This is a genomic window from Silvanigrella aquatica (assembly GCF_001907975.1).
Taxonomy (GTDB): Bacteria; Bdellovibrionota_B; Oligoflexia; order Silvanigrellales; family Silvanigrellaceae; genus Silvanigrella; species Silvanigrella aquatica.
On record NZ_CP017834.1, the window covers coordinates 1,164,303 to 1,221,973 of the forward strand.

Sequence of the window (57,671 nt, forward strand, 5' to 3'; positions counted from 1 at the left end):
AAAAATAAAATATTGACTAGAAATTACATTCCTCATTTTGTTTGTAAAAAAAATACGAAAATAAAAAATGATGTTTACTAGAAAATTATTTTTTATATTTTTAAGTAATTTTTTTAATTATTTTGTTAAAATTTATACTCCAATGTTATTCTGAGGCTAGTATGTTTAAGTTAATTATGTTTTTGATATATTTTTTATATATTTTACCAACTTATGCACAAAATAATTGTTATGCTTCTTGTGGTGAAGCACTTCCCTATGTTGTTAATGATTATACACAAGATAGCGACTATGGTTTCTCAATTAGTTCTATATCATCAAACGATTCTATTGATATTTTAGCCAGTGGCGGTTATTCAATGCTGTATATGAATGGAGATTACTACTCAGGTTATAATGCTTTTCTTAAATTGTTTTTTCCATTAGGGCATGGTTTTTATTTAGGTATTGGAACTCGTTATGAAGATTTGACTTCCAATGCTCCCTCTTCAAGTTCAAATACGGCAGCAAATGCTCAGCAAAATTCTTTTGTATATCAATCCAGTCAAGCTGGTGTCGATCTCGCCTATAAAATTTCATTTTCATTTTTTGATTTTCAAATAAATCCTTATGCTTATTATGCATTTGATACGATTTGGACAAGGAGTACTATATTAAATAATATAACAATTTCAAGTGTAGCTCCCGTTTTATCTAATTACGTTTTTGGGGTGGGAGGTTCTTTATTGTTTAAATTAAGTAGATTTTACATAGGCCCTTCTGCGTATTATTCGTGGGGTTATATATCAAATGATAGCTATTCAGATAATCAAGGAAATACATATAAATCAAATACGGGATTGTATATATATTATAATTTTAACTTAACGTTAGGTGTTTATTTATGAAAAAGTCAAATTTTATTTGGTTGCTTTTTTTAACTCCTATTTACTATTTCCATAGTTGTACACCATCACGTAATTTACCAGATCCTCCTATGAAATTAGAACAAACTTTGAGCTCTGATGTGCCACTTAAAAATTTAGCAATCTCATCTCTCACTACAGGAAAAGTTAATCAATATACAACACATGGAGCAAAAAATGGACTTATCTCTTTGGGAGACGCTAATGGTTGTGTGGTGATGGTTAGAGGAGAGTTAAAATGTTGGGGAGAGAATTCTAATTCTCAACTTGGCTTAAATTCTATGCTTGGATCAAAAGTCCCCACTCCCACTATGGCTACAGCGGTTAATCCTAAAAATGGCGAGGACATGATAATATCTGTTGTTATGGGAAGAACATCGACATGTGCTAAATATGCAAAGGGGGGCTATAAGTGCTGGGGAAATCAAGCTAGTGGCGTTCTAGGAAACGGACAAACAGTTGGAAATGCTGTAGCACCTAAACAAGTTACAAATGCTACGGGACTCGTTTTAAAATCCGTGCAGCTTAATGATGGATATTCCTGTGTTCTGGATGAGGGGGGAAAAGTCACCTGCTGGGGGAAAAATGACAAGGGGCAACTTGGCAATGGAAATAATGTGAATTCGTATGCTGGAACTGAAGTTTCTTTGGGAGGTGTTGCAGCAACGCAATTAGTTTCTCATAATTATAATAGTTGTGCTCTTTTGTTAGGGAGCGAAGTAAAATGTTGGGGTGAAGATTTCTCTAGTATTCCTCCTTATACTCCTGTCTCAGTTACGACAAGATCTCCTGTCGTTCTTTTGGGGGGCGGGACATCCGCCGATCTTGTTCTGATTTGTGCTGTTTTACAAGACACAACTGTTCAGTGCTTTGGAAAGTCACCAAATACTTTTGGCGAATTTGGTAATGGAAATTTTAACCTACCTTCTTCTTCTACTATAGGAGAAACTGTTATAACAGCTGACGGAAATCCTCTTACAGATGTTACAATGATTGGTTCTGGAGGGGCTAGGTCAACTAGCAAACCATTACCAAATGGTATTAATCAACTCTCTTTTGCCTGTGCTGTCGTATCCAATTCCTCGGTTTATTGTTGGGGCGGTAATGATAGTGGAAATTTAGGTAATAATTCTTTTGAAGATTCTAATTTTGCTGTTAAAGTTACACAAATGTGGCAAAATTCAGATATTTTAGATTTAGCAGTTTCTGATGCTCGTGCCTGTGTTCTATTAAAAAACGACGATGTGTGGTGCTGGGGTGGTAAGTCTAGTAATGGTGAATTAGGTAATGGAGATCTTAGTGGGCAATCTAGTATTCCCGTTAAAATATTAAATAGAAATGATCACTAATTATTAAATACGGTGTTTCTTAGAATAAGTAAATTTTTAAATATCAACAACTTTTTACCTATTTCATTTAAAAAATGACTCGAAAATTTATTCCTCTTTATTACAAAATGATTAAATATAAAAATAAAAATGGCTCTAAATAAAAAATAATTTTTTAATATAAATGATTGCAATCAACTCCTCTAAATTTTTTGAGGTAGCAATGTTCAAGAGAATTTTAATTTTATTATATTTTTTTTATGTAATACCAATTTATGCGCAAGATTATGGTTCAGGCGATTCTAGCAACTCTTTTGACATTTTAGCCAGTGGTGGCTATTCGATGATGACAATTAATGGAGATCCCTACACTGGTTATAATGCTTTTTTTAAATTGTTTTTTCCACTAGGGAGTGGTTTGTATTTTGGAATTGGTTCCCGTTATGAATCCATGACTTCTACAGCAAGTTCTTCAAGCGCAATAAAGAATGCGAGCAATCATCAGAATTCATTTACCTACCAATCTATTCAAGCAGGACTTGATTTAGCTTATAAAATTTCATTTTCCGATGTCGATTTTCAAATTAATCCTTATGCTTATTATGCCTTTAGCAATACTTGGATGCGTAATACGACTATGAACAATTCAACAATTTCAAGTACGGGGCCTGTTACTTTTAATTTGGTTTATGGTGTTGGTGGGTCTTTATTATTTAAATTCGAACCATTTTATATAGGTCCTTCGGCTTATTATTCTTGGGGATATATTTCAAGCGATGCCTATTCAGATAATTTTGGTAATGCTTATTTTGCTAATGCTGGTTTTTATACATTTACCAACTATAATTTAACATTAGGGTTTTATTTATGAAAAAGTTAAATATATTTTGGTTTTTTATTTTTATTTCTTCCTATTATTTAGGAAGTTGCTCGCCCTTAAATAATTTAGCAGATCCTTCTAGCGCAAACTCAGCCAAATCCCTAAGTGATTATGCCTCTATTCAAGAATTAGCTGATCAGTCTTTTAAGTCGGGGATAGTGCCTCAGTACACGACAAATGGGAATAAAAGTGGCTTGATCACACTTGGTGATGCTGGTGGCTGTGTTGTTATGACAGTAGGAAAATTAAAATGCTGGGGACAAAATGACTATGCACAGGTTGGACTAGGGACGACAATACCAATTACCCCAACTCCAGGAGGAGTCTCCTCACCCACTTGGGCCACAGCGGTTAATCCTATTTCGGGACAAGATATTATTGTCTCTGTTGTTGCAGGTAGATCTTCAACATGTGCTTTTTTCTTTAGTGGTTATAAGTGTTGGGGAAACCAAAATTCAGGTGTTTTAGGAAATAGCGTAAATTCAACAACTCCCGCAACATCACCTCAATTTACTACTAATACGGGAGGGAAAATTGTCAAATCCGTTCAGTTAAATGATGGTTATTCCTGTATTCTTGATAATACTGGTAAAGTAACATGCTGGGGGGCTAATACAAATGGTCAACTTGGAGATGGAACAACAACGGCAACATTAACCGGTGTAGCTGCTTCTTTAGGTTCAAATGCGACACTTTTAGTAGGACATAATTCTGATAGTTGCGCACTTTTAAGTAATGGAAATGTGAAATGTTGGGGTAAGGATTTTGGTACTATACCTAGTTTACCTGTATCAATTACAACAAGTAATGCTGTGTCCTTATTAGGTGGAGGTACCGTAAATTTCCCCTTTCTCGGTTGCGCTGTTCTAATTGACTCTACAGTACAATGTTTTGGCAATAGTCCGAATACTTTTGGCGAATTTGGCAATGGAACTAAGACGGCTCCAAGTTCTACGACAACAGGAATTACAGTTTTAAATTCCAATCTACAGCCTCTTACGGGAGCTGTAATGGTGGGTTCCGGTGGAGCAAACTCTACTGCCTACCCGCAAGCTACAATTTATGCATTTTCTTGTGCTGTGACCGATGATTATACCTCAGTCTATTGTTGGGGTGGAAATTATTATGGGAATGTGGGAAATGGTACAAATACCGATTCCAATGTGGCGGTTAAGGTGACGCAAACTTGGCCCAATTCCGCTATTATTGACTTAGCTGTATCTGATGGTAGAGCTTGTGTTTTGCTAAAAAATAATGATGTGTGGTGTTGGGGCGGAAATTTTTATGGATTTGGTGAACTTGGTAATGGAAGTTTAACAGGTACTACTAATGTTCCGATTAAAATATTAAATAGAAATGATCCTTAATTATAATCGCGCTGTGTTTATTTGTTTATCTTCTATATAAAATTCTTTATCAAATAAATTTTTAATTTCTTTGGGAGCGTCTTCAAAGTGAAAGACGCTTTTATCTTTAGAGGAACTGATACTCTTACGGCTAAAATCAATAAAATAGGAAGATTTATCGGGTAAGGTAACTTGTGCCTCGGGGATATTATCATTTGTAACAACAAACCCAGTAGAAATACGCAAACGGTTTTCGGAAATAGGATTTAATAAAGATAGACCATCAATCGGTGAGGCGGGGTTTTCAATATCCATTAAATGCAAAATAGTTGCAAAAATATCGGATTGCGCTATGGGAGCGTTCTGTTTATTTAAAATTTCATTTTTGTATTCGTCGGGTGGAACTACAAAAAAAGCATTGTGAATAATGTCGTTATTATAGCCTTGGTTAAAGACAATTTTTGATTCATCATCATTTTCTTCGTCTTCATTGGCTTCAAAAACTTTGGTAATTTTTTCTCTCCATTTTGAAAGAAAACTTTTATTTTCTTCGTGATCATCTTTTTCTTCTGTATTTATTTCTCTTGCTAAAGGAACGGATTGTCCATGATCGGAAGTATAAAAAATCCAAATAGAGGGATCTTTTTTCCGCGCCGACTCAATTAATTTTGATAAATAAATATCGGAGTAAACAAGAGTGTTATCGTAAGCGTTGGTGCCGTTGGGACTGTTTTCAGGAAAGAATTTTTTATATTGTGGTTCAGAATGAGTTTTATAGGGGTAGTGACTTCCATCCATTTGCGTTACTAATAAGAAGGGAGGGCGCATGTTTTCAAGATGGGGTATTATGCTTGATTCTAGGACTTTTAAGTCATCGGCGCCTTTGGCAACACTGACGTTGCTGCTAAAGTCAGTACCTGCGCGATAGTAATCAACTGTATTTTTACCGCTCAATTGATCGAAGTTTTTCCAACGCAGATCTTGGGAGCTAATAAATGCTGTTTCATAGTCCCTTGATTTTGCATATTCAAATATATTTGGTGAGGAATAAATAGTGCCTTTAGGGTCAATATTTTGCTTACCAACGAGCATATAAGGAACTGAAATAAGTGTATGAGGGCCAATGCTTACGACATTATGAAATGGAATTAACGCTCCCCTGTCATTTAAGGCGTCTAAATGGGGCGTGGTTTTTCTGTGGTAACCATACAAGCTCATATGATTTTTGGCAGCAGATTCTCCAATGATCCATAAAATATTTGGGAGTTTTTTGTGGGAAGGGGATAGCAATATTTCTGGTTTGCTTTGCTTTAAGGTTTTAAAATATAAGGAACGCGCCGTTTCGGGAAGTGCGGCATAAACCGAAGTAATGGAATTTTGATAATCTAGTATAAGGTACCAATTCATCCCGCAAAGAGCCAAAATAGATAAATAAATAGGGGATAGAATAAAAACAAATAAGTTCTTATATTTTATTTTTTGATTATTTTGAAGCAATATAAATGCTATAATAAAAGCAAATATGGCGAATGAAAATATTTTAATGTAATTTATATTTTCTAAAGCGAGTTTGCTAGTAAGCGAGGGTTCGCTAAAAAAGAAGCGGATGCCGTAGGCATTTAAGGGTTTATTATAAAATGCATAGTGCCCCGTCTGAATGCCTAAAGGAATAATGAGGAGAGCGCATGCTAAAAGTTTAGAAAATATTTTTCCTTTAGATATGAAGTGGAGTAGACTTATAAATAGTACTAAAGCAATGAGGCTTAATAAATAGTTTACAAAATAGCGACCACCGATAATGTCATGAAAAAATTTAAAAGGAGATTTTACGATAAATATGTCGTAAATTATTAAAATTCCACTGAGAAGAAATATTTTTTTTAATCCAGAAATACATTGCAATTTGCTTAATAAACTTCGTAACATTTTTTAACCTTAATCAGAACAAATACAAGAGTACCTTTCGTATATTAAAAAAACCGCACTTTCAATATGAAGAGTGCGGTTTTCTTTTTAGTTCTGATATGTCAGACAATTAGCGCGCGTCGCCGCCTTGTCCATAGCTTAAAATAGCCATTGTGCGAGCACGTTTTACAGCAAGTGTAAGAGCACGTTGTTGTTGTGCGCTTGCGCCGCTGATACGACGAGGTACAATTTTACCGTGTTCAGTTACGAAACGACGGAGTAATTGAGTGTCTTTGTAATCAAATGTGATTTGTGGATCAAGCGTACGCTTTGGTCTGGAATAGCGACGTTTTTTCTTACCTGTGGATACTGCCATGGGAAAACTCCTAATGAAGTTCGATAAATACAATGTAGGCAGCAGCGTTGGGCTCGTTCAAAATGATGATTGCCAACGCAGCGACTCAACAAAAACATGAGAGGGAAGATAAGCACAGCCCGAAGCTGGCGTCAAGCTAAAAGAGTGTTTGATCGCTGCCGAGAACGGTTTCTTTTGTTTTTTTAGCAGACATTTGCGATTTATAGGAAGACTTTTGGTATCCAAGAGCCTTTAATAAGAGTTCTGAGCCTAATTCATTTTTGTTAAACTTTTTTAAGGAATACAGAAAATCTAGGGCTTCTCTTGGTGATAAAGAATCGGGATCTGTTACAGAAATGATATCCAAAAGCTTTATTTCATTTGATTTTTCATTGTTATTCTCTTTGTTAATAAAGGCTTTTTGCTCCACTTTACCTACATCATCTCTATTTTGCGAATCCATAATGGGGGCGGGGGGTTGCAATGTGAAGTTCATCTTTTTACTATCTGCTTTATTCTCAAGAGTGTCTAGAAGTTCTTCTGCACGCTGTATTATTTTTTCGGGAATACCGGCAAGTTCAGCAACGTGAATACCATAGCTTTGTCCCGCACTTCCTGAGTTGTATTTGCGCGTGAATTCAATAGCACGTTTTTCAATATTGTCATTTATAATAATATTTTCAGAAACTTGCATATGCATCGGTTGAATGTTGGACTTTTGGGAAATGACCTCTTGAAGCTCATGATAATGAGTTGAAAATAAGGTACGGGCTTTTACTTCATCATGTAAGTTTTCTAAAATGGCCCAGGCCAAGGAAAGGCCATCAAAAGTTGAAGTGCCCCGTCCAATTTCATCGAGCAAGAGCAAGCTTTGGGGAGATGCAAAGCGGAGCATATGAGCTGTTTCTAGCATTTCTACCATAAATGTGGACTGATTTTTTAAGGCATTGTCGGCTGAGCCTATACGGGTAAAAATGCGATCGACCATGCCTATTTTTGCTGTTTTAGCAGGAACAAAAGAGCCCATTTGACAAAGCACTTGAGTGAGTGCCACTTGTCGCATAATGGTGCTTTTACCTGCCATATTAGGACCTGTAATGAGGTGAATCAGAGGATTTTTATTCTCATCACTTTTTTCAATTCCAAGAGTAATATTATTAGCAATGAAGGGTTCTGAATTTGTGCTTAAATGAGCTAAAATAGGGTGTGTTGAATCGGTTAGTTGGGTTAAATTTTCATTTACCAAAGTCGGTTTACACCAGTTGTATTGTAAGGCAAGATTGGCAAAAGTAACTGTGAGATCGATTTCTGCTATTAAACACGATGCCTGGCATAAATAATTAGAAAAATCGAGTATTTTTATGCGTAAACCTTCTAATAACTCTTTTTCTAAAATTATCCGATTATCGCTTGCTGCTAATGCTTTTTCTTCTAATTCTTTTAGCTCTGGGGTAACAAATCTTTCACAATTGGTAAGAGTTTGTTTCCTTATGAAATGTTTTGGCGCTTGCGCTATTTTACCTTTAGAAATTTCAAAATAATATCCAAAAGCTCCTGTATAACCAATTTTTAATGTATGAATTTGTGATAATTCTCGTTCTTTTTTTTCTAAGTCGGAAAGCATTTGATTAAAATTTGTTGAGAGAGAAATGGCTTCATCGAGTTCATTGGAATAACCCTCTTTAAAAATAATACCGCCTTTTCCAATAATAGGTGAGGGATCTTCTGCTAAGGATTTTTCTAGTAATTCGAAAAGGGGTTTCAAAGCTAAAATAGTTTCATTGTCTTTTAAAAGTTCATTTAATAATGGGGCTTGTTTCCAATTTAAAATAACATTTTGAAATAATGGTAAGGTACCAAGAGTTTGTCGTAACCACGCCATAGCGCGTGCATCTAAGTTACGTTGTGCTGCGCGAGATAATAATCTGTCAATGTCTCCAGTGTTTCTTAATAACTCTACGAGTTCTGGAATTAAACCTGTGCAATTTACAACCTCGGAAATTTTATGGAGTGATATATTCACTTCTTCAGCGTTTTTATAAGGATATTTTAATCTATGCAATAATTTACGACTGCCTGTAGCGGTTATGCATTTATTTAAAAAATGAAATAAACTCCCCTTTTTTTCTCCTGATGCTGTATAGAAAAAATCGAGGTGTCTCCTTGTTGCTTCGTCAATAATTAAATGTGTTGATAATTCATATTTTGTAATAAATTGAATATTTTTTAATACATTTTTTTGTGTTGATTTTAAATATTGTAGAATGGCGCAAATTGCTGGCAAACTTTGTGGAATATGGGTTAAGCCAAAGGAATGAAAATCTTTTTCTTTAAAAAATTCACAAAATAATTCTTTACAAGCAAGTTCTGATTTTAAAATCCAATTTTCTATTGAATTTATGGCAATAATATTTTTTTGTTGAATTGATTTAAGTAGCGAGCTTAATTTTTGATGAATGTTATGCGGAGCAAGCAATTCTTTTGGTGAAATTGTTGATAATTCTTGCAATAATAAAGACTCATTTAATTCATATGTAATACGAAACTCGCCTGTTGAGACATCGATATAAGATAAAGTATATTGTTTTTTGCATTCAATCACGCTGGCAAGGTAACAACCAAAACTTCTCTCGTTTGGTGATTCCTCTTCTTCCAAATCTCCTGGGACAGCGGGTGTGGCAATGCGTGTTATTTCTCTTTTGACAATTCCTTTTGCTTGTCTCGGGTCTTCTATTTGATCGCAAACAGCAACCTTAAAGCCAGCAACAACGCATTTTTTTAGCGCATTTTTATATCCTACAACAGGAACCCCGGCCATGGGAACGGGAAACTCACTAGATTTGTCTCTTGATGTTAATGTTAATCCACAAATATCGGATGCTATAATGGCATCAAGCCCAAATAATTCGTAGAAATCTCCCATTCTGAAAAAGAGCAGGGCATCGGGGACTTCTTCTTTTGCGGTGCGAAACTGTTTCATCATGGGAGAATCAAGTTGTTTAATAGCAATTCCTGAGCAATGTTCCTTACTCAGGCGTTCTAATGCAGGTTTTAAGTGAGGAGGGAGCTCTTTCCCTTGGGAAAGCCATTGGGAGATGAGAAGAGAAAGTTGTTCATTTGTATTTTGTTCATGTGTCATTTTTACAAGCCCTTTTTGGTACAAGATTTACCAGCGGGGGCAACTATAAAGTATAAAAAAAGCAGAGTAAAATTTACTCTGCTTTTTCTCTTCTGGAGACACTGCGTTGGTTGGCAGCTAATACGCGTTTGCGTAGACGGATGTTTTTAGGAGTGATTTCAATCCAATCGTCATCTTCAACCCAGTCAAGAGCAGTTTCAAGGCTCAATTTGGTGATAGGAGATAGTTTTGTGGAATCGTCAGATCCGGAAGCACGCATGTTTGTTAGTTTTTTCTCACGAACAGCGTTCACATCCAAGTTGGAATCGCGATTGTGTTCACCAATAACCATGCCTTCATAAACTTCTTCACCAGCAGTCACAAATAAACGACCGCGTTCTTCGAGTCCCGAAAGAGCGTATTCTGTTGTTTTGCCAGAACGATCGGCAATAAGAGAGCCATTTACGCGAGAAAGGAAATTACCACGGTTTTGTTCCCAGCCTTCAAAGTAACTGGACATAAGGCCTTCGCCTTTGGTGTCTGTGAGGAACGTGCTGCGGTAACCTAAAAGTCCACGGGTTGGGATGCTAAATTCAATACGTGTGCGTCCGTTGTTGAATGCTTGCATGTTCTCAAGGCGACCCTTGCGGATAGAAAGTTTTTCTGTGACGGCACCTACGCTATTGTCGGGAACATCGAGAACAACTCTTTCAACAGGTTCTAATTCTTTGCCTTTTTCTGTTTTTGTAATCACCTTAGGACGTGCGACCATACACTCACCACCAGCACGGCGGAGGTTTTCCATCACAATAGCAACTTGCAATTCACCACGGGCTTTTAAGATAAAAACTTCGGGAGAATCTGTATTTTCTATTTTAAGAGCCACGTTATTCATAGCTTCTTTGTGTAAAAATTCACCAAGTTTGTTACTTGTTAAATATGTTCCTTCACGACCTGCTGTAGGGGAGGTGTTTACGCTGACTTCCACGCCCACTGTGGGGGGATCGACTTCAATGCGCGGAAGGGCTTCTGGATTAGAAGCTTCGGCAATGGTGTCACCAATAGCTAAGTCTGTAAGACCCGTAGCAACAATGGCAATGTCGCCCGCAGAGACGCTTTCTACGTCAACTTGTTCAAGCCCACGATAAGCTCTCACTTTAATAATTTTTGCAGGCTGAGTTTTACCTTCTTTGTTTATTAAAACAATGCTTTGGTTTGCTTGTAAAGTACCGCGTTCGACGCGGCCAATAGCCAAACGACCTAAGAAGTTATTGTAGCTAAGGTTATTCACAAGCATTTGTGCGCCGCCTTCGGTAGCAACCTTTGGAGGTGGTACGTGCTCTAGGACGGTGTCAAAGAGATCTTGAAGATTTTCTTTTTGAACGCCCTGTTCTTTGCTTGCCCAGCCGTTGCGACCGGAAGCGTAAAGAATTGGGAAATCAAGGTGATGATCTTCAGAGGAAAGTTCTAAGAAGAGATCTTGAACCATTTCGGAAACTTCATCAATACGTGCGTCGGGACGATCAACTTTATTAATAACAAGAATCATACGGAGATTGCGTTGTAACGCTTTTTGCAACACGAATCTTGTTTGAGGAAGGGGACCTTCTGCTGCATCAACAAGCAGAATGGCACCATCAACCATCATCAAGGTGCGCTCTACTTCACCGCCGAAGTCGGCGTGGCCCGGGGTGTCGACAATGTTTATGCGTACGTCTTTGTAAACCATGGATGCATTTTTAGCAGCAATGGTAATTCCACGTTCGCGTTCGAGGTCCATACTGTCCATGACACGTTCTGCAATGGCTTGGTGAGCCGCAAAAGTACCAGATTGTCCAAGAAGTTTGTCAACCAAAGTTGTTTTACCATGGTCAACGTGAGCTATGATCGCAATGTTACGCATATTTCCGTTATTCGTTGTCATACAAAGCCTTTCGTAAGATTGGATCAAACAGGATCCAAGATATTTTCCGTTTCGTTGGTATTCATATTTCTTTAAAAATGCAAATCAATTCATTGTAGGGTACCATAAAGTGTGAGAGTTTCCTGTGCCATGCGTTCCCAAGAGTATTTTTTAGAGAGCTGTAACCCATTTTGTACATTTTTTTTAAGATTTGGGTTGTATTCATCAAGTGATTCATGGATTCCTCTTTGGATATCTTTGATATCTAAAGGGTCAACATAAATGGCCACATCTTCCATAATTTCAGGAAGAGAAGTCGTATTGCTGATAACCACAGGAACTCCGCAGGCAGCGGCTTCGATGGGAGGTAAGCCAAATCCTTCATACAATGAAACATAAACAAAACTACTACACAATGAATAAATAAGTGGGAAATCCTCTTCTTTGACAAAGTCAACAAAATGAACATCTTTATGTTTTCCATATTTTTTGGAAATTTCAAGAAGAGAGGTGTGATTTTGTGTAAGAATAACTAAGGGCAGTTTAAAGTTTCCTGTACAATAAGCTTCCGTAAGTCTTTCTAGGTTTTTATGTGGTTTGTTATTCCCAATGGTAAAAATGTATTTGGGAGGTAATTTATGTTTGAAGACAACGGAATGTACTTTTTCTTGATTAAAAGCTTCAGCAGGTTGAAAATTATTATAAACTCCATTGTAAAAAACATGAATTTTCTCGTTTGGTAAACCCAAGTATTTTATGATTTCATTTTTAGAGAAATTTGAGACTGTTATGATAGATTTTGCTTTCAATAATTTTCTTTTTAAAAAAATGTTATAATAAATTTTTTGAATTAAGGAATAATTATTTGAAAGAGCCATATGATTCATATCATGAATAGTTGCAATAAGGGGTATAGAACTTAAAAGTGGTACTATGAAATGTGGCGAATGAAATAATTTTGGTTTATATTTTAATATTGTAAAAATAATTTCAAATTGCCCTAAAAAACTAAATGTCCCAAATTTTAAAGTAACAATTAAGAAATTGCTAGGTAACTTATACTCATTAAAAGGTGAATTTGCATTGGTGACAAGAATAAAATTGAAATTTTCATGATCTTTACAATTAATTATGTTAAAAATCAGTTCCCTAATATGCCTCGCTATGCCATGTTCAGCGTCTTTAACGACAATTCTAGCGTCAAGCATAATTGTTTTTTTGTCTGAACTCATTTTTTACTCCATAATTAAATAATTTATAGTTTGCGATTTATTAAAAAATAGCATTTAAGATATTCAGAAGAATCGGGATTTGCAAGATGTGTGTGACACGGTGATTGTTCCCCTTTGTGCAAAAATACCCAATTTCCTTCATTTAATCCAACGCAAACCGATTCTAAAAAATCGTGATCAGGAATATGTCTGCTGCAACTGCATAAAATAAGAATACCATTATCAGAAAGTAATTTACTCGCTAATTTAGTCATGCGTGAATAAGCTCTTTTTGCTTCAGGCACATGTTTTTTAGTTTTAGCAAAGGCAGGAGGATCGGCAATAATTAAATCATATTTTTTTTCAAGTTTTAAAAGCCTCTGCATGTGTTCAAACATATCTCCATGGAGCATTTCAACTGTTACATTATTATTAGAGTTTGCCAAAATGTTATTTTTTGCAAGATTGAGTGCCCATGAATCTTGATCAATTAATGTCAAATCATTTACTCCAGACGATGCTGCTGTCGCGCTCCAAGCACCGGCATAACTACAAATATCAAGGCAAGACTGTATATCATAATCTTTTATTATTCTTGATAGGTATTCTAAATTTTTTCTTTGATCAAGAAATAAACCTGTTTTTTGCGCCTTGTTAAGAAAAAAGTTCATTTTTAGTTTAGCAAAGTTACAGTTAACTTCATAATTATTATTTTCTTTGGAAGATTCTGTGATCCAACGTGTTCTTTCGGGTAAATCTTCCATTTTTCTGATTTGCCCCGTGCTTCTTTCGAACAGCGGTCGATTGTCAATTAATTTAAGGGCATCAATTATAAATGGCAGTAAGAACTCACCCGCTTGAGAAGAACTTTGAATGACCAGAACGCTTTGGTAGTCATCAATGGCAATAGCAGGAAGGCCGTCATTGTCTCCATGAGATAATCGAAAAGCTTCCTCTTTTGGAAATTGAAATTTTATTTTTTCACGTTTTAAAGTGTTTAAATGCTCGGAAATTGCTTTAATAAATGTTTCTTTTTTAATAGTATTATTTTCTATGTGATTAAAAATTTTATCTGGTAAAAAACGAACTGATATCAGACTTTTCTTGCAATAAATGCCAATTTTTTTTGTTCCTTTAATATGTACAAGAGAAACTTTTTGATCGTTTAATTCATTATCATTAATATGTTTAATTTGATTGCTAAATAGCCAGGGGCTTTTAAAAAAGTTGTTTTTTAAGCCCATTGTTTCAATTTCCAAAATTTGAATCACTTTGCATTCCTCGTATTCTAAAAAAATAATTGTATCTCAGATAGCTTCCATTTTTTATTTTGGAAGGGTTGATATAATCGTGTTTATCTTTTTTTGTAAAACAATTGAACCTGAATTTTAATTGATGTAAAAAAGTCATCTGCTTTCAGGAATATAACGAGAAAGCGTGCTTCCATTTTTAGAGGTGCTCCATGAGAAAAGTGATACGCAATGTATCCGAATTGTCTATTTCTAAAGAGTCTTTATCGTCAATGCCAAAACCACAAAAAGTGATGATGGTCAATCCTGCCTTTTTTAATGTTGATAATCCCATTAATGCTCATATGTTGCGTGAGGATGGTTCGCTACATATTTTGGATAAAAACAAAGCAATTGAGCAATGGCAAAATTTAAAAAAAACATATGAGAGCATTGGATTTAATGTTTTTGTTGTCGATCCGGTAAACGGTCTTCCTGACATGGTATTCTGCGCAAATCAAAGTTTTCCTTATTTAGATTCCTGTGGTAATTTCCACGCTGTGCTTTCGAATATGCGCAACGATATCCGGAATGAAGAAGTTCCTTATATAAACTCTTTTTTAACAGCGCATGGTTATTCTTCTCATCGTATTGCTTCAAGGACAATGGGGTATTTTTTTGAATCCATGGGAGATGCATTATGGTTACCAGGCTATCGATTTATTTTAGGTGGCCATGGATTTCGTACAGATAAAAGAATTTATAATCTTTTATCTGAAGTAACAAATTCCCCAGTCGCCATTTTTGAGTTAAAGCATGCAAAGTTTTATCATCTTGATACTTGTTTAAGTATCCTAAATGCCAATTCTGCATTAGCATGTAAGGAAGCGTTTACGGAAGAGGGATTATTATTATTGAAAGCTATTTTTCCACAACTTCTTGAAGTGCCCCTTGCTGAAGCGGATTCTCCTGGATTTGCATGTAATGCCCACTGTCCTGATGGTAAGCATGTTATTATTCAGAAAGGTTGCGAGAATACATTGAAATTGCTTAAAGATAATAATTTTATTCCTTTAGAAGTAGACACATCGGAGTTTATTAAGTCGGGAGGTTCCGTCTTTTGCATGAAGCTTATGTTTTTCTAAATCATTATAATAATATGTAGATTGTGCTACAGAGGAAGTGGGAAGAGTTCTCTTCTTTCTTCCTTTTTTTATTGTCATTTAGATTGACGCTTTCTTGCAGTCCCGTTTTTTCTGTCATAGCTTACCGTCTGTGTGTATATTGGGGCGCAAGCCCAAACTTATCTTATTTCGTAGAATGTTTAAAAATTTGTTTTTTCGATACTATTATTTTGGAGAGTTTATAAATGGCTCAAAAATTATCAAATCAGCTTCTTGTAGCTTTTTATAAAGAAATGCTGCTCGGGCGTCGCATCGAAGAGCGTGTTGGCCAACTGTATGTTCAGCAAAAATTTAGTGGATTTTGTCACTTATATATTGGACAAGAAGCCGTTGGTACAGGATGCTTAAACGCCATAAGAAAAGGTCAAGACTACGTTATTACGGGTTATCGTGATCACTTTCTTCCTATTATTTTAGGAATGGATCCCGGCATGATGCTTTCTGAATTACTTGGTAAAGTAACGGGATGTGCGCGCGGCAAGGGTGGCTCCATGCACATGTTCTCTGAAAAATTACGTTTCATGGGAGGTCATGGCATTGTTGGTGGACAGGTTCCATTAGCTGTTGGTGCTGCTTGGAAAATTAAATATAATAAAGAAGATAATGTTGCGCTGTGCTTTTTAGGCGATGCTGCCATAAATCAGGGTCAGTTTCATGAAGCATTAAATATGGCGGCAATTTGGGATCTTCCTTGTATTATTATTATTGAAAATAATATGTATGGAATGGGTACCGCCATTTCAAGAACATGCTCATTAAATAATCTTGCTGACAGAGCAAAAGGTTATAATATGCGTCAGGCCATCGTCGATGGTCGCAATGTTGTGAATACATATAATCAAATGAAAGAAATTGTAGAAGAGACTCGTAAAACTTCTAAACCCATTCTTGTTGAAATTCAAACGTACCGATTCCGCGGACACTCTGTATCCGATCCTGGAAATTATCGTACAAAAGAAGAAGTTGAAAAAGAACGCAGTCGTGATTGCCTTATTCTTCTTAAAGATATTATGCTTCAACAAAAAGCTGCAAAAGAAGATGATTTCGAAACATACGAAGAAGAAATTGCAGATATTGTTGAGAAAGCTGTTACCTTTGCAGATGAGGCACCGGAACCAGGGCTCGAAGAAATTTATGAGCATGTTCTTGTTTAATAACTAGTGTTTGAGGTTTTATATTATGGCGATTTTAACTTTACGCGAAGCTTTAAACCAAGCGTTGACTGAAGAAATGGAACGCGACCCAAGTGTATTTATTATGGGCGAAGAAGTTGCGCAATATGACGGCGCGTATAAAGTAACAAAAGGAATGCTTGCAAAATTTGGACCGATGAGAGTTGTTGACTCTCCTATTTCCGAAGCGGGATTTGCGGGATTAGGCGTTGGTGCTGCTATGTGCGGGTTGCGTCCTGTTATTGAAATGATGACATGGAATTTTGCGATTCAAGCATTCGATCAAATTATCAATCATGCCGCTAAAATGTTATATATGAGCGGTGGACAATACAAAGTGCCTATGGTTATCCGTGGACCACATGGTGCGGCTCACATGTTAGGTGCTCAGCACAGTCAATGCGTTGATCACATGTTAGTAAACTGTCCTGGACTCAAAATTGTCAGTACTGTGATTCCTGCCGAAGCGAAAGGACTCATGAAGTCTGCTATTCGTGATGACAATACGGTTCTCTTTTTAGAGAGTGAAATGTTGTATGGTCGTTCGGGCGAAGTTCCTGAGGGCGAATATACCATTCCTCTTGGAGTTGGAGATATCAAGCGCGAAGGAACGGATGTTACCTTAGTTGCTTGGAATAAAATGGTACTTCTTGCATTAGATGTTGCTGCTGAACTTGAAAAAGAAGGCATCAGTGTAGAAATTGTCGACCCTCGTACTTTAATGCCACTTGATGAAGACATGATTTTTAATTCTGTGCGTAAAACAAACCGCCTTGTTGTTCTTGAAGAAGGTTGGGGCGTGGCCTCTTTTGGTTGTCATATTGTCGATAGAGTTGTGAAAGAATGTTTTGACTATTTGGATGCGCCACCGGAACGTGTGACAAATTTATTTGTGCCTATGCCCTATAATGAGCGACTTGAGCATGAGGTTATGCCAACGGCGGAGCGCACCATTTCTGCAATTAAAGCTGTATTATATAAATAAAGTAACTCTGGAGAAATCATTATGGCAACAGTAATGGAAATGCCGAAACTTTCGGATACGATGTCTGAAGGCTCAGTTGCGCATTGGTTAAAAAAAGAAGGTGAAAAAGTTTCTGCTGGTTTGCCTGTTATTGAAATTGATACCGACAAAGCAACCATGGAATATGAATGCCCTGCCAGTGGTATTCTTTTAAAAATTCTTGTTGGCGATGGACAAAAATGTCCTCTGCAGGCGCCCATTGCCGTCATTGGTAAAGAGGGTGAAAACTGGGAAGAAGCCCTTGAAAAATACAAAGCGAAAAAAGGAGGAGCGGCTTCAGCTCCGCATGCAGAAGCAAAAAAAGAAGCTCCTGCAAAATCATCTTCAGCTAACGTAACAGCGTCTTCCGCAAAAACAACAACTGTCCCCGATGCTGCTGTGAAAGCAAGTCCTCTTGCTAAGAAAATTGCTGCGGATAAGGGAATTAATTTGAGCAGCATTCAAGGAAGTGGTCCTAATGGGCGCATTGTGCAAAGAGATCTCGATCAAGCCTCAGGTGGGGCATCAAGTGCGTCACCTGCCATAGCTTTTGGATCGGGCGCTGAAGTTGAAAAAATTCCGCATACAAATATGCGTAAAACTATTGCGCGCCGCTTAGCGGAAAGCGTAAATACAGCACCACATTTCTTCCTTACTGTCAGTATTAATATGACAAATTTATTGAATTGGCGTAAAGAAGTTGTTGCTAAATTGCCAGAAAATGAAAAATTCAGTGTCAATGACCTTGTTATTTTTCTAACGTCACGTGCTTTAAAGCGTCATCCTGCTTTAAATTCGTCCTGGCAAGATGAGTATGTCGCGCAATATCGTGATGTGCATATGAGCGTTGCAGTGGCATTGCCTAATGGCTTAATGACTCCTGTTGTGCGTCATGCGGACAAACTTACAGTTGTTCAAATTTCTCAAGAAACAAAACGTCTTGTGAAAATAGCGAAAGAAGGAAAACTGCAACCAAATGACTATGCGGGGGGCACGTTTTCTGTTAGTAATTTAGGAATGGCTGGAATTGAAAGCTTTACTGCGATTATCAACCCACCTCAAGCGGCTATTTTAGCAGTGGGCGCGACAGTTCCCACACCTGCTATTTTACCAAATGGCACTGTAGGTGTTGAACAAAGAATGAAAGTTACATTAAGTTGTGACCATAGGGTTGTTGATGGAGCTGTGGGAGCCGAGTTCTTAAAAACACTAAAGCAATTCTTTGAAGATCCTGTCTCTGCTTTGTTTTTAGGATAAATAGACAAGCATTTTTATTTTTTGCTTTTCGAATTCACTTCTGGCTTAAATAAAGGCAAAAGTGGATTTTTTTTTTCATGTTGGGAAACATTATATGGTTAAAGATGTTCAAAAAAATCAGAACTCAGAATTCGTTCGCTTAAATGTATTACTTCAAGAGTTTGGCGTTTCATCGCGAAGAAAAGCAGACGAACTTATTGAAGCGGGTCAAGTGAAAGTTGATGGAAAAGTTGTGAAGAAACTCGGAACAAAAGTAGATCGCGCTGCATCTATTTCTGTTGATGGCAAGGCATTAAAAAGTAAACCTGCAAAAATGATATATCTTTTAAATAAACCTTTTATGACAATAACAAGTCGAAAAGATGAAAAAGAAAGACCCACTATTTTTGATTTGCCTGAAATTAAAAAACTTCCTTTGAATGTGCAATCTGTGGGGCGCTTAGATTATCGAAGCGAAGGTTTGCTTGTTTTAACAAATGATGGTGACCTGTCTTTAGCTTTATCTCATCCAAAATATTCCGTTGAAAAGACATATGCTGTTTTAACATCGTCTTCATTTACGATTGAAGATGCTGAAAAACTTAAAAAAGGCATTGAGCTTGAAGATGGTCCGGCCAAAGTTATTTCATTAAAAATAGGTAACAAAGAAAAATTAGGAAATAGTGTGGGCCAATGGATTGAGTTGGTTGTCACAGAAGGACGTAATCGTTTGGTTCGTCGTATGATGGAAGCTTTGGGTTTAAGCGTTGTCAGACTTGTGCGCGTTGCTATTGGAGATCTTCGTTTACCAGGAAAACTGGAACCCGGTAAAATCCGACCTGCTTCAGAGGCAGAAATAAAATATTTAAATGATATTAAAAAAGACATGGAGCAGCAAGAATCTAAAAAGAAAAAAAGTTCTTATGTTTTATCAAATGAAGTTATTGCAAAACGTAAATTAATTAAAAAGATGAGTTTAAATGACTCCGACTATGCACGCGAAGCAGAACGTCGCGAAAAAAGAGCAACATTAGTTGCAAAAACGCGTAAGCAAAGTAATGAAGAAATTCAAAATAAAAAAAGATCTTCAGAATGGCAAAAAGAGGAATCAGCATCTTCTAAGAAAACAGATAAAAATGATTCCCAAAAAAGATCATTCGAGATTGAAAAAAATGATTCTAAAAAAAGATCTTTTGAAATTGAAAAAAAAGGTCAGAATAAAGAAACTAAAGCTATAAAATTCTCCAAAAATAAAAATAGTAAATCGAAAGACTCAACGAGAAAAAAATCTGATACAAAAAAGAGGTCTTAAAAAATGGAATTAGAATGGTATTGGTTATATTTTGTAGCAGGAATTGTTTTTGCTTTATTAGAAATATTTTCTTTGACATTTTATTTTTTGCCTCTAGGCATTGCAGCTATAATAACGGGGCTATTTGCCTTATTTAATTCAAATATTTATATACATGCAGCCATTTTTGTAGTATCAGGAATATTGCTTTTAGTTTTTATTTCGAAATGGCGTAAGTCACGTTTTTTAAGATCATCAGGTTCGCAATTTATTGCAGGTGTTGTAGGACAAGTTGGTATTATTGTTGAAGATTACAAATCATCTACCGAACCAGGAAAAGTGAAAATATTTTCTGATATTTGGGAGATACATTGGGATTCTCAGCGTGACAAAATGCTCAGTGAATTAAAAATGGGAGATCATGTAAAAGTTGTTTCTGTAGAAGGAAATAAAGTCATTATTGAGAAAATCAAAGTCTCTAAATAAAATGACAATATTATTTTGCTGAGGTGTTTGTGTATGGAAAATTTTAATTTGCTACCATTTATCCTTTTTCTTGGAATCGTGTTATTAATTGTATTTATATTTAAAAAATATATTATTGTTATTCGCCAACAAGAATGTGTTATTGTGGAACGCCTTGGTCGTTTTCATAATGTTTTGCACTCGGGCTTAAATGTCCTCATCCCTTTTGTCGATGAATCCAGGCAAATACTTTGGAGTCGTAATGGAATCATTACCAATGTCGATCGCGTTGATCTCCGTGAAGTTGTTATTGATATTCCCGAGCAAAAAGTAATTACAAAAGATAACGTCGGCATTATAGTCGATGCTATTATCTATGTTCAAATTACAGATGTAAAACGCGCTGCTTATGAAATTCAGGCGCTACCTTTGGCTGTTGCTCAGCTCACACAAACGACTTTAAGAAGTTTAGTGGGTGAAATGGATCTTGACCACACTTTGAGCAGTCGTGATGTTATCAATTCAAGGCTTAAAATTGTATTAGATGAAGCAACGGACAAGTGGGGATTAAAAGTAAATCGCGTGGAACTAAAAAATGTTTCACCGCCACCCGATGTGCAAATGGCTATGGAAAAACAAATGCAGGCAGAGCGTGAGCGTCGTGCCAACGTCTTAACTGCAGAAGGTTCCAAGCAAAGCCAAATTCTCAATGCAGAAGGTGAAAAACGCTCTCGTATTGAACATTCTGAAGGTGAAAAGCAAGAAAAAATCAATCAGGCGCTTGGTGATAAAGAGGCCACCATTGCGCGTGCTATTGGTCAGGCTCAGGCCATTGAAGATGTTGCTGCCGCGCAAGCAAAATCTATTCAAATGATTAAAGCCGCTTTTGAATCTCCAGATGTGGCCGCAAATTATCTTATTGCCATGGAATATTTAAAACGCTTTGGCGAAATGACTCAAAAAAATACCGACAAAGTCTTTATTCCTTATGAAGCTACGGGTGTTTTATCCTCTTTGGGCGCGTTGAGCGATATTATGGGCAAAGCAGCCACAAATAGTGAAAAAATTCATTCTCCAAAAAGATAAATATTAAAATAAATTCTTTTTAAAATCCTGCTGAAAAATAGAAAAAGACTTAGGTTTACCTAGGTCTTTTTTTTATAGGAAAAATTTATTAAGGAAATTTTTGCATATAGATACATTACAATTTTTAATAATATAGAAAGAGGAGTTATTTATATGTCTCAAAAAAGATCAAATTCAAATATTTGGATGACAGATCGTTTGTCTATTGGAGAAAGATATCACTCCTTAATCTCTCAAGTTTTATATCAGGGTAAAAGTCAATATCAAAATATTAGTGTTGTTAAGTTATTTAATGAAAGCAAAGCTCTTTATCTTGATAACCAACTACAATCGACGACTGCAGATGAATTTATTTATCACGAATCTCTAATTCATATTCCATTTATTTCTCATAAAAATCCCGAAAATGTATTAATTATTGGAGCCGGTGAAGGCGCAACAGCAAGGGAAGCTTTGAAATGGAATTCAGTAAAAAAAATAACACTTATCGAAATTGATGAAGATGTTATTTTATCTTGTAATAAATATTTACCAGAAATGAGTTTAGGGGCGTATCAGGATTCGAAAGTAGAAATTATCATTACTGATGCGCGTGACTTTCTAAAAAATAATAAAAACAAATATGATGTTATAATTTGCGATTTATGTGATCAAATATTTGATGAAAATAATATATTAAATAATAGTTTTTTATTAAGTTGTAAAAATATTTTAAGTCAAAATGGAATTATGTGCATTCAATCTGGTGAAATACCGGTTATACAAAATCCCTTATTTGAGAAATATCTGTTTCTTGTGAAGTCATTGTTTTTATCGATGAAGTTGTATTCTGTTTGGATACCCTCTTATTGTCGAAATTGGGCTTTTATATTATTATCTGATAATAAAATTACATTAAATTCAATTGAAGATATAAAAAATACAATAAATTGTAATTTATCTCAAAATTTAAAATTTATAAATGAAAAAGCATATTTAGGGCTTTTTCATCCACCAAAATATATACAGGAGTTTGAAAAATAAATATTTTAATAATTTTTGTAATCATGGCAAAAAAAGTTAGGATACAGTCTATATGATAAACAAGAAAATAATGTTTTTCTGTTTATTGGCCTATTTGTTTCAATTTATAATTGAAACATTAGCAATTAGTTCGAATTCGTTTTTTATTTATTATATTGGTGCCGATAAGCTTCCAAAAGCTTTAATTATATCTTCTTTGTTAACTCCTGTTGTTGTATTTATACTTTCTTTATTGGAGGTAGGTAAAAATTCTAGGCAGTTTAAATTAATTTTGTTGATTATTATTTCAATTATGAGTTTATTATTTTTGTATTATTTAAGTGGAATGGTGAAATATGGAAAATTAAGTGTTTGGAGTTATCAGATTTTTAGCAACTTATTTTCTTTAGTAAGTATAATTGTTTATTGGAATTTGATCAACAATTATTTTTATGTTTTTGAGTCGAAACTTTATTTTTCTTATTTCATCATAGCTGAAGAGATTGGAGCTATTACAAGTGATGTTTTGATTAATCAATATATGTTTGATTTTAGTATGACAAAATACTTTTACTTTGTATTATTTACTCTTATTCTTTCTTTGATTTTATCTTGCTTTATATTTCAAATTAAGAGAATTAATGAAAGTGATTCTAATAAAGAAGTTATTGAAAAAAAATATGATGATAATTCAATGATTATAAACTCAAAAAATAAAAACTTATTTATACTTGTTTCAATATATATATTAATAATATGTTTATTTCATTTTATTTCAAGTATTGTAAGTTATCAATTTAATTATGCATCTGGCGTTAAATTTACTCGTTCGGAAGATTTAAATAAGTTTTTCTCGGAGTTTCAATTTTATTCAAGTTTATTTATTATTTTATCGAGTTTTTTACTTAACAAATTTCTATTTTCAAAATCAAAAATAATTATTCAACACTTAATTTATGCTCTCGCCCTTTTATTCTTATTTTATATTATGAATATAAAATATGTTTTTTATACAATTGTTTTTGCTGAAATGGTTAAAACAATTCTAGAACATTCCTTATTTCAAACATCATATGAACATTTTACTTCTGCTTTTAATGAAAAAATTAGTGATAAAATAAGAAATTTTTCAGAGGGATTTTTTATTCCAATAATAATTGTTTTATCTGGAATATTTATGACTTTTTTTCCAAGTAAATTTTCTATTTATTACTTAAATATATCATTAATTGTAGTTGTTTTATTAATTATATTGTGCATATTTTTTATAAAAAATTATTACTATAAGTATCATATGAAAAGCCTCGAAAATAACTTTACTGTAGATAATATGCGCTCTATTCAGGCGTTAGGCGAAAAAAATAATTATCCATCAATCAAATTTTTAACAACAAATTATACTATAACAAATGACAGATATATAAAGAAAAATATTATTTTATCTATTGGAAAAATTAGCAGTTCACAAAGTATTGATTATATTTTTAATATATTAAATGAAGAAGATGAATTTTTACAATCTGCAGCCGTTGATGCTCTTTTTATGTATAACTCTTACAAAGTTCATTATTTACTAGTTGAATTTATACAAGGTAAGAAAAATAAGAGCTTTTATGTCCGTCATAAAGTGATTTCATATATTAATAAAATTTATAAAAATGCAATCATCCCCTTTTTTATGCATTTGCTTTACAGTGATGATCATCGGATTGTTGCTAACGCTATAGAAAATTTTTGGGATATTAAAGATAAAAATATCATTCCCTTTATGACAAGTTTTCTGCATCATCCGAGCAATCGTGTCCGTGCCAATGCCATTATTCTTATTTATAACTTTGATATGAATTATTATAATGAAATTTGTCTCAGGAGCTTAAATTTACTTAAAAAATCTAAAGATATGAATGACAATCTTTCTTTTGTTTTTGTGGTAGGGTTTTTAAAAATGAATAAATATTCGGATGATGTTATAGATATATATGAAAAACTAAAAAATATTGAAATTTTTAAAGATAAGCTTGTTGAAAATTTTGCGTTTTCATTTTCGGGATTAAATAATCCCATTGGTGATGATCTTTTTCAGTTTTTATTTATGGATTTAAAAAACTATCCAAATACACTGCTGTATAAATTTAAATTACTTTCACTTTTTAATAGAATAAAAATAATTAAAAACTTTTTTGCCGGAGAATATGGTTATGATACTTATAATAATTTTTATGAAAACTTTAAGCATTCAATTTATGATTTGAGTTTTGAACTTGAAATTATTGAAGAGCTCATGCCTGAAAAAAAGTAAAATTTATTTTATAATTCATCGGATATGGAGAGTGCAAATTGTTGTGTTTCCCAATACACTCTTGGATTCGCATTATTCTGTGCATAATAAGGTTCTAGGGCATAATAGGCGCCTGGTTGTGACTGTTGAAGCATATAGATAAGACTGTATGTATTAGCCTTATTAATATAAACAAGTCCTGCTGTGTATCCAATAAAATTTACATTTACAAGCTGATCTGTCACATTAGGATCGCCGCACCAATTATTAGTAAAAACTCCTAAACGCAATGCAACTGTATTAAAAAAAACAGTTTCTGAGCCTACTGCAAAATCATATACAGGTACTAGTCTATAAAAAATGTTTTGGGCATCGGCTCCTGAGTGATAATTAACGTCGGCGCTAAAGGTTTGGAATTCGGCAGGATAAAAGCCAACGCCAAAACGGATCATGTAAGGTAACGAGTTAAATGGCTTATCGTATTGAGTATGAGTAATTTGATTAACTCCTTGACTACCTCCATTAGGAATAGCATAGGAGTTAGGTCCTAGGGGATTAAAACTTTCATCTGTTAAAATGGTGTTATCGTTAAAATTAGTAGAACCATTTTGGTAAAGAATTTGTTTGTATTTTCCTGATAGTCCAAAGGAAAAATAGTAATTTGGTTTAAATAAAAAACCAAGGCCAAGCTCAATTCCACTAATATAAAAATTACTATTATAAATCCAGGTTTCATAATTATACAAATTATTTCCAGGAGAGTCTGGATTGGGAAAGGGACCGGCAACTATATTTGCCGTTTGTATTTCGGAGTATTTGATATCAAAAAAGGCAAGCGATAATCCAATACTAAAGTTATCGTGAGCTCTAAGGGCAAAAGCGACGGCATATTCATTTTCAGTAGAACTGAGTTTTTGATTAAAATTTGTTTCACTTGAATTAGTTGAGCTTACAGATTCAATATTATTATCTAAATTTACATAGTCCTTATTATAAATTCCAAAGGCAAAATACATAGGTGTGTCTGTTGAAAATCTAATAATCCCCCCAAAAAAACCTGATAATAAATCGGAATCTGTTAAACTAAACGTCGAATCGCTGTTACCTAAATAACCGCTTTGTGTGATTTTTGAAGTGTAATAATTTGTTGTTGAAAGGCTCAATTGTAAGTCTGGTGCAAATCCGAGACCGCCCGGGTTATAATAAAGTCCTGATGGGCCGCTTGAAATCCCAGTAAACGCACCTCCTAGGCCGGCAGCGCGATCGCCCATTAAAAAACTATTTTGGTGCCACCAATCTCCATAAGACAGTGAGTGAAATAAAAAAATAAAGGTGAATAAAATATATTTAATAATATATATTTTGCTTTTATGTATATTTTTATTTACATATAAAATTAACATACTTCTCCACGGTTAAATATTAACCAGAAATATTTTTTTCTGGTATCTGTTCCTCCTTCATCTTTTTTAACTTTAATTCTTTATTAATTTGATCGATTCCTTTTAATAGCACTTCTACATTTTTCGCTGTAATGTCTAACTTTTTGCTTTGTTCCACTAATTTATGTGCTGATTCCTCAGTAACAATACCAATTCTTTGGCAATTTTGTGTGGTTAAATCAATTTGTTCCATGGAAGAAGAAATTTGTCGAATACCGACTTCTTGTTCTTTTGTGGCATCTGAAATTTGTTCTGTGACTTGCGTGACAGTTGTAATATTTTCTGAAATTAATTTGAAAACTTCTTGAGCCTCTAGAGTAACATTTTTCCCTTCCAATACTCTTGCCTTAGTTGTTTCAATAATAGAATTGACTTGTCCTTGGCTTGATTGTAATAGCATTTGAATTTCATTAGCAGATTTTCCACTAATTTTCGCTAAATTACCCACTTCTTCAGCAACGACAGCGAATCCCTTCCCGTGTTCACCCGCTCGTGCGGATTCAATAGAAGCGTTTAAAGACAATAATTCAGTTTTAGAAACGATATCATTAATAACCGCTGTTTTTGCATTGATTTGTTTGATAATTTCTGCAATATTTTGCAATTGCGTGCTTGACTCTTGAATTGTTTCCATGGCTTTGGCAAGGCGCCCCATTATTTTTTCGCCTTCTTTTGTTTTTTCAGAAGCATTTTTTACGACATTTAATGTCTCTTTAGCATTTTCGTTGGTTCTATTTATCATGCTTGATATTTGATTTACCGCAGCTGTTGTTTGATGAACCGATGCGGCTTGATTTGAAACCGAACTAGACAGTTCGGTAGAGCTTGTTTTTAATCCATCACCAACTTTACTTGTTGCTACACTTTGTTCTTTAAGTTCATCAACGGAATGAATAATTGTTTTAGTGCTTTTACTAACAATTTTATAAATACCTAGTTGTAAAATAATAGATAATGATAATATCACAGTCATTGTTACGTTTGTAATAAATGTTAAATTCTCACCTTTTTGAGTTGATTTAATGGATCCTTCGTAGTTTAGATTACTAATTTTTTCAAGAATAGTTTGTGCTTCTTGCATATTTAAATCTAAATTATTTATTAAATATTGATATGCTTCTTGAGTTTTTCTTGCTTGAACAAGTTTAATAAAGGCATCTCTTTTTGTTAAATATATTTTCCAATTTTTACTAAACTCATCGAATAATTTTTTTTCCTCTTCGGTGTCAATTAATTTTTTGTATTTTTCAATGATATTATTTATTATTTCAAATCTTTCTTTTACAAATTTAAAATGCTCGTCGAGTTCTTTTTGTGCGACAGCCATTGAAATTCTTAATTCTCTTCTTCTTAATTGGGCGATTTCATACTTCATGTCTTGAGCGGCGTCTACGCTGGGTAACCACATTAATGCGGTTTCATGCGAATATTCTTGAGTTTGATTTATTGTAAAAATAGTATAAACGGAACTTACTATTATAATAAACATGAGTATGCTAATGGAAATGTAAATTTTACTGGCTAAGCTTTTGTTATTCATGCTAATGCGGAACCTTTAATAAGAAGTTCAAGATTTTTAGCGACGGCACTTAATTTTTCACTTTGGCTTACTAAATCAATTGATGATTCTGATGATGATTGAACTGCAATTTGGCTTTTTTGAGTTGCTTTATCAATGTTTGACATTGCAGTTGATATTTGTCTTACACCTATTTCCTGTTCTCGTGTGGCATCAGATATTTGTTGAATTACACTTGACATTGTTGAAATATCTTCTGATATTTGTTGAAAAGATTTTTGAGCTTCCGCTGTTACTTTTTTACCTTCTTCAACTCGTTCCATTGTAAGACCAAGAATTTTGTTAACTTGTTCTTGACTTGAGGTGATGAGCTCTTGGATTTCTTGCGCCGATTTTCCACTCACTTTTGCTAAATTTCCTACTTCTTCAGCAACAACAGCAAAACCTTTTCCATATTCCCCTGCTCTTGCGGATTCAATGGAAGCATTTAACGACAGCAATTCTGTTTTAGAAACAATGTCGTTAATAACAGCTGTTTTTGAGTTAATTTGATTTATGATATCTGCAATATTTTGAAGTTCTTTATTAGAATCTTGAATTGTCTCCATGGCGTAAACAAGTTTTTTCATTGTTATTTGCCCAGATTCTGTTTTGTTCGAAGCATTTGTGGCTATCGTGTTTGACTCCTTTGCATTTTCAGTTGTTCTATTGACCATGCTCGTGATTTCATTAATAGCAGCGCTGGTTTCATGAATGGATGAAGCTTGTTCGGCAATGGAGTCTGTTAAAATTTGAGAACCGTTTTTTAAACTTGATGCAATTTCGCTTGTGCTGACACTTTGATTTTTTAAATTATCGATAGCGTTATTTAATGAGCCTGTAGTACTTCTGATAATTTGAAAAATAAAGAGAGAAATAAGTACTGATGATAAAATGATACTCGTCATGGTAATATTGGTTATTGTCGTTAAATCTGCTCCTTTTTGTGTTGATTTTATACCTCCTTCATAATTATATTTTCCAAGTTTTTGAATTGCTTCTTCTAGTTCCGCAACAGCTTTTCGGCCTTTTGATAAAACGTGTTTAATCGCATCCGCTTTTTTTCCTTGTTTATTTATCGCAATTGCTTCTCGTGATGCTGAGTCATATGCTTTCCATTTTACAACAACATTTTCAAATATACTTTGCTCCTCAGTGTTTGTAACAAATTTTTTATATTTTTCTAATGTTTTATTTAAATTTTCTGTATAATGATCAAGTTTTTTAATGTCTTCAGCAAGTACTTTTTTTTCTTCTTCGCCGCTATTAATTAGTGATGTACTTAAAAGACCTAAAATTCTTCTTGCATATTTACTTACACCATCACTCATCTCGCTTGTAACTAAAACACTGGGTAACCAGCTTTCTCCTGTTTCTTTAGCGAAATTTTGTGTTTTATTAATCATGAAAATAGTGTAACAGCCTGCTAAAATTATTAAGCTAAGTAAAATAATAATAGAAATATTTAATTTAAAAGATAAACTTTTTTGTTTCAAATTATTCCTCGATTCAAGAAAAAATATAACAAATTATGAAAACATTAAATTTTCATTACAATTTTATCATTTTAAAAGTTTTTTTTTACTGAGAATATTTTGCTCATACTACAAATTGACATTTAAAATTATTGCATTTTTAAATTCAAGTTAAGGATTAGGATTCGCCTTTAATTAAGACTTCAATGTCTTTTGCTGTGGTATCTAGGGATTTACTTTGTTTGACTAAGTCCACCGCTGATTCCGAAACAGAGCTTACTGAAGCTTGGCTGCGTTGTGTTGATCTGTCGATGTTTCCCATGGCTTCAGATATTTGTCTGACTCCAATTTCTTGTTCACGAGTGGCATCAGATATTTGTTGAATGGTCGAAGTCATTGTTGATATGTCTGTGGATATTTCTTGAAATGCTTGTTGTGCTTCGGCTGTGACTTTTTTACCTTCATCGACTCGTTCTTTTGTTAAGCCTAATATTTTATTGACTTGTTCTTGGCTTGAAGTAATAAGTTCTTGAATTTCTTGTGCCGATTTTCCGCTGACTTTTGCTAAATTACCTACTTCTTCAGCCACAACGGCAAAACCTTTTCCATATTCTCCCGCACGCGCTGATTCTATGGAGGCATTTAACGATAACAATTCCGTTTTAGAAACAATATCATTAATAACGGCTGTTTTTGCATTAATTTGGCTGATTATAGTTGCAATATTTTGGAGTTCACTATTGGATTGTTGAATTGTTTCCATGGCAGAGACAAGACGCTGCATGGTGGTTTGTCCTGTTTCTGTTTTAGTTGACGCATGGGCAGCAACATTTGTTGATTCTTTTGCATTTTCAGCGGTTCTATTTACCATACTGGTAATTTCATTTACAGCAGCGCTTGTTTCATGAATTGAGGAAGCTTGTTCTGATGCAGAATCTGTAAGTTGTTCAGATCCCTTTTTTAATGTCGAAGCGATTTCGCTTGTGGCCACACTTTGGCTTTTTAAATTTTCCACAGCATTATTTAATGATCCTGTCGTATTACGAATAATTTGAATGATAAATAAACCAATGAGTATAGAAGATCCAATAATACTTAACATTGTAATATTTGTGATTGTTGTTAAATTTGCACCTTTTTCAGTTGATTTAATGCCGCCATTGTAATTAAATGTTGCGAGTTTACTAATTGCTTCTTCAAGAGCTGCGGCATCTTTACGTGCTTCTTTTAAAACATATTTTATGGCTTCTGCTTTTTTTCCTTCATTATTTATTTTAAGACTTTCTCTTACGGCTTTATCGTATATTTGCCATTTTTTTACGACATCATTATACAGTTCAGTTTCTTCGGAGCCGCTTACAAGCTTTTTATATTTTTCAATAGCTTCGTTTATGTGATCCGTATATTTATTTAATGCCTTTAAATCTTCTTCTTTCAATTTTTTTTCTTCTTCGCCCGTGTGAATTAAGGAGTTTGATAATAGTCCTAAAATGCGTCTTGCATATTTGCCAACACCTTCACTCATCTTACTTGTCGACAAAACACTAGGTAGCCAGTTGTCACCGGTCTCATGGGCATAGTCTTGTGTTTTATTAATCATTAAAATGGTATAAATTCCTGAACAAACGATTAGGAGCAATAGAACTATAATTGAAATATTGAGTTTAAATGATAAACTTTTTTTACTCATAATATTATCCAAGATGAAAAGTTAATTTTTTTTAATTTCAATTGTTACTTCCTTCAATTAAAAATTCAACATCTTTCGTCGTTTTATCAAGTTGTTCACTTTGGCTGACAAGCACATGAGATGATTCTGCGGTTGTATTTACAGCGACTTGGCTATTTTGAGTCGCTCTATCAATATTGGTCATTGCGGTTGAAATTTGTCTCACACCAATTTCTTGCTCCCGTGTGGCTTCGGATATTTGTTGAATCACTGTTGACATATTGCTAATGTCTTCAGAAATTTTAAGAAAAGATTCCTGAGCTTCCGCTGTTACTTTTTTACCCTCTTCAACACGTTCTTTGGTTAAGTCGAGTATTTTATTTACTTCTTCTTGGCTTTTGGTAATAAGCTCCTGAATTTCATTTGCCGATTTTCCGCTAATTTTAGCTAAGTTTCCCACTTCTTCTGCAACGACTGCGAATCCTTTGCCATACTCTCCTGCTCTTGCCGATTCGATTGAGGCATTTAAGGAAAGTAATTCGGTTTTAGAAACGATATCATTAATAACAGCGGTTTTAGAATTAATTTGATTAATAATGACAGCTATATTTTGCAGTTGTGCATTGGATTCTTGAATAGTTTCCATGGCGGAGACAAGTTTTTTCATGGTAACTTGGCCTTGTTCCGCTTTTTCCGAAGCACTTGTTGCCACATTTGTCGATTCTTTTGCGTTTTCTGCCGTTCTATTCACCATGCTGGTAATTTCATTAATAGCCGCCGTTGTTTCATGCACAGAAGCAGCTTGTTCTGAAACGGACTCAGAAAGGGATTTAGATTCATTTTTTAAACTGGCAGCAATTTGATTCGTAGCTATACTTTGTTTTTTTAAATTTTCAGTTGCTATTGCAATTGAAGTCGTCGATTTTTTAATTAATTGTAAAATAAAAATTCCTATGATAATTGAAATAACTCCAATGATAGACATTATTATATTTGTTATTTTTGTGAAGTAACTGCCTTGTTTAGTTGATTCAATGGCACCAGTATTATTAATTTTGCTTAAATTAGTAATGAGTTGTCTAGATCCAAGAAATAGAGGCAGTGTGTTTGCGTAAAAATGTTGAAAAGACTCTTTTCCTTTACCAGCTTGAGCTAGATTTAAGTCTTCCTTCATAGTTACTTTAACTTTAGTCCAATTTTCAATTAACTCATTTAATGCTTTAGTCTCTTCGCCTGGATCAACAATTTTTTTATGTTTTTCAAAACGCTCATCTAATATTTTTAAAAATTCTTGTAATTTTTCTAAGTCTACCTTTGTTTCTTCAGCGCTGTGTTTTGTTCCATAACTTCCAATAATGGATACATGTCTGCGGGAAGCATTTCCGTAGGCATCTGAAATTTGCGAAATTGACTTTACGCTGGGCAGCCAATTTGTTCCTGTTTCCTGAGCAAACTCCTGTGATTTATTAATCATTATAATGGCATAAATTCCAGCAATTAATATTAGTAAAAAAAGAACTAATACAGATATGTTTAATTTAAAAGCGAGACTTTTTTTCTCCATATCTTTGACCTTTAATTTGAATTACCTAATACAAGTACACTAATATCTTTTGCTGTTTTATCGAGTTTATCTGCTTGTTCAACTAAACTTGAGGCGGATTCTGCTGTTGAACTTACTGCGGTTTGACTTTTTTGAGTTGCCTTATCTATTTGTGACATTGCTGTAGATATTTGCTTAACTCCAATTTCCTGTTCTTTTGTGGCATCTGATATTTGTTGAATCACGCTTGCCATAGTGCTAATATCTTCAGAAATTTTAAGAAAGGATTCTTGTGCTTCCGCAGTTACTTTTTTTCCTTCATCTACTCTTTCTTTTGTCAGGCCTAATATTTTGTTAACTTGTTCTTGACTTGAAGTAATGAGCTCTTGAATTTCACTCGCCGATTTTCCACTTATTTTTGCTAAGTTTCCAACTTCTTCTGCAACAACGGCAAAACCTTTACCATATTCTCCTGCTCTTGCCGACTCAATAGAAGCGTTTAGTGACAATAATTCTGTTTTAGAGACAATTTCATTAATAACTGCGGTTTTGGTATTTATTTGGCTAATAATGACAGCAATATTTTGTAATTGAGTATTCGACTCTTGAATCGTTTCCATCGCATTTACAAGATTGTTCATTGTTTTTTGCCCAAGTTCTGTTTTATCAGAAGCACCTTTAGCAACTTCTGTCGATTCTCTTGCATTTTCAGCAGTCCGATTTACCATGCTAGAAATTTCATTTATGGCTGCCGTCGTTTCATGGACAGAACTTGCTTGTTCTGAAACAGAGTCAGCAAGTGATTGAGATCCTTTTTTAAGATCATTTGCAATTTTATTTGTGGAAATGCTTTGATTTTTTAAATTATTAATAGCTTTTTCTATGAGTCCCGTAGATTTTCGAATAATTTGAAAGATAAAAAGAACAATAATAATGGAAGAAATAATAGTTGAAGACATAGTCACATTAGTTAAATTTGTTAAATAAGCGCCTTGTTTTGTCGATTCTATTCCACCATTATAGTTGAAATCACTTAATGCAATTAAATTATTTCCCAATTCGAGAACAAGAGGTAATGTTTCGTCATGGTACATGGCAAAGCTTTCAGGACCTTTGCCAGTTTCAGCCAAAGCTTTATTTTCTATCATTTTTTTCTTAAGAACTTCCCAGCTTTTTAAACATTTGTCGTAATACGTCTGTTCTTCGGGGCCACTGATTAAAGGATTGTAATCTTTGATATGCTTATCAAGAGTTTCAATATACTCGTCTAATGTTTTTGCGTTTTTATTTTTTTCTTCTGTAGAAGAATTAAAACTCCAGTCAAGTGTGTAAATGGATAATCTTCTTGGTGCAGAAGCGAGATCCCTATTCAGCTGGCCAACAGCAGCGATACTTGGCAGCCAGTTTCTTCCTGTGTCATCTGCATAAGTTTGTGTTTTATTTATCATATATGAAGAATATAACGATACCCCAAATACAAGAATCAACAATATTATTGCTGAAGTATTTAATTTAAAGGCGAGGCTCCTATTCCCCATAACGTTTTTGGCTCCTCAATTTGAGAGTCACATGAAAACAAAGTTGGTATCGGAAAGTTTTCTTGTTTCTTAATGCCAGTGTAATTTAAGAATTTCAATATTTGCCCTTTTTACTCAGAACATGTATTTAACTAATGATCATTATTATGTTTTAAAAGTTTTGGTACTTAGGGAGTACATATGCAACAGAGCCAATTAACCCCCCTCACACACTTAAGCGATGAGGAATCACTATTTTTTAAATCTGTTTCTGAGTTTGGTAAAAAAGAAATTTCTCCCTTAATTATGGAGATGGATGAGTCCGAAACACTGAACCCCACTCTCATCAAAAAAATATTTGAAATGGGATTAATGGCTATTGAAATTCCAGAAATGTATGGAGGCTCGGGAGGTTCTTTTTTTCAAGCCATTCTTGCCATTCAGGCCCTTGCTCAAATTGATCCCAGTGTGAGCGTTTTTGTGGATGTGCAAAATACTTTAGTAGCCAATGCTTTGCTAAAATGGGCAAGTGAAAGTGTAAAACAAAAATACTTCCCACAATTCGCAAAAAATAAAGTGGGAAGTTATTGTTTAACAGAGTCAAGCAGTGGTTCCGATGCTTTTGCTTTAAAAACAAATGCAGTAGATAAGGGAACACACTTTGAACTAAGTGGTAAAAAAATATTTATTACAAATGCAAAAGAAGCAAGTTTCTTTTTAGTTTTTGCAAATGTAAATCCATCACAAGGTTACAAAGGAATTACTGCTTTTTTAGTTGAAAAAGATTTTCATGGTGTTTCTTTAGGCCGTAAAGAAACAAAATTAGGAATTCGTGCAAGCAGCACCTGCGAAGTTATTTTTGAATCTGTTAAAGTACCAAAAGAAAATATCATAGGTGAATTGGGTAAAGGTTATAAAATTGCCATTGAGACTTTAAATGAAGGGCGCATTGGTATTTCAGCACAAATGCTTGGCTTAGCCGAAGGTGCACTTGCGGCTGCTGTGTCTTATGCAAAACAAAGAGAGCAATTTGGCAAAATAATTTCTTCATTTCAAGGTATTCAATTTCAAATTGCAGAAATGTCAATAAAAATTGAAGCTGCAAAACTTATGGTGTATAATGCCGCACGACTTAAAGATGCGGGAATGAACTTTGTGAAAGAAGCTGCGATGGCTAAAAGCTTTGCTGGTGAAGTCGCAGAATATGTTGCGAGTACAGCATTAGAAATTTTTGGCGGCTATGGCTTTATTAAGGATTTTCCTGCAGAAAAATTTTATCGTGATTCAAAAATAGGCAAAATATACGAAGGAACAACAAACATGCAGTTGCAAACTATTGCAAAGATGATACTAGATTAATCGTGTTGTTCTTAAGCTTTTTGTGGAGAGATTCATTCAATGAAATTAAAAACTGTATTCTTAAATGTAAGCTCAGCTGCTGTTTCTTCTTTAATTGCTGTTCAAGCCTTTGCTCAAGCGGCAACTACGCAAGCTGTTGTAGCCCCACAGCAAGTTCCTGCGGGAGCAGCTACAACAGGGACTACGGCAGGTCCTGCGTGGATTAATTTTGCTCTAATGGGTGGTATTATTCTTTTTATGTGGCTTTTTGTATTCCGCCCTCAATCTAAAAGAGCAAAAGAGCAAAAAGAGTTTTTATCATCTTTAACTCCAGGTATTGAAGTTATTACGGCAGGCGGAATTATTGGTACTATTGTTGAAGTGAAAGAAAATATTGTTTCTATTAATGTAGGTGGTTCCACAATGCGCGTTGTGAAATCTTCGATTTCTGGGAGATTAGACGCTTCTTCCTCCATTCCGGCAACAAAATAATACCGGTTTTGCTTTTTCGTTTGAATGGTTAAAAAACCGCTCGCCCTTAAGGAGCGGGCGGTTTTTTTCTTTCAGCTTTTAAAATTAAAATTGATACCCTCTAGGTGAATTTATGCAAAACAAAATCCCGATGCCGCCTATCTGGTGGATTAAGAGTATTGTTATTTTATGTGCTCTTATTTTTGGTGTTCTTTATACTCTTCCGACTTTTTTTGGCAATCCTTCGGAATGGCAAAGGGACAGCAATGGTGTGCCCCTCAAATGGCATGAACGGATGGCTGAAAATATTCTTCCCTCATCGCGTGTTAATTTAGGTTTGGATCTCAAAGGCGGTCTTTCTTTAACTCTAAATGTTGAAGTTGAAAAAGCAGTTCAGGATTCCATTATCCGCGCCATCACACGTGCAAAAGAAACGGTCGCAGCCGAAAATATTAAAACAGGCGCTTTTAAAGTAAATGATGATTTATCTGCGACAATAGAAATTGATACTCCCTCTCACGCACAAATATTACAAAAAAGAATTAATGAGCAAACTCTATTACTCTTATATGAAAAAGTAATTGGAAATACTCTTTATTTTAAAGCGAATCGCAATTACATTGTCGACTTTGAAAAACAACTCATGCAGCAAGCTATGAACACCATTCGAAATCGAATTGACCAATTTGGTGTTGCTGAGCCAAGTATATTTCAATCAGGAGACACTCGTATTGTTGTGGAATTGCCGGGTATGTCTGATATTCAAAGAGCAAAACAATTGCTCGGTAATACAGCGCAACTCGATTTTAGATTGGCGTTAAATTCTGTATCAAAAGATCAGCTTCCCTCACTCCTTGATGAAGCGCGCAAGGCTTTAAATATTTCTCATGACGATACGCAGGCGTCGACAATTGAGCATTTATCGCAATGGCTCCGGGATAAAAATAAACTTCCCATGAATGCCACCATTATTTTGCAACGCATTTATGGTCAAGAATCTTCTGCGGGTAAAGTGGTTTCGACAATTCCTCATTTGGTTGAAGCCCATGCTAAATTAACTGGTGATTTAATTGAAGATGCGCAAGCATTACAAACAGCAGAAAATTATATTCCGCAATACAGTGTGTCCTTGAAATTTAAACCTCAAGGCGCAAAACTCTTTGGAGAGTTAACCACACTAGCCGCTGATTCTAAAAATCCGCCTCATGAAGTCGCTATTATTCTCGATGGCAATGTGCAAAGTTCACCTTATGTGAAAGCTCCTATTATTGGTGGAAATGCTTCTATTACCATGGGAAGCAGTCTCAACTTGCCCGAACAAATGAAACAAGCGCAAGATTTATCGTTGGTTTTACGTGCAGGAGCTCTTCCCGCTTCCGTAAAAGTTGTTGAAGAAAGACAAATTGGTCCCAGTGAGGGCGCACAAAATATTCATGCTGGAATTATTTCTACCATTGTGGCTGCTATTTTAGTCGTTGTTGTGATGTTGCTTATTTATGGTGCTTCTGGCTTTGTTGCGAATATTGCGATGCTATTTAATGTGCTACTCATATTAGCATTTATGGCTTTATTTGGTGCTACATTAACACTTCCTGGAATCGCGGGAATTGTTTTAACAATGGCTATTGCTGTAGATGGTAACGTAGTTATTAATGAGCGTATTCGTGAAGAAATTCGTTCTGGATTTAATCAAAAGCAAGCTTTTTATAAAGGTTATCATACGAGTTTTCGTACATTAATCGATGCTCATATTACTTCAGCAGTAGCAGGAATTGTTTTGATGATTTATGGAAATCCTGCGGTAAAAGGATTCGCTGTTACGTTGTTGTGTGGTATTGTTTGTACTTTATTTACATCATATTATGTAACAGAAGTTATTGGACAATGGCTAGTTGAACGAACAAAAATTAAAAGGTTTGGATAAAGAGGAAAACGATTATGGCTTTTAAAATTGGAAATATTCAAGTTTTCCCGCATAATTATTATTTTGATTTTATGAAGTGGAGAAAAGTAACAGTTGGAATTTCTGTTGTTTTAGTTCTTCTTTCACTTCTTATTGTTGGTATAAAGAGCCTTAATTATAGTATCGACTTTTTAGGTGGTGCTGAAATTCAGGTGAATGTCCTCAATAAATCTGTAACCCGAGAGCAATTACAGGAAGCGGTAAAAAAAGAAGGTTTTTCACATGCTGAAGTGACTACATACGGTAACTTTGTGGCTCGTAAAGACAATTCTGAAGCCTTCGTTATTCGTATTCAAAGCGAAAAAGGTGAAGATAAAAACGCAACTTCAAGTCGTGCTGGTGTGCTCGTTAATAATTTAAAAACACAATTTGGTGCAGATAAAATACGTATTGAATCTTCAACAAATATTTCAGGTAAAATTGGGCGAGAAGATGAGCTCAAAGGTTACATGGCATTGTTACTTTCCTGTATTGGAATTTTAATTTATATCGCCTTTCGATTTGACGCGCGTTTTGCTCCTGGTGCGGTATTGTGCTTGGTGCACAACGTGATCATTGCGCTTGGATTTATGACACTATTAGATCGTCCTTTTACCACAACGTCCATAGCGGCGTTTCTTACCATTGTAGGTTATTCCATTAATGATACGGTTATTGTCTACGATCGTATTCGTGAAACGCGTTTGTTGCAGCCTAAAATGCCTATGGTTGAAGTTGTCAATCGTAGTATTAGTCAAACTATGAACAGAACTATTTTAACATCGACAACAGGAATTTTAGCTCTCTTAGTGCTGTCCATTATGGGCGGCGGTGCTATTGAAGATTTTGCTATCACCATGCTTGTGGGTGTGATTGTGGGAACCTATTCCTCTATTTATGTAGCAGCTCCTTTAACACTGATGATGGACGGTTACTTTACAAAAATGGGTTGGAAGCAAAAAGACAATAAGGAAAAAGCGAAATTAGAGCGCCCTAAAGACTATGCTCCTCCTATTAATGTAAGGAAAAAAACACCTCAGGAAAAAAGATAAATGGAAACGGAAACCATTTTTCTGGGTAAAGCGAGCACAAATGGTTTTACAAAAAATGAAAATCGTTTGTGCACCACCGATCGTTTTGTTTGGAAATTAAGAGATATTGTTGCAGATAATCCTTCACAAATTGAAGAATATTTAACTCGAAAAAAGATTTTTTTATTAGACAATCAAAAACTTGAAGAAAATAATTCGTTACTTTCTTTGTTACCTGAACCTTGGCTATTAAAAGATGTGCGCAAAGCTGCGGAAAGAATAATTCAAGCTATACGCAATAAAGAAAAAATAGTTATTTTTGGTGATTATGATGTTGATGGTACAACATCTTGTGCTATGTTATCCCAGTTTTTTAATGAAATAAATTATCCTGTAGAAATTTATATACCCGATCGTATTTTAGAGGGGTATGGTCTAAATGTAACAGGACTTAGAAAGTTAGCACAAAATAATGTAAAAGTAGTTGTTACAGTAGATAACGGAATTTCCGCTATTGATGCCTGTGCCGAAGCAATTCAATTGGGAATGGATGTGATTATAACAGATCATCATGATATTCCCCCTGTTCTTCCAAGTGCTTTTGCTATTTTAAATCCCAAACAAACCGATTGCTTGTTTCCTTACCGCATGCTTGCGGGTGTGGGCGTTGCATTTTATCTTATGGTCGCAATGCGCACTCTTTTGCGTGAGCAAGGACAAAATTGCGTTGTTAATTTAAAATCATTTCTCGATTTTGTGGCCATTGGAACCATTGCTGATATGGCACCTTTAACAGGTGTTAATCATATTCTTTGTAAAGTAGGTCTTGAAGTTCTTTTGCAAAATATTCAGCAAAAAAAACGTATTGGTCTTTTTGAATTATTAAAATGCGCTGGGTGGAAAGAAAATTCTAAAGTCGATTCTGTGGATATTGGATTTAAAATAGGACCCCGTTTAAATGCTGCCGGACGGTTAGGAAATGCGCTGCGTAGTGTCGAACTTATGTGTACAAATGATGTTGTTTTGGCACAAGAAATGGCTCTGCATCTGCATCAAGAAAATGCGGAAAGGCAGACTCTTGAAAAAGCGTTTACCCAAGAAGCGATCGATCAAGTGAAGCAAGGTACAGAGCTTCCCGATGCTCTTGTCCTCCATCAAGAAGATTGGCACCCTGGTGTGGTAGGTCTTGTAGCAACGCGTGTGCTCGACAAATTTTATAGGCCTGTTCTTGTTTTTGGAACCATAGATGGAAAGTTAAAGGGAAGCGGGCGTTCGACGCATTCTTTTAATTTATTTGCTGTTTTAAATGAAGTACGTAATGAATTTATTTCATTTGGTGGGCATTATCATGCTGTGGGATTAACACTTCTTCCTGAAAAATTACCTTGGTTAAAAGAGTATTTAGCGCAAAAAGCAAATGAGCTTATTGATTCTCACGATAAAATTCCGCCCCTCTTTATTGATGGCGTTTTGCCATTGAGCCATTTAAATATAAGTTTTTTGAAACGACTAGAAGAGCTTGAACCCTATGGCATTGAGAACCCTCGTGCTCGTTGGTTCGTGGGACCTCTTACTGTTGCGCATGTTAAAAGAATGGGTAAGGATTTTTCCCACGGACATGCTAAGCTGTTGGTTCTGGAGGAGGGATGCGAATTTTGGATCACAGCCTTTGGTCTTGCCGATGTGTTTGAAGAGTTTCTGGCGACAGGGATTGAAGTGCAACTGGTAGTCGAAGCAAAGCTAAGCAGTTGGAACGGACGCCTCACATCTGATATTCGTGTGATCGATTATGCTCCCGTCATCTATACGAGTTGAATCCATATCTTTTTGCCTAATTGCGAGGTATGCAGTACAATTGGTCAGATGATTTCATTATTGTATTAATAATTTAATTTGTGGACAAACTTATGATCCAGTCGCACCGAAATGATTTAGAACCTTGGTATGTTCGGAAAAAAAAATTTCAGAACTCCAATGTGCTAGGGAGTTCTCCAAAAAAGACAGCAAATGAAGAAGTTGGCAAATTAAGTCATGCAAAGCAAACTATAATGCTCATGATTTATATTTTGCTTGCAGTTGTATTTGCAATTATATCAGGCGTTTTTTTTGTGTTGCCCTTTCTTTCTAATATTCCGGGCAGCGAATCGATTATTTTTGTTTCCATTGCTATTATATCCTTATTGCTATCTTTATTCTTTATTTTTTATCAAATAGGTTCCATTTGTTTTTGTTTAGCACCTAAAAATGAAGGAACTAATCAATTTGCATTAGGAATCAAATATCTTCGCGGTCAAATTGAACTGGAAGAACCGCGCAAAGGCATTCCCGCACCTGAAATGGCTTTGTATCAATTTATTCAACAGGTCAGAGCCTATGCTATGGAAAAATCTTTCTTAAAACAAAAGCAAGATCGTCATCAAGATGCTTTATCGAACATCAGCGGCGCCGATCCTCATTCCATATTAAAAAGAAGATGGAATGATGTGATCGATAGTCTCAATGAATTTGAAATTTATTTAGCAAATGATCCTAAAGGTATTATTGAAAAACTTATTGTGAAATCACCTCCTCAGAATATGGATGTTTCACAAATTTTTAGAGATGTTGCTGAAACCTTCGATACCACTTGGCGCCGTAAGGGTATCAATATTGAACATGCTATTGTCACTCCTTTAAAAGCAAATACCAATGAAGCTGTTTTAAGACGTTTGTTAGTGGGTCCTTGGAGAAGCTGCGTCTATTTTGCGCGCAGGGGAAATGGTGTTGTCTTTTCTGCAAAAAGTATTGAAGGCAAAATTATTGCACGTTGGGAATGTGAAGGTATGGCCTTTCCCGAAGAATTTTTTGATATCATTCGTAATATTCAACTTGAAGTGAATGAACGCATTGAAAAAGGCATGGCTCTAATTGCTCTCGATCCCAATAGTCCAAACACTTTATTTGCATTAATCAGCTTTGTAACTTGGGTTGATCTCGCCAATGTTGCAGGTTGTGATTATGATATAAAGCAGGGTTCTGAAGGACTCGTTATAGAATTAAGATTATAAATTTAACTTCTTTTAGGGTGTGTTCTCAAATTTTCACCCAAATGAAAGAGCACCCTAAGTAAATCACAGATGAAAAGTTACTTTTCTTTTTATCGTAACGAGTTGTTATGCTTCTGAATTGTTTTAATCTAGCAAATAAATTCTTAATTAAATGTCTTATTTTATACAAATAACTGTCGAATTCTTCATTTGTTTTATCAAAAGCATTTTTTTTCTTAGGAATCACAGCTTGAATACATTTATCTTTTAATTTCTTTCTTGTTTTTTCTGCATGATAAGCTCTGTCAGCAATTAATACTTCTGCATCGCTTATTTCTAATAGCTGGTTGGCAATCTTACTATCATGAACTTGTCCTTCACTGACAATAAAATCAATTGGATTAGCACATGAATCAGAAATCATATGAATTTTACTTGAATTACCTCCAACAGTCCTTCTAATACATTCTATTTTTTTGTTAGAAGAATTAACAGAATATTGATGAGCTTTAACGATAGTGTGGAATCGTGTATTTTAAATTCTTTTATAATTGCAGGTAGCCTTGACCATATTTGAGCTGTTATCATTGTTCTCAACATGTTCTCTCGTTTTCGTTAGAATTGATAATCCAAATTTTGCGGGAAACATGCCAAAAATCAAGTCTTCTTCAATATTTGAGAACACACCCTAATTAAAATAAAAGTAATATCATCTGTAATTGTGGTGTCTTCATAAAAAGTATACGCTTCATCAATAAGTTTATCAACAATAGTTAATAACTCTGTTTTTGAAAGATTATTTTTTTCAAAGAATTTTTTAAGGTTTTTCTCACCAAAATCTTTTTTCTCTTTATCTGTGTTTGCAGTTAAACCATTTCGGGAAAATATTTTGGAAATCTAATTAAAATTATTTATAGAAAATTGGTAGTCTATAAAAAAATAATTATTAAATATTGACTTTTTTATTTTATTATATAATTTAAAAAAAAACTATGATTTTAAATTTTAATCATAGTTTTTTTTAACTACTTTAATAGGTTATGTAATAATGAAAAAAGTTTAACATTTGCTGTGTCTCTCTTTTCACTTAATGCCTTTGCTAATATTTGTGATTTATCAGATGATTCAATAAAAGCATTCATTTAATGCAATAAATGAAACACTATCTATTGAAAATTCTAATAAAACCTTATCTTCTTTTATTTGCGGAACATTTGGATGTAAAGCAGAGATTAAGGAAAATGAAATGACTGAGGCTGAATTATATGTTAGTGGTCAGTTTAATGAAAGTAAAAAAACAACGAAATTTAATATTGAATTCGTAGATAAGTTGCAAAATGAAAACCAAAAGATCACTTTAATTTGTTTAGAAAACAACTTGTGTAAGGCTTATAACATTTTGGATACAGGAAGTGATTATGCATTTCAAAATGGTGAAATTAAATCAATCCGTCAAAAAAGAGATTTATTCCATATACCACAAAGTGTGTTTAGAGAGCTGTACCGTTCTACACATAGAGAATTAAATCAAATTGCTGCAGGAACAATTAATACTGTTAATAAAGTTGGAACTGCGATTGTTAGGGCAATAACATTCAACTGGTAATAATAGTATTTAATCCACTTAAAATTATATTTTATATAAATATGCGCTTAATTCGTATAAAAAAACTTTACTAAGCGCAAGATTTAATCTAATTTGATAATTATGATTTAGAATGAAGTTGTATTTAAAAAGGAGAGATTAAGTTCTATGAAAAAGTTTTTTATTCTAGCTCTTCTATTTTGGTATCACTCATATGCCCAAAGTGAAAATGTTATTGATAAAAATAAAGAAATAATATTAAACACCTTCAAAGAAGTATTAATCAAAGAGAACTCAAAAATTTCTTTTTCCCAAAATAACTGTTATAATTCTCTTTGCAATGTCAATATTATTGAAAATAATAAAATAATAAAAAATTTAAGCATAAACTCCAAAATAAACAAATTAAATGATAAAATTAAATATCAAATAAATATTTTTAATTATAAAAACACTGAGAATAAAGATTATACAGTAGTATGTAGTAAAAATAATGATTGCAAGTTCTTTAATGGTAAAAAATCCCAAGAAATTGATGAGGCATATGAAATAGATATATTAAATGGAAAAACTACATTTCCATATTTTAATTTATTTGACTATGCAACTTTCTTTAAATTTTAAATTTTAAATTTAAAAATGTGATATTTAAAAAGATGTGAGACAATCCCATTTGTTCTACCTATATTTAATATTTTGAATTTTTTGGTTTCATAATTCCATTACAAAATGCAGTTTTTGTCATGAAATAATTCAGAAATGTCATCATAATCCGAGCTGAATTTATCAAACAAAATATAGGTTAATAGAGGTGTTCTATTTTGAGGGAATAACTCTAAATTAATACAATATTATTCCTTAATCTCTCTTAATTAAAATAAATGTTATGTCATCATTAATAGGATGATCTTCATAAAATGTGTATGCTTCGTCTATTAATTTATCGACAATATTAAGTAATTCTGTGTTTGAAAAATTGTTTTTTTCAAAGAATTTTTTAAGATTTTTCTCGCCAAAATCTTTTTTTTCTTTATCTGTATTTGCTGTTAAACCATTGCTAAATAAACAAATAATTGAATTTTCCTTAAATTCATATTCAACAACTTTAATTTCCTCTTCGCTTTCAGCGCTTGCATTCTCAGCGCTTTTATTACCAAGAAGTTGTCCTTTAGATTTAAATCGAGTAATTTTTGTTTCTTTACCGTCATAATAATTAATTAAATAGGGGAAAGTATGGCCAGCATTAATAAATTTTACGCGATCGAGTTTTTCATTAAAAATTAAAATAGACATACTCAAATTCATTTTGTTATTGGCATCGACCTTTTGTATAAACTCATTAAGATGCTTAAATAAATTTAGAAAATCATATTTGTCTAAGGTTTTTTCATTGGATAAATCTTCAAAATACCTTGAAACAGCGGCTGCAATAATTGTACTGCCGGCTTCATGACCTAGGGCATCTCCAATAAGAACAATTTTAATTTTATCAAATTCATATATACCCCACCAATCTCCCCCATTGTCTTTTGCACTTTGGTAATAGGAAGCTAATTTTACTTTATCGCTATTAAATTTTGGGATGTATTCAACTCGGGGAACTACGTTTCCCAAGGAACGTTGAGAATATTTGGTTTCAATTTCAAGCATTTGGTTGGTATTTTTCAAACCTTGAATGGTTTCTTCATAACCGTTATAAGCTCTTTCAATTTTAAGAGCAATTGGTTTAAAAATTAATAAATAGAGAGTTATTAATAGAAATATATTAATAAACAAAATTATATAAGTAATACCAATTGCTTTTTTAATTTGTAACTTACTTTCAGCTACGTATAATGTAACTGATTTATCGAGGTCAAGAAGTAATTTGTTTATCTTGTAAATATTATATTCTTTTAAGAAGGAATTAAAATCATTTTTACTCACACTATTTTCTGCTGCTAATATGAAATCATTAATTCGTATGTATAAATTTGCCTTTCCAAAATAAAGGCGCTCAATTTCCTGATTGCTTATTTTTGAAATTCCATCTATTTCATTTCCGTAAGCCAAATCTTCATTTGCTTTACGCATAAGTTGAATGCAGTTAACTAAATCGGCTTTCATAATATTGTAACCGTCATTAAATTTTTGTGAACTTAATGACTGAATAAGTAACATTATTCTTTGGCTTAGCATTCTTTGTTTGCCAGAAACATTTATAACGTTACTAAAATGTGCTTCTTCTTGAATAAACTTTTCAATTATTATTTTTGCAGATATTATTGCAATTCCAAGTATTATAAGAGATAAAGAAAAAAGTAAAATTAATTTTTTTTTAATTTTCATTCCTTCTTTTTGCAACTGCATAAAATTCCTTATTTTACTTTAGGCTGGAATTCATTTTCCGATTTTGCAATCATAACTGTGCCAATGGTGTTGCCAATTATATTTGTCACAACCCTTGCATCGGACATAAAGCGGTCAATTCCTAGGAGGAGTGCTAAACCTTCGATGGGAATAATATGACCAGGCATAGCAGCTAAAATTGCAGACAAAGTAACAAAGCCGGCTCCTGTTATTCCTGCAGCGCCCTTAGAAACGATTAAAATTGTAAATAAAAGCACAAAAAATTCTGTAGTTGTAAAAGGAATATTATAAGCTTGTTGGATAAATACAGCACCTGCAGTAACATAGATAGCCGTTCCATCTAAATTAAAGGCATATCCCGTGGGAAGAACAAAGCTAACCACTTTTTTAGAACAGCCAAAAGTTTCTAATTTATTCATGAGTTGAGGAAATACGGATTCGGAGGAGGATGTGCCAAAGGCGATGGACATCTCTTCTTTGATATGTTTCATTAATTTAAAAGCGCTGAATCCATAAATTTTTGCAGCAATAAAAAGAATGATCCAAAAACTAACCATGCTCACGCCTAAAATTAAAATGAAATGTGCCAACATAGTAAGAGCGCCAATTCCTTGAGCACCCACTGTTGCGGCAATAGCTCCAAAGGCGGCAATAGGTGAAATCCGAGAAATAATTGTGATCATTTTAAAGAAGACGTCGTTGGTCATTTGAAAAAAATCGATGATTTTAGAGTTTTCTTTAATTTGTAAAATTGCTATGGAAAATATAACGGCGAGAACAATAACGGCTAATAAATTATCACCCGCTAAGGTTGCAAATACATTTTCAGGAACCATATGCGTAATAAACTCTGTAAAACCCCCCGTGCTTCCTTCTTTAGGTTTGAATTTTGAGACATCGACGCCTTGAAATGTGGATATATTAAAACCGGCACCTGGCTGGAAAAAAAGCATCATGCCAAAGGTAAGGGCGACAGCAACAATGGACATGATTTCAAAATAAACAATTGTTTTAAAGGCAAGTTTTCCTATACTTCCTTGATGTTTGCTATGAGAGCATACTCCTAAAATAATGGAAACAAAGACAATGGGTGATATCACCATTTTAATGAAGCGAATAAAAATGGTTGCTATAATTTTTAATTGCGCCGCAAATTCTGGGAAATAAATGCCCACTAAAATTCCTAAGGTAACGGCGATGAGAACCTGTAGGAAGAGGTGAAACTTTAAAAATTTAAGAATTTGAGACAATTTACTTGGAGATGACATGGTGCCCTCGCTTAAGAGTTATTAACTTTTTTAAATATAATAAAAATAAAATAAGTTGTGAAGCGCTGTGGCAAATATTTGAAATTGGTAAGGAAATCTAGGTCAATTTTGCCTTAGGGAAGCTGAACTTTTAAAGATTTCAGGTTTTTCTTCCATAAGTTCACGGAGAAACCAATTTTCGGCAAGATGGGTTCCTGTGGTAGAACCAATATGTAATTTTCGAGAAAGATAAGATCCAAGTTTTTCACCAATAGCTCGATATGTCGTATATTTACCACCATAAATTGAAATGAGTCCTGGCACTGTTTCGTTAATAACCGTTTCTCTAGAAAGTCCTGATATATTTTTATCAAGTTGTTTTACATAAAAAGGAGAGTTATAAATGTCATCCATCCATTTGCTGTCAATTTGAGTTATTCTATTTGCTTGATTTAAAGGCATGCAACGCACACCGCAAAAAATTTCAGATATATTTTTTTCAGCATCTACAAGATTTAATGTTTCCTTAGCGGTATGCATTAAATAATCTTTGTCACTTTGCGGATATTTTATATGTGATGGTTCAGTAGACAAAATAGACTCTGTCGTTCCATATAGCCACTGTCCAAACCACGGAATAAAAAAGACAACGCGTCCATCCAACTCTTGAATTAATGTAGCAGCGCAATTATTAATCTCAGCGTGCGGAACTGCTTCGGGTTTAAAAATAATATGAGTTCCTAAATTTAAGAGACATGTGATTTTAGGGACTATTCCCCATCTTAATAAATTTTCATTGCACCAAGCACCAGCGGCATTCACAATATATTTTGTAGTAACCGTTTTTTTATTTCCATTGGAATCAATTGTTACTTTAAATCCATTTTCAATTTGTTTGACTTCTGTTACTGTGGTATTTTCTTCGTAGGATGCTCCTAACTTAACAGCTGCTTCTGCGGCAATGCGGGCAATGACATCATCGAGCATTTGAGCATCGTAATAGAGAAAAGCACTTATCATTTCATTTTCAATTTTATTTTGATTTAGATAAGGAGCAAATTTAATGATATCTTCTTTATTTAAGGGAGAAGCGCTTGGCAAACCGCCATCTCCAGATAAAAGATCATAAAAAAAGAGCCCTATTCGGATTACCCAAGGAGGTCTTTTATCTCCTTTGAAATTAGGCAGCACAAAAGGCAAAGGCGTGACAATTCCTTTTAATAAACGTAATAAAAGAGCTCTTTCATGAAGAGCTTCATAAACAAGTCCCCATTGATTTAAATGTTCGAGATATCTGAGTCCACCATGAACAAGTTTTGTACTACGACTTGATGTTCCCGAAGAAATTTTATTTTTTTCAACTAAGTGAACGCCTTTTACATTTCTCGAAGCAAGATCGTGCAAAAGACCTACTCCATGAATGCCTCCACCAACAATAAGTACATTTAAATCCATTGCATTTAAACTTTCTATAAAAGTGTTGCTGAATTTTCTTTTAATTTCTTTGCTGTTTTTGCAAGTCTGCGAGCGGCTTCCCGGACTTCCTCTTCCGAATTTGTCAAGCCAAAGCTGACTCTAAAGCTTGATAATGTATTTTCGAGATCGATTCCCATGGCGACCAAAACATGACTGGCCGTCGCTTGCAATGTTTTACAGGCACTTCCTACACTGGCACAAACTGTTTTAGACTCTTCAAGAAGTTTCATTGCATTCACTCCTTTAAAGTACAGTGTTAAAATTCCAGGTACTTTATGAGTATTTTCTGCGTAAAAATAAGTTTCAATATGTTTTTGTATTTCGTTACAAAAAGCAAGCTCCATTTTCTTGTGATGCTTTATTCTTAATTGAGCTTCTTCTTTTTGCAATTGACAGGCTGCTGCAAAACCAACAATAGCCGCTGTGTTGGGCGTGCTTGAACGGATATTATTTTCATGACCTCCCCCTGTCAATTGCGCTTCAATGCGGATGCGCGGTCGTCTTTTTTTGACGATGAGCGCAGCAACACCTTTGGGGCCATAGATTTTAGATGCCGAAATTGTAGCTGTATCATAGTCAACTCCGCATGCAATTTGTGAAGCTCGTGCAAAGCCTTGAGAGGCATCGACATGCAAAATAGCTCCTGAATTTAAACACATTTCTTTTATTTTTGATAGTTCATTTTGAATTATGCCTGTTTCATTATTAACGTCCATCACACAAACACACAAGGTATTTTTATCAATTATTTTTTCAGCAGATTCAGTAATGATCTGACCCTTTTTATCTACAGGTAATTCTTGAATTTCAATCCCTAATATTTTTGAATAGTGATCAAATAAAGTAATTGCGGTTGCGACAATACTAGAATGCTCTGTAGCACAATATACAATTTTATTTCTTTTACGCAGTGGATTTTCAACTAATCCACGAAGTAATAAGTTATTACTTTCTGTTGCACTAGAAGTAAAAATAATTTCATCTTGAGCAACTTCAAAAACAGATGCTATATTAAGTCTTGCTAGACCAATAGCATGTTCCGTTAATTCACCCATGGGATGTGTGCGATTGGCAGCATTTGCAAAATATCCGAGCATCCAAGGTGTCATTTGTTGAAATACGCGGATATCTAGAGGTGTGCTAGACGCAAAATCTAAATATATCGTATTTTCAGGTAAAGTGATTCCTCCAAAATGAAGGGGAGGTACGTTATCTTTACTTGTATTCATTAATTGTTGTGGAAGCATGAAGTTATCTATAAAATTATTTTTTGCCATAAATACGTTCCAATGATTCAAAATTTACCAGAATTTTCAATCTAGACCTAGTCTCTTTAATTTGCAATCCAATGAATTTGCTTTTTTTAAATATTGAGAGTAATTAAAAAAATCATATTTAAGGTAAAGGTTCTTTTTATGTTTTTAAGCATTCTCGATTATTGTGGTTCATTTGCCTTTTGTCTGAGTGGTGCCACAATCGCCGCCTCAAGAAGAATGGACATTTTTGGTGTCTTTGTCATGTCTGTTATTGCTGGTTTTGGCGGCGGTGTTTCGCGGGACATTATAATAGGCAAAACTCCTCCTACTATTTTTCATACGCCTGCTTACTGGGTTATTGCTTTATTGACAACTTTTCTTGTGTTTGCAGTAAAAAAACAAAATCGTTTTTTAGAAAAAGGAGTCATTCTTTTTGATTCCTTAGGATTGGCTTTTTTTACGTTAGTGGGAATTAAAACAGCAGAGGATTATGGTCTCCTAAATTACCAATGCATTATGATGGGAGTTATTACGGCCAGTTTTGGTGGCATTATGCGCGATGTGATTGTAAATAGAGTGCCCTATATTTTTCAAAAAGAAATATATGCGGGATTTGCAGTTATAGGCGGTCTTTTTTATTATTTCATTAAGGATTTTTTACCTCCTTTCATGTTGCCCTATATTACAGAAACAATTCAAGAAATAATTGTTATTCTTTTCATTTTTATAGCAAGAATGATCTCCGTTTGGAAAAACTGGCATTTGCCACGTCCTTGCGATGTGACTGTAAATGGAAATAAAATAAAAATCACCCGACCTAAAAATTAAAAATCAGAGCACTTTTTATTGAATAAAAGGTTTGCAGTAGCCACGAACTCCGTTTAACGCAGTGTCATCCTCTTCTTTCTGATTGCTTTCTACACGCGTTATAAATCCGACCAGGGCATAACCCACAGGGCAAAGAGCAGGGGGTCTCCTGGTGCCCCAACTTGTAAATACTTGAGAAATAGCATCGTTGCTTTTTAAGCATTTTAAATTTATGGAATTTGCTGCTGTGTCGTCGCCATGAATTTGATTTGTTTCAATCAGCATTTGAAAGCCATTGGCGGGTCCATTAAAGCACCCGGAAGGAGCTCCTATTCTTGAGTTTTTCCATAATATTTCATTACTTGAAATCATTCTTGTAAAATAATATGCTTTTCCATTATTATATTTATAGCAATTCATTCTTATTGCATTTAAAGCGGTATCATCTCCATTTTCTTGATTTGGTTCGCTAATTTGATAGTAACTCCCCACATATTCATTTGTTTTACAAATGGAATTTATTAATTGCGTTTCGTTTGCCCAATCGCCCCAATATCCGTCTGAATATTCATTTTGTATTCGGACTGTTACAGTATTTGTATTTATATCTTTTGCTATTAAAGCTAAATCAAATCCTGAAGAAAAATCTTCTATAATTATATTTCCTTTATCTTTTAGCCATTTTTCAGATTTTATTTCATTTAATTTTTTTATTGAAGCCATTTTAAAGGGACCTAAGAAATCTTTTAAAGAAACTCCATTTGGATGAGTGATGTTTATTTCTTTCATTTTATAAGCGAGTTCACTTAATAAAAATTTGTCATGACTACATGCAAGTTCTCTTATTTTAATATTATTTTCAAATTGATTCAGAATGTCATTTATTTGATTGAAATTATAATCATTATGACAAATTGATTGAGCTCTATCCCACGCCAAATTATGATTTGGGTTATCTTGTAAAATAATAACGCGATGTCCGGAATTGATAAAATTTTGAAAGGAAGAAGTAGGTGAAAAATGATTCTGTGGAGCTACTAATTGACCTAAATAATTTTGAATCATATTTCTGAATTTTTGCTTAAATAAATATGGTAATAAAATCCAATTATGGAAATTCTGAATATCTATAATTATCAATTCTTTATTATTCTCCTTACGACTCAGAAAATCACGCACGTCTATAAATATATTTTCTGCCGTTTCATCTTTACTATAGACACCATGACAAACTCGAATATGTTTTCCATCAAAACAAAACTGAATATTAAGATAACGGATACCACGTTCAAGTTGTTCCATAATGGAATAATACTGTGTTTGAGAAAGTTTTTTGATTATTTCAGGTGGAGATATATGATCTGAATTAAAATCAGGAGATCTTTCTAAACCTAAATTATTTGAAGCAGAGTTGTGACTCCCTGGTATTAAAATTTGATTTATTGGTTTCTCTTTTATGGAGTTATAAATTTGTCCCATCCAGCCTGTAACAGCGGATTTTTCTGAGGCACTAATTAATATATAATCATAAATATTTATGGTTCCGATAATTGATGTTCCATGTGACATTAAATCAGCATGATGCCAATAATTTTGATTTATTTCAGATGTGCTATTTTCTAGAGAGGAATCTAAATTCATTTTAATTCTATAATTTGCAATAATATCTTCATGATTTTTAACTATGATATTATGACTTATCTCTTCTTGTGAATTACAATTATTTAAAGAACTCTGGTTTGTTTCAATGAAGTCAGATTCAAAAGTCCAGCTTCTTTTTTCAACTCCAACTAAACATTCTGTATTTGTAACTTTAAAATGAATACCGATATTGCGGTGTGTCCAAGGATCAAATTGATTTTGAAAATAATGATAGCCTCCTTGTCCTGCAAATGAAAATAAAGGGATACCAATGATAAGTAAACATAGAAGACATAGAAAATATGCTTTCATAATGTGACCTTTTTTGTATTTTTGTATATGTTAAAGAATAATCTTACTTAGGAAAGTAGTTTCTTTGAAATTCTAAAAGCTTAAATAAATAATACTTGAGTTGTCATAAGAGATGTTGCTATTCCTGACTTATAAGTAGCTAATATCAAAAATTTTTTAAGCTGTCAATTTGGAAAGAGATGAAATAAGTGACGTTTTTCTATATGATCTCTATTCTAAGTTGTAAAAAAATATAAAACTATCATAATAAATCTCAATTTGACTTTAATATCATGAAATTAAAGAGTTTTGTTGGATTAGACCTAATCTAAGTTTTTCTTGCATTTTTAGATAACACCTTATAACCTACGAAATGTGAGGTAATTTATGATTTCTGCTACAAAAAACGAAAAAAATCATTGTCTGACTGTTTCAGAAATAGAAGAACGCCTGAAAAAATCAGGAGTTGGAGCGACTGCACAACGCATTGCCATCTGCAAATATGTGCTTTGTGAAGCGGATCATCCGACCGCAGAAGACATAAAAAACTGGACCGATGCTAATTTTCCAAAATTGAGCCGCGCCACGGTATATAATACTTTAGAGGTTTTGGTTGAGGCTGGTATGTTGAAAGAGCTTAAACTCCCTCATACGGGTAAAGTTGTGTATGATACGAATGTCACTGAACATTTTCATTTTTTAGATGACGAAACAGGAAAACTTTTTGACATCTCTGAAAATGAATGTAAGGTTATACTAAATTTACCAAAAGACATTCAAATCAATGAGGTAGACGTATTTTTACGTGGGAAAATTTCCTCAAAGTAAATAACAGCATTCCTATTATTGATTCACATTTTCATTTAAATTATTTAGAAAATGTTGATGAGAAGTTAAAGAATGCTCTGCATTCTCAAGTGTTCGCAGGGATTGCAGCGGGTGTTTGGAATGCAGATACTCTGCAAAACATTCAATATTATCAAGATTCAAATTTAAATTCTATTTTGGAATTCCTAAAAAAAGATCAAATCAAATTAGCTAAAAATAATTCCTATCAATTAAATTCAAATAAATTCAGTTGTTTTTTAGCACACGGTTTGCATCCTATTAAAGTTCATGAAAATTGGCTTAGGGACGATGGCTCGGAAGATGTAGAAAAAATTGGGAATGACATTGCGCAATTTCATGAAATATTACTCAACAATAGGGATCTTATATGGGCCATTGGGGAAACAGGATTTGATCTTTCAAATGAAGTGATTCAGCACAAAAAATGCAAAGGGATTTCGAAGACACAGCTTTTTGAATTACAAAATATTGCTTTTGAAACTTGTATAAATAGTGCTATTAAACATGATCTTCCGGTCATACTACACTTGCGCGCACCCTGGGATCTTTGTATTCAAAAATTAAAATGGGCCAAAAAAATGGGTCTTAAAAATATGATGATCCACTGTTACAGTGGTCCTGCAGAAGATATGAATTTGATGTCGGAGCTTTCTATTTATTGTTCCTTTGGGGGTGTTCCCACATGGGAAAAAGCGGTACATAATCGCAATGCATTTATTAAATGTCAATCGAATTTACGTATGTTAGAAACCGATTCTCCTGATTTACCACCGGAAATACCTGGTATAGGAAGATTGAAATCTAATGAACCGGCAAATTTAAGACAGATTATTAAAATACTTGCACCTTATCTTGAAATAAGTGATGAAGAATTAATCTCTACTTCCAATGAAAATATTTTAAAATTTTTAGGAATTCATTAGGAATTCATGGAAAGATTTTCCCATTTTTCATAACTTAATTCTAATTCTTTTTGTTTTGCATTTAATTCATTATTTAGTTTCTGAATGTCATTATAATTTTTACTAGAAGCATAAAAATGCTCGATATTAATATTTAATTCAGAAATTTCACTTTCTAATATAGAAATTCTTGCTTCTAAATTTTCAATTTCTTTTTGCTCTTTGAAACTTAATTTCTTTTTCTTTGTCACTGGATTTTGATTGGATTCTACATTCGTATTTTTTACAAAATCTTTTTTTAATTCTACTTGTTCTTTAAATTTATCCATTTCATTTAAAGCTTGATCGAGGTCAGGTAGCATAAGCCATTGTGTTACTTTACTTTCTCCTTTTTGTTGTTCTCCAATATAAGTCAGCAATCCTGTTGCTACTCGTTGGACAAAGTAACGGTCATGGCTTGTAAAAATAATCCCACCTTGAAAATCAATTAAATTTCTTTCCAAAACTTGTAATGTCGGAATATCTAAATCATTAGTAGGTTCATCTAAAATAAGTAAGTTACCTTGTTCCAACATAAGTTTTGCAAGAAGTAAACGTGCTTGTTCTCCTCCGGACAATTCTGATACCATGCGGTTGGCATCGAACTTATAAAATAAAAATCTATCTAAATAACTCATAATATGTAAGTATTTCCCACCAAAATGAACATATTCTCCTTCAGGAGCAATGGTGGTTCTTACGGTATCATTGGGATTTAAAGATTGTCTTTGTTGATCAAAATGGGAAACTTGAACTAAATCATGATAAACAACTTCACCAGAATTTGGTTGTGTTCTTTCTGAAATCATATTCATTAGTGTGGACTTTCCACATCCATTGGGTCCTAATAAAGCAATCCTCATTTTAGGTTTAATAATGAGATTTAGGTTTTGAAAAATAAAATGATTTTTATGGGATTTATGTTCTGATGGATGTAAAATAGAGACATTTTTTAAGTTAACAAGTTCTTGTTCGCCTAAATTTCTTAATACAGGGATAATAGAGTCATCAGCATTGCGTTGTTCGTCATTCATAAGTGCGTTAAATGAAATTTCAGCATTTTTCGCTAGGGAGTCTTTTTGAATTTTTGTAGAAAGTGTTTTATCGAGTGCATGAGCTCTATCAATTCGAGATTTTTGTTTCGTTGTACGAGCCTTTGCTCCTGTGCGCAACCAGGCTAATTCACGGCGCATTAAATTGGACATTTTTGCTTTGGTTTTTTCTTCTACGATTTGTGCCTCTAATTTTGCTTGGCTATAAGACTCATAATTTCCTTCATATTGTTTGGATTCGCCCGCTTCAATTTCAAGAATTTTATTGACTAAGGTGTCGAGTAAGGCACGATCGTGAGAAATAATGGCAAAAGCAATGGGTTCCGTGGATTCATTTTTATTTTTAAAGCCAAATAAGCTTGTGCCTTGTTCCACCACTTCGAGAAGAAGTTCTTCAAGCCAATCTACAGTTTGAACGTCCAAATGATTTGTCGGTTCATCCAGTAGTATGAGTTGTGGATTTTGTAAAAGAGCGGTAATAATTTGCACTCTTTTTTGTTGTCCACCAGAAAGATTTTCGAATTTATTTTGATAAATTTGTGTTAAGTTTCCTGCTTTCAAAGCGCTTTGAATAATATTTTCTGTTCCCGCTCCTGAAATAGAGAGCAATTTGTCCTGAAGAGCATTGAGTCTTTCATTCCATTTTTCATCAAGTGCGAGATCGTGATTTTTTTCTACTAAGAGGGAATGAGTGTTAATTTCATCTTCAATTACTTTTCTTTGATAGTCTGTATCGTATTCCAGGGGCAAAGATTCTCTTAAAATGGTTTCCACGGTTTTTTCGGGATTAAATTTATATTTTTGCGAAAGAATGCTTATACGTAAACCATTTCTAATAGAAATAGCACCTGAATCTGGAGTCTGTGTTCCTTCTATCAAGCGAAAAAGAGTTGATTTGCCTGCGCCATTGGGTCCCACAATGCCCCATCTTTCTCCCGGGTGAATGGTGAAAGAAAGGTTTTCAAAGAGTTTTGTTGAACCATAACTTGTCGAAAGATTATGGCTATTTAAATAGGGGGCACTTGACATAGAAAACTCCAATGAAAAGGAAAAAACAATCTCACGTTAGGGAACTAAAACAGAAGAGAGAAAGAAGCAAAATCTATCTTCGTAGGGAATTTTTTATCTTATGTTTGTTTTTAGGAATAGGGAAATCTTTTCTTCGTCGCCCGGAACGCAACATTCGATAAGGGTGTGGGATGGAAAAGACAATGCCTATTGAAAAAGCAAGTTCAAATATTTGGTTAACTGAGTATTTATCTGAAGGAGAAATATATCAGTATCTTATTTCAAAAATTCTCCTGCAGGAGCAAAGTGATTATCAGAATATTTGTATTGTGGAGCTTGAAAATAAAAGTAAAGCTTTAATATTAAACAATGTATTGCAATCTTCTACTGCAGATTCACATATGTATTATGAGCCTTTTATTCATGTTCCCTTTATTCATAATCAAAATCCTGAAAATATTTTAATTTTAGGAGCTGGTGATGGTTCTAGTGCAAGAGAAGCATTAAAATGGAAGTGCGTAAAAAAAATTAAAATCGTTGAAATTGATAAAGCTGTAATAACTTCTTGTATGGCTCATATTCCTGAAATGAGTAAAGGTTGTTTTAAAAATAGTAAAGTAAAAATAGATTATTTAGATGCCAGAATCTTTATTAAACAAGATGAACAAAAATATGATGTTATTATATATGATTTGAATTTAAAAACTTTAGAAAAAAGTAATTTATTGGGTCGTATTGACAAAGAGTTTTTACTAGATTGTCAGTCCTTACTTAAGAAAAATGGGTATATGTGTTTAGAAATTGGTGAAGTACCTTATCAAAGAAATGAATTATTTTTAAGTAAATTAAATGTATTTAAATCTGTTTTTAGATCGTTAAAAATATTTAGTTCCTGGGTTCCATCTAGGTGTAAAAATATTTCCTTTGTTCTGTTAAGTAAAGATAAAATAATTGAAACAATACCAATTTATGATGTTAATTTATTATTAGAGAAACAGTTGCTTGATGAACCGTCTTTTTTAAATGCAAGAACTTATATTGGTCTGATGAATCCTGCCATTTTTATACAAGATTATGAAAAATGATTTTCAGTGTAAATTTCATTTACTGAGATGCGCTCAGTCCTACCCAGAATTTTTGATTTCCTGATAATTTTATGGAGTCAGAAGTGATATTAATTGCTTCCATCAATTGAATATCATTTTGATTTATAATTGATTTCGATTCTGAATTTTCATTGTCAATTTCATTTAAGTAACG

At 33.9% G+C, this 57,671-nt stretch carries 45 protein-coding genes (1 of these 45 only partly in view); 25 read left to right on the top strand and 20 right to left on the bottom strand.

What is annotated here, in order from left to right:
* The first annotated feature begins 161 nt into the window (after window positions 1-161).
* The 4 genes from AXG55_RS04925 to AXG55_RS04940 all read left to right on the top strand — a co-directional run bounded on the left by AXG55_RS04925 (window position 162) and on the right by AXG55_RS04940 (window position 4,480).
* A complete protein-coding gene (locus AXG55_RS04925; protein ID WP_148697016.1) occupies window positions 162-887 on the top strand; it encodes a hypothetical protein in 726 nt (241 codons plus the stop codon).
* Window positions 884-2,254, top strand: coding sequence for an RCC1 domain-containing protein (locus tag AXG55_RS04930; RefSeq protein ID WP_148697017.1), 1,371 nt, complete (start codon window positions 884-886; stop codon window positions 2,252-2,254). Before AXG55_RS04925 ends, AXG55_RS04930 begins: the two co-directional genes overlap by 4 nt.
* 202 nt (window positions 2,255-2,456) lie before the next feature.
* Complete coding sequence (locus AXG55_RS04935) at window positions 2,457-3,104, top strand: hypothetical protein (RefSeq protein WP_148697018.1); 648 nt, start codon at window positions 2,457-2,459, stop codon at window positions 3,102-3,104.
* Window positions 3,101-4,480, top strand: a complete 1,380-nt coding sequence (locus AXG55_RS04940) for an RCC1 domain-containing protein (protein ID WP_148697019.1) — start codon at window positions 3,101-3,103, stop codon at window positions 4,478-4,480. The genes AXG55_RS04935 and AXG55_RS04940 overlap by 4 nt, the downstream gene beginning before the upstream one ends.
* Here AXG55_RS04940 and AXG55_RS04945 read toward each other — a convergent pair whose 3' ends face one another.
* The 6 genes from AXG55_RS04945 to AXG55_RS04970 all read right to left on the bottom strand — a co-directional run bounded on the left by AXG55_RS04945 (window position 4,481) and on the right by AXG55_RS04970 (window position 14,222).
* Entirely contained in the window at window positions 4,481-6,385 is a 1,905-nt protein-coding gene (locus tag AXG55_RS04945; protein WP_148697020.1) for a sulfatase-like hydrolase/transferase, read from the bottom strand.
* A 109-nt stretch (window positions 6,386-6,494) separates the two neighbouring features.
* A complete protein-coding gene (gene rpsR, locus AXG55_RS04950; RefSeq protein ID WP_148697021.1) occupies window positions 6,495-6,740 on the bottom strand; it encodes a 30S ribosomal protein S18 in 246 nt (81 codons plus the stop codon).
* A gap of 136 nt (window positions 6,741-6,876) precedes the next feature.
* Window positions 6,877-9,858 carry a DNA mismatch repair protein MutS gene (gene mutS, locus AXG55_RS04955; RefSeq protein ID WP_148697022.1) on the bottom strand — a complete coding sequence of 994 codons (2,982 nt, stop codon included), beginning with the start codon at window positions 9,856-9,858 and terminating at the stop codon, window positions 6,877-6,879.
* 73 nt (window positions 9,859-9,931) lie between these two features.
* Window positions 9,932-11,761 (bottom strand): translational GTPase TypA, encoded by a 1,830-nt coding sequence (typA, locus tag AXG55_RS04960; RefSeq protein ID WP_148697023.1) that lies wholly within the window; start codon window positions 11,759-11,761, stop codon window positions 9,932-9,934.
* A gap of 89 nt (window positions 11,762-11,850) precedes the next feature.
* Window positions 11,851-12,972, bottom strand: coding sequence for a glycosyltransferase family 4 protein (locus tag AXG55_RS04965; protein ID WP_148697024.1), 1,122 nt, complete (start codon window positions 12,970-12,972; stop codon window positions 11,851-11,853).
* Window positions 12,973-12,995: 23 nt separating this feature from the next.
* Window positions 12,996-14,222, bottom strand: coding sequence for a class I SAM-dependent rRNA methyltransferase (locus AXG55_RS04970; RefSeq protein WP_148697025.1), 1,227 nt, complete (start codon window positions 14,220-14,222; stop codon window positions 12,996-12,998).
* Between the two features lie 191 nt (window positions 14,223-14,413).
* On the opposite strand from AXG55_RS04970, the gene AXG55_RS04975 reads away from it, so the two are divergent.
* The 9 genes from AXG55_RS04975 to AXG55_RS05015 all read left to right on the top strand — a co-directional run bounded on the left by AXG55_RS04975 (window position 14,414) and on the right by AXG55_RS05015 (window position 24,918).
* Window positions 14,414-15,325 (top strand): dimethylarginine dimethylaminohydrolase family protein, encoded by a 912-nt coding sequence (locus AXG55_RS04975; protein ID WP_148697026.1) that lies wholly within the window; start codon window positions 14,414-14,416, stop codon window positions 15,323-15,325.
* Window positions 15,326-15,549: 224 nt separating this feature from the next.
* Window positions 15,550-16,518, top strand: coding sequence for a pyruvate dehydrogenase (acetyl-transferring) E1 component subunit alpha (pdhA, locus tag AXG55_RS04980; RefSeq protein ID WP_148697027.1), 969 nt, complete (start codon window positions 15,550-15,552; stop codon window positions 16,516-16,518).
* A gap of 25 nt (window positions 16,519-16,543) precedes the next feature.
* Window positions 16,544-17,521, top strand: a complete 978-nt coding sequence (locus tag AXG55_RS04985; RefSeq protein ID WP_148697028.1) for a pyruvate dehydrogenase complex E1 component subunit beta — start codon at window positions 16,544-16,546, stop codon at window positions 17,519-17,521.
* 21 nt (window positions 17,522-17,542) lie between these two features.
* Window positions 17,543-18,796 carry a pyruvate dehydrogenase complex dihydrolipoamide acetyltransferase gene (locus tag AXG55_RS04990; RefSeq protein WP_148697029.1) on the top strand — a complete coding sequence of 418 codons (1,254 nt, stop codon included), beginning with the start codon at window positions 17,543-17,545 and terminating at the stop codon, window positions 18,794-18,796.
* 94 nt (window positions 18,797-18,890) lie between these two features.
* On the top strand, window positions 18,891-20,087 hold the full coding sequence (locus tag AXG55_RS04995; RefSeq protein WP_148697030.1) for a pseudouridine synthase: 1,197 nt from the start codon (window positions 18,891-18,893) through the stop codon (window positions 20,085-20,087).
* 3 nt (window positions 20,088-20,090) lie between these two features.
* Complete coding sequence (locus tag AXG55_RS05000) at window positions 20,091-20,552, top strand: NfeD family protein (RefSeq protein ID WP_148697031.1); 462 nt, start codon at window positions 20,091-20,093, stop codon at window positions 20,550-20,552.
* 33 nt (window positions 20,553-20,585) lie between these two features.
* Window positions 20,586-21,617, top strand: coding sequence for an SPFH domain-containing protein (locus AXG55_RS05005; RefSeq protein WP_148697032.1), 1,032 nt, complete (start codon window positions 20,586-20,588; stop codon window positions 21,615-21,617).
* A gap of 153 nt (window positions 21,618-21,770) precedes the next feature.
* Window positions 21,771-22,640 carry a spermine/spermidine synthase domain-containing protein gene (locus tag AXG55_RS05010; protein ID WP_148697033.1) on the top strand — a complete coding sequence of 290 codons (870 nt, stop codon included), beginning with the start codon at window positions 21,771-21,773 and terminating at the stop codon, window positions 22,638-22,640.
* A 52-nt stretch (window positions 22,641-22,692) separates the two neighbouring features.
* The gene (locus AXG55_RS05015) at window positions 22,693-24,918 is read left to right on the top strand and encodes a HEAT repeat domain-containing protein (protein ID WP_148697034.1); all 2,226 of its coding nucleotides are present in this window, start codon (window positions 22,693-22,695) and stop codon (window positions 24,916-24,918) included.
* Window positions 24,919-24,926: 8 nt separating this feature from the next.
* On the opposite strand, the gene AXG55_RS05020 is transcribed toward AXG55_RS05015, so the two are convergent.
* The 6 genes from AXG55_RS05020 to AXG55_RS05045 form a co-directional block, all read right to left on the bottom strand.
* Window positions 24,927-26,300, bottom strand: coding sequence for a PorV/PorQ family protein (locus AXG55_RS05020; protein ID WP_148697035.1), 1,374 nt, complete (start codon window positions 26,298-26,300; stop codon window positions 24,927-24,929).
* 19 nt (window positions 26,301-26,319) lie between these two features.
* Window positions 26,320-27,879, bottom strand: coding sequence for a HAMP domain-containing methyl-accepting chemotaxis protein (locus AXG55_RS05025; protein ID WP_148697036.1), 1,560 nt, complete (start codon window positions 27,877-27,879; stop codon window positions 26,320-26,322).
* On the bottom strand, window positions 27,876-29,393 hold the full coding sequence (locus AXG55_RS05030) for a methyl-accepting chemotaxis protein (RefSeq protein WP_148697037.1): 1,518 nt from the start codon (window positions 29,391-29,393) through the stop codon (window positions 27,876-27,878). The genes AXG55_RS05025 and AXG55_RS05030 overlap by 4 nt, the downstream gene beginning before the upstream one ends.
* A gap of 157 nt (window positions 29,394-29,550) precedes the next feature.
* Complete coding sequence (locus AXG55_RS05035; RefSeq protein WP_148697038.1) at window positions 29,551-31,062, bottom strand: HAMP domain-containing methyl-accepting chemotaxis protein; 1,512 nt, start codon at window positions 31,060-31,062, stop codon at window positions 29,551-29,553.
* A 37-nt stretch (window positions 31,063-31,099) separates the two neighbouring features.
* The gene (locus AXG55_RS05040) at window positions 31,100-32,605 is read right to left on the bottom strand and encodes a HAMP domain-containing methyl-accepting chemotaxis protein (protein WP_148697039.1); all 1,506 of its coding nucleotides are present in this window, start codon (window positions 32,603-32,605) and stop codon (window positions 31,100-31,102) included.
* Between the two features lie 11 nt (window positions 32,606-32,616).
* Window positions 32,617-34,122, bottom strand: coding sequence for a HAMP domain-containing methyl-accepting chemotaxis protein (locus AXG55_RS05045; RefSeq protein WP_148697040.1), 1,506 nt, complete (start codon window positions 34,120-34,122; stop codon window positions 32,617-32,619).
* Window positions 34,123-34,302: 180 nt separating this feature from the next.
* Here AXG55_RS05045 and AXG55_RS05050 point away from each other — a divergent pair, with 180 nt between their 5' ends.
* The 6 genes from AXG55_RS05050 (at window position 34,303) to AXG55_RS05075 (ending at window position 41,930) form a co-directional block, all read left to right on the top strand.
* Window positions 34,303-35,460, top strand: coding sequence for an acyl-CoA dehydrogenase family protein (locus AXG55_RS05050; RefSeq protein WP_148697041.1), 1,158 nt, complete (start codon window positions 34,303-34,305; stop codon window positions 35,458-35,460).
* A 39-nt stretch (window positions 35,461-35,499) separates the two neighbouring features.
* Window positions 35,500-35,931, top strand: coding sequence for a preprotein translocase subunit YajC (yajC, locus tag AXG55_RS05055; protein ID WP_148697042.1), 432 nt, complete (start codon window positions 35,500-35,502; stop codon window positions 35,929-35,931).
* A 112-nt stretch (window positions 35,932-36,043) separates the two neighbouring features.
* Window positions 36,044-37,834, top strand: coding sequence for a protein translocase subunit SecD (secD, locus tag AXG55_RS05060; protein ID WP_148697043.1), 1,791 nt, complete (start codon window positions 36,044-36,046; stop codon window positions 37,832-37,834).
* Window positions 37,835-37,848: 14 nt separating this feature from the next.
* The gene (gene secF, locus AXG55_RS05065) at window positions 37,849-38,904 is read left to right on the top strand and encodes a protein translocase subunit SecF (protein WP_148697044.1); all 1,056 of its coding nucleotides are present in this window, start codon (window positions 37,849-37,851) and stop codon (window positions 38,902-38,904) included.
* Window positions 38,905-40,698, top strand: coding sequence for a single-stranded-DNA-specific exonuclease RecJ (gene recJ / locus AXG55_RS05070; protein ID WP_148697045.1), 1,794 nt, complete (start codon window positions 38,905-38,907; stop codon window positions 40,696-40,698).
* Window positions 40,699-40,790: 92 nt separating this feature from the next.
* Entirely contained in the window at window positions 40,791-41,930 is a 1,140-nt protein-coding gene (locus AXG55_RS05075) for a hypothetical protein (RefSeq protein WP_148697046.1), read from the top strand.
* Window positions 41,931-41,955: 25 nt separating this feature from the next.
* Here the strand turns inward: AXG55_RS05075 and AXG55_RS05080 are convergent, their stop codons facing one another.
* Complete coding sequence (locus AXG55_RS05080; RefSeq protein WP_148697047.1) at window positions 41,956-42,426, bottom strand: IS5 family transposase; 471 nt, start codon at window positions 42,424-42,426, stop codon at window positions 41,956-41,958.
* 729 nt (window positions 42,427-43,155) lie between these two features.
* On the opposite strand from AXG55_RS05080, the gene AXG55_RS05085 reads away from it, so the two are divergent.
* Window positions 43,156-43,515, top strand: coding sequence for a hypothetical protein (locus AXG55_RS05085; RefSeq protein ID WP_148697048.1), 360 nt, complete (start codon window positions 43,156-43,158; stop codon window positions 43,513-43,515).
* Between the two features lie 147 nt (window positions 43,516-43,662).
* A complete protein-coding gene (locus tag AXG55_RS05090) occupies window positions 43,663-44,118 on the top strand; it encodes a hypothetical protein (RefSeq protein WP_148697049.1) in 456 nt (151 codons plus the stop codon).
* A gap of 234 nt (window positions 44,119-44,352) precedes the next feature.
* On the opposite strand, the gene AXG55_RS05095 is transcribed toward AXG55_RS05090, so the two are convergent.
* From AXG55_RS05095 to AXG55_RS05110, 4 genes are all read right to left on the bottom strand, one after another.
* Window positions 44,353-45,843 (bottom strand): SpoIIE family protein phosphatase, encoded by a 1,491-nt coding sequence (locus AXG55_RS05095; protein ID WP_148697050.1) that lies wholly within the window; start codon window positions 45,841-45,843, stop codon window positions 44,353-44,355.
* An 8-nt stretch (window positions 45,844-45,851) separates the two neighbouring features.
* A complete protein-coding gene (locus AXG55_RS05100) occupies window positions 45,852-47,111 on the bottom strand; it encodes a cation:dicarboxylate symporter family transporter (protein WP_148697051.1) in 1,260 nt (419 codons plus the stop codon).
* A gap of 102 nt (window positions 47,112-47,213) precedes the next feature.
* The gene (locus AXG55_RS05105) at window positions 47,214-48,545 is read right to left on the bottom strand and encodes a glycerol-3-phosphate dehydrogenase/oxidase (protein ID WP_148697052.1); all 1,332 of its coding nucleotides are present in this window, start codon (window positions 48,543-48,545) and stop codon (window positions 47,214-47,216) included.
* A 14-nt stretch (window positions 48,546-48,559) separates the two neighbouring features.
* Window positions 48,560-49,843 carry a cysteine desulfurase family protein gene (locus tag AXG55_RS05110; protein ID WP_148697053.1) on the bottom strand — a complete coding sequence of 428 codons (1,284 nt, stop codon included), beginning with the start codon at window positions 49,841-49,843 and terminating at the stop codon, window positions 48,560-48,562.
* Window positions 49,844-49,981: 138 nt separating this feature from the next.
* On the opposite strand from AXG55_RS05110, the gene AXG55_RS05115 reads away from it, so the two are divergent.
* Window positions 49,982-50,650 carry a trimeric intracellular cation channel family protein gene (locus tag AXG55_RS05115; protein WP_148697054.1) on the top strand — a complete coding sequence of 223 codons (669 nt, stop codon included), beginning with the start codon at window positions 49,982-49,984 and terminating at the stop codon, window positions 50,648-50,650.
* Window positions 50,651-50,665: 15 nt separating this feature from the next.
* On the opposite strand, the gene AXG55_RS05120 is transcribed toward AXG55_RS05115, so the two are convergent.
* The gene (locus tag AXG55_RS05120) at window positions 50,666-52,582 is read right to left on the bottom strand and encodes a phosphoinositide-specific phospholipase C-related protein (protein ID WP_148697055.1); all 1,917 of its coding nucleotides are present in this window, start codon (window positions 52,580-52,582) and stop codon (window positions 50,666-50,668) included.
* Window positions 52,583-52,948: 366 nt separating this feature from the next.
* Here AXG55_RS05120 and AXG55_RS05125 point away from each other — a divergent pair, with 366 nt between their 5' ends.
* Together AXG55_RS05125 and AXG55_RS05130 are read left to right on the top strand one after the other, a co-directional pair.
* The gene (locus AXG55_RS05125) at window positions 52,949-53,389 is read left to right on the top strand and encodes a Fur family transcriptional regulator (RefSeq protein ID WP_148697056.1); all 441 of its coding nucleotides are present in this window, start codon (window positions 52,949-52,951) and stop codon (window positions 53,387-53,389) included.
* Between the two features lie 17 nt (window positions 53,390-53,406).
* Window positions 53,407-54,333: a TatD family hydrolase gene (locus AXG55_RS05130; RefSeq protein WP_272866920.1), complete on the top strand. Its 927-nt coding sequence runs from the start codon at window positions 53,407-53,409 to the stop codon at window positions 54,331-54,333.
* Here AXG55_RS05130 and AXG55_RS05135 read toward each other — a convergent pair.
* The gene (locus AXG55_RS05135; RefSeq protein WP_148697058.1) at window positions 54,330-56,432 is read right to left on the bottom strand and encodes an ABC-F family ATP-binding cassette domain-containing protein; all 2,103 of its coding nucleotides are present in this window, start codon (window positions 56,430-56,432) and stop codon (window positions 54,330-54,332) included. The two genes, AXG55_RS05130 and AXG55_RS05135, sit on opposite strands and share 4 nt — an antisense overlap.
* Window positions 56,433-56,602: 170 nt before the next feature.
* Here AXG55_RS05135 and AXG55_RS05140 point away from each other — a divergent pair, with 170 nt between their 5' ends.
* Window positions 56,603-57,496 carry a spermine/spermidine synthase domain-containing protein gene (locus AXG55_RS05140; RefSeq protein ID WP_148697059.1) on the top strand — a complete coding sequence of 298 codons (894 nt, stop codon included), beginning with the start codon at window positions 56,603-56,605 and terminating at the stop codon, window positions 57,494-57,496.
* A gap of 19 nt (window positions 57,497-57,515) precedes the next feature.
* On the opposite strand, the gene AXG55_RS05145 is transcribed toward AXG55_RS05140, so the two are convergent.
* Window positions 57,516-57,671 carry the 3' portion of a carboxy terminal-processing peptidase gene (locus AXG55_RS05145; protein ID WP_148697060.1) on the bottom strand. Its footprint extends 1,890 nt past the window's final position, so 156 of the gene's 2,046 nt are visible here — the last part of the coding sequence; its start codon lies off the right edge, out of view — the gene reads right to left on this strand; it ends in the stop codon at window positions 57,516-57,518.

Excerpts from the sequence above, each read along its gene's own strand:
- AXG55_RS05100 (WP_148697051.1), bottom strand. The coding sequence starts at position 47,111 with ATGTCATCTCCAAGTAAATTGTCTCAAATTCTTAAATTTTTAAAGTTT.
- AXG55_RS04985 (WP_148697028.1), top strand. The coding sequence starts at position 16,544 with ATGGCGATTTTAACTTTACGCGAAGCTTTAAACCAAGCGTTGACTGAA.
- AXG55_RS05140 (WP_148697059.1), top strand. The coding sequence starts at position 56,603 with ATGGAAAAGACAATGCCTATTGAAAAAGCAAGTTCAAATATTTGGTTA.
- AXG55_RS05090 (WP_148697049.1), top strand. The coding sequence starts at position 43,663 with ATGAAAAAGTTTTTTATTCTAGCTCTTCTATTTTGGTATCACTCATAT.
- AXG55_RS05135 (WP_148697058.1), bottom strand. The coding sequence starts at position 56,432 with ATGTCAAGTGCCCCCTATTTAAATAGCCATAATCTTTCGACAAGTTAT.
- AXG55_RS04925 (WP_148697016.1), top strand. The coding sequence starts at position 162 with ATGTTTAAGTTAATTATGTTTTTGATATATTTTTTATATATTTTACCA.
- AXG55_RS04930 (WP_148697017.1), top strand. The coding sequence starts at position 884 with ATGAAAAAGTCAAATTTTATTTGGTTGCTTTTTTTAACTCCTATTTAC.
- AXG55_RS05125 (WP_148697056.1), top strand. The coding sequence starts at position 52,949 with ATGATTTCTGCTACAAAAAACGAAAAAAATCATTGTCTGACTGTTTCA.
- AXG55_RS05010 (WP_148697033.1), top strand. The coding sequence starts at position 21,771 with ATGTCTCAAAAAAGATCAAATTCAAATATTTGGATGACAGATCGTTTG.
- AXG55_RS05050 (WP_148697041.1), top strand. The coding sequence starts at position 34,303 with ATGCAACAGAGCCAATTAACCCCCCTCACACACTTAAGCGATGAGGAA.
- secD (WP_148697043.1), top strand. The coding sequence starts at position 36,044 with ATGCAAAACAAAATCCCGATGCCGCCTATCTGGTGGATTAAGAGTATT.
- AXG55_RS05020 (WP_148697035.1), bottom strand. The coding sequence starts at position 26,300 with ATGTTAATTTTATATGTAAATAAAAATATACATAAAAGCAAAATATAT.
- rpsR (WP_148697021.1), bottom strand. The coding sequence starts at position 6,740 with ATGGCAGTATCCACAGGTAAGAAAAAACGTCGCTATTCCAGACCAAAG.
- AXG55_RS05075 (WP_148697046.1), top strand. The coding sequence starts at position 40,791 with ATGATCCAGTCGCACCGAAATGATTTAGAACCTTGGTATGTTCGGAAA.
- AXG55_RS05015 (WP_148697034.1), top strand. The coding sequence starts at position 22,693 with ATGATAAACAAGAAAATAATGTTTTTCTGTTTATTGGCCTATTTGTTT.
- AXG55_RS04940 (WP_148697019.1), top strand. The coding sequence starts at position 3,101 with ATGAAAAAGTTAAATATATTTTGGTTTTTTATTTTTATTTCTTCCTAT.
- AXG55_RS05110 (WP_148697053.1), bottom strand. The coding sequence starts at position 49,843 with ATGGCAAAAAATAATTTTATAGATAACTTCATGCTTCCACAACAATTA.
- AXG55_RS05120 (WP_148697055.1), bottom strand. The coding sequence starts at position 52,582 with ATGAAAGCATATTTTCTATGTCTTCTATGTTTACTTATCATTGGTATC.
- AXG55_RS04945 (WP_148697020.1), bottom strand. The coding sequence starts at position 6,385 with ATGTTACGAAGTTTATTAAGCAAATTGCAATGTATTTCTGGATTAAAA.
- secF (WP_148697044.1), top strand. The coding sequence starts at position 37,849 with ATGGCTTTTAAAATTGGAAATATTCAAGTTTTCCCGCATAATTATTAT.
- AXG55_RS05035 (WP_148697038.1), bottom strand. The coding sequence starts at position 31,062 with ATGAGTAAAAAAAGTTTATCATTTAAACTCAATATTTCAATTATAGTT.
- pdhA (WP_148697027.1), top strand. The coding sequence starts at position 15,550 with ATGGCTCAAAAATTATCAAATCAGCTTCTTGTAGCTTTTTATAAAGAA.
- AXG55_RS04935 (WP_148697018.1), top strand. The coding sequence starts at position 2,457 with ATGTTCAAGAGAATTTTAATTTTATTATATTTTTTTTATGTAATACCA.
- typA (WP_148697023.1), bottom strand. The coding sequence starts at position 11,761 with ATGACAACGAATAACGGAAATATGCGTAACATTGCGATCATAGCTCAC.
- AXG55_RS05000 (WP_148697031.1), top strand. The coding sequence starts at position 20,091 with ATGGAATTAGAATGGTATTGGTTATATTTTGTAGCAGGAATTGTTTTT.
- AXG55_RS05085 (WP_148697048.1), top strand. The coding sequence starts at position 43,156 with ATGACTGAGGCTGAATTATATGTTAGTGGTCAGTTTAATGAAAGTAAA.
- AXG55_RS04990 (WP_148697029.1), top strand. The coding sequence starts at position 17,543 with ATGGCAACAGTAATGGAAATGCCGAAACTTTCGGATACGATGTCTGAA.
- AXG55_RS04975 (WP_148697026.1), top strand. The coding sequence starts at position 14,414 with ATGAGAAAAGTGATACGCAATGTATCCGAATTGTCTATTTCTAAAGAG.
- AXG55_RS04995 (WP_148697030.1), top strand. The coding sequence starts at position 18,891 with ATGGTTAAAGATGTTCAAAAAAATCAGAACTCAGAATTCGTTCGCTTA.
- yajC (WP_148697042.1), top strand. The coding sequence starts at position 35,500 with ATGAAATTAAAAACTGTATTCTTAAATGTAAGCTCAGCTGCTGTTTCT.
- AXG55_RS05045 (WP_148697040.1), bottom strand. The coding sequence starts at position 34,122 with ATGGGGAATAGGAGCCTCGCCTTTAAATTAAATACTTCAGCAATAATA.
- AXG55_RS05115 (WP_148697054.1), top strand. The coding sequence starts at position 49,982 with ATGTTTTTAAGCATTCTCGATTATTGTGGTTCATTTGCCTTTTGTCTG.
- AXG55_RS04965 (WP_148697024.1), bottom strand. The coding sequence starts at position 12,972 with ATGAGTTCAGACAAAAAAACAATTATGCTTGACGCTAGAATTGTCGTT.
- AXG55_RS05005 (WP_148697032.1), top strand. The coding sequence starts at position 20,586 with ATGGAAAATTTTAATTTGCTACCATTTATCCTTTTTCTTGGAATCGTG.
- AXG55_RS05095 (WP_148697050.1), bottom strand. The coding sequence starts at position 45,843 with ATGCAGTTGCAAAAAGAAGGAATGAAAATTAAAAAAAAATTAATTTTA.
- AXG55_RS05025 (WP_148697036.1), bottom strand. The coding sequence starts at position 27,879 with ATGAATAACAAAAGCTTAGCCAGTAAAATTTACATTTCCATTAGCATA.
- AXG55_RS05040 (WP_148697039.1), bottom strand. The coding sequence starts at position 32,605 with ATGGAGAAAAAAAGTCTCGCTTTTAAATTAAACATATCTGTATTAGTT.
- recJ (WP_148697045.1), top strand. The coding sequence starts at position 38,905 with ATGGAAACGGAAACCATTTTTCTGGGTAAAGCGAGCACAAATGGTTTT.
- mutS (WP_148697022.1), bottom strand. The coding sequence starts at position 9,858 with ATGACACATGAACAAAATACAAATGAACAACTTTCTCTTCTCATCTCC.
- AXG55_RS05105 (WP_148697052.1), bottom strand. The coding sequence starts at position 48,545 with ATGGATTTAAATGTACTTATTGTTGGTGGAGGCATTCATGGAGTAGGT.